This window comes from Modestobacter marinus, from assembly GCF_011758655.1.
Lineage (GTDB): Bacteria > Actinomycetota > Actinomycetes > Mycobacteriales > Geodermatophilaceae > Modestobacter > Modestobacter marinus.
Map to the genome: position 1 here is coordinate 1 of NZ_JAAMPA010000003.1, position 55,066 is coordinate 55,066.

The 55,066-nt window shown below is 74.7% G+C and carries 59 protein-coding genes (1 of these 59 cut by a window edge); 32 read left to right on the forward strand and 27 right to left on the reverse strand.

Annotated features, from left to right (window positions below; genetic code table 11):
- The first annotated feature begins 168 nt into the window (after positions 1-168).
- Genes FB380_RS20915 through FB380_RS20945 form a run of 7 tightly spaced genes read left to right on the forward strand, consistent with a single transcriptional unit; the run spans position 169 to position 6,774 of the window.
- A complete protein-coding gene (locus FB380_RS20915; protein ID WP_166757313.1) occupies positions 169-591 on the forward strand; it encodes a TadE/TadG family type IV pilus assembly protein in 423 nt (140 codons plus the stop codon).
- Positions 579-1,541: a pilus assembly protein TadG-related protein gene (locus FB380_RS20920; RefSeq protein WP_166757314.1), complete on the forward strand. Its 963-nt coding sequence runs from the start codon at positions 579-581 to the stop codon at positions 1,539-1,541. Before FB380_RS20915 ends, FB380_RS20920 begins: the two co-directional genes overlap by 13 nt.
- Positions 1,538-2,296: a Flp pilus assembly protein CpaB gene (cpaB, locus tag FB380_RS20925; RefSeq protein WP_166757315.1), complete on the forward strand. Its 759-nt coding sequence runs from the start codon at positions 1,538-1,540 to the stop codon at positions 2,294-2,296. The genes FB380_RS20920 and cpaB overlap by 4 nt, the downstream gene beginning before the upstream one ends.
- Entirely contained in the window at positions 2,293-3,474 is a 1,182-nt protein-coding gene (locus tag FB380_RS25655) for a CpaE/TadZ family protein (protein ID WP_166757316.1), read from the forward strand. The genes cpaB and FB380_RS25655 overlap by 4 nt, the downstream gene beginning before the upstream one ends.
- Entirely contained in the window at positions 3,471-4,949 is a 1,479-nt protein-coding gene (locus FB380_RS20935) for a TadA family conjugal transfer-associated ATPase (protein ID WP_268237737.1), read from the forward strand. The genes FB380_RS25655 and FB380_RS20935 overlap by 4 nt, the downstream gene beginning before the upstream one ends.
- Positions 4,949-5,887: a type II secretion system F family protein gene (locus FB380_RS20940; RefSeq protein WP_166757317.1), complete on the forward strand. Its 939-nt coding sequence runs from the start codon at positions 4,949-4,951 to the stop codon at positions 5,885-5,887. The genes FB380_RS20935 and FB380_RS20940 overlap by 1 nt, the downstream gene beginning before the upstream one ends.
- A complete protein-coding gene (locus FB380_RS20945) occupies positions 5,887-6,774 on the forward strand; it encodes a type II secretion system F family protein (protein ID WP_229682008.1) in 888 nt (295 codons plus the stop codon). Before FB380_RS20940 ends, FB380_RS20945 begins: the two co-directional genes overlap by 1 nt.
- A 21-nt stretch (positions 6,775-6,795) precedes the next feature.
- On the opposite strand, the gene FB380_RS20950 is transcribed toward FB380_RS20945, so the two are convergent.
- The 3 genes from FB380_RS20950 to FB380_RS20960 all read right to left on the reverse strand — a co-directional run bounded on the left by FB380_RS20950 (position 6,796) and on the right by FB380_RS20960 (position 11,458).
- Positions 6,796-8,061, reverse strand: a complete 1,266-nt coding sequence (locus FB380_RS20950) for a Cache 3/Cache 2 fusion domain-containing protein (RefSeq protein ID WP_229682007.1) — start codon at positions 8,059-8,061, stop codon at positions 6,796-6,798.
- A 233-nt stretch (positions 8,062-8,294) separates the two neighbouring features.
- Positions 8,295-9,257, reverse strand: coding sequence for a sensor histidine kinase (locus FB380_RS20955; RefSeq protein ID WP_229682006.1), 963 nt, complete (start codon positions 9,255-9,257; stop codon positions 8,295-8,297).
- 107 nt (positions 9,258-9,364) lie between these two features.
- Positions 9,365-11,458 carry a SpoIIE family protein phosphatase gene (locus FB380_RS20960; protein ID WP_166757318.1) on the reverse strand — a complete coding sequence of 698 codons (2,094 nt, stop codon included), beginning with the start codon at positions 11,456-11,458 and terminating at the stop codon, positions 9,365-9,367.
- A 209-nt stretch (positions 11,459-11,667) separates the two neighbouring features.
- On the opposite strand from FB380_RS20960, the gene FB380_RS20965 reads away from it, so the two are divergent.
- On the forward strand, positions 11,668-13,269 hold the full coding sequence (locus FB380_RS20965) for an APC family permease (protein WP_166757319.1): 1,602 nt from the start codon (positions 11,668-11,670) through the stop codon (positions 13,267-13,269).
- 86 nt (positions 13,270-13,355) lie between these two features.
- The gene (locus FB380_RS20970) at positions 13,356-13,538 is read left to right on the forward strand and encodes a hypothetical protein (protein ID WP_166757320.1); all 183 of its coding nucleotides are present in this window, start codon (positions 13,356-13,358) and stop codon (positions 13,536-13,538) included.
- Positions 13,539-13,555: 17 nt separating this feature from the next.
- Here the strand turns inward: FB380_RS20970 and FB380_RS20975 are convergent, their stop codons facing one another.
- On the reverse strand, positions 13,556-14,764 hold the full coding sequence (locus tag FB380_RS20975) for a DUF2786 domain-containing protein (RefSeq protein ID WP_166757321.1): 1,209 nt from the start codon (positions 14,762-14,764) through the stop codon (positions 13,556-13,558).
- A 115-nt stretch (positions 14,765-14,879) separates the two neighbouring features.
- Positions 14,880-16,070: a formate-dependent phosphoribosylglycinamide formyltransferase gene (purT, locus tag FB380_RS20980; RefSeq protein ID WP_166757322.1), complete on the reverse strand. Its 1,191-nt coding sequence runs from the start codon at positions 16,068-16,070 to the stop codon at positions 14,880-14,882.
- 76 nt (positions 16,071-16,146) lie between these two features.
- Here purT and FB380_RS20985 point away from each other — a divergent pair, with 76 nt between their 5' ends.
- The 3 genes from FB380_RS20985 (at position 16,147) to FB380_RS20995 (ending at position 19,136) form a co-directional block, all read left to right on the forward strand.
- Positions 16,147-16,929 carry an isocitrate lyase/PEP mutase family protein gene (locus FB380_RS20985; protein ID WP_166757323.1) on the forward strand — a complete coding sequence of 261 codons (783 nt, stop codon included), beginning with the start codon at positions 16,147-16,149 and terminating at the stop codon, positions 16,927-16,929.
- A 198-nt stretch (positions 16,930-17,127) separates the two neighbouring features.
- The gene (locus FB380_RS20990; protein ID WP_166757324.1) at positions 17,128-18,306 is read left to right on the forward strand and encodes an acyl-CoA dehydrogenase family protein; all 1,179 of its coding nucleotides are present in this window, start codon (positions 17,128-17,130) and stop codon (positions 18,304-18,306) included.
- A 125-nt stretch (positions 18,307-18,431) separates the two neighbouring features.
- Positions 18,432-19,136, forward strand: a complete 705-nt coding sequence (locus tag FB380_RS20995; protein ID WP_166757325.1) for a response regulator transcription factor — start codon at positions 18,432-18,434, stop codon at positions 19,134-19,136.
- A gap of 89 nt (positions 19,137-19,225) precedes the next feature.
- Here the strand turns inward: FB380_RS20995 and FB380_RS21000 are convergent, their stop codons facing one another.
- The 8 genes from FB380_RS21000 to FB380_RS21035 all read right to left on the reverse strand — a co-directional run bounded on the left by FB380_RS21000 (position 19,226) and on the right by FB380_RS21035 (position 25,502).
- Positions 19,226-19,933: a response regulator gene (locus FB380_RS21000; protein ID WP_166757326.1), complete on the reverse strand. Its 708-nt coding sequence runs from the start codon at positions 19,931-19,933 to the stop codon at positions 19,226-19,228.
- On the reverse strand, positions 19,930-20,604 hold the full coding sequence (locus FB380_RS21005) for a signal peptidase I (protein ID WP_188959561.1): 675 nt from the start codon (positions 20,602-20,604) through the stop codon (positions 19,930-19,932). The genes FB380_RS21000 and FB380_RS21005 overlap by 4 nt, the downstream gene beginning before the upstream one ends.
- 46 nt (positions 20,605-20,650) lie before the next feature.
- Entirely contained in the window at positions 20,651-21,271 is a 621-nt protein-coding gene (locus FB380_RS21010; protein ID WP_166757327.1) for a TasA family protein, read from the reverse strand.
- A gap of 124 nt (positions 21,272-21,395) precedes the next feature.
- A complete protein-coding gene (locus FB380_RS21015) occupies positions 21,396-22,823 on the reverse strand; it encodes a sensor histidine kinase (protein WP_166757328.1) in 1,428 nt (475 codons plus the stop codon).
- Positions 22,820-23,206: a response regulator gene (locus FB380_RS21020; RefSeq protein ID WP_373286326.1), complete on the reverse strand. Its 387-nt coding sequence runs from the start codon at positions 23,204-23,206 to the stop codon at positions 22,820-22,822. The genes FB380_RS21015 and FB380_RS21020 overlap by 4 nt, the downstream gene beginning before the upstream one ends.
- A gap of 201 nt (positions 23,207-23,407) precedes the next feature.
- On the reverse strand, positions 23,408-24,058 hold the full coding sequence (locus tag FB380_RS21025; protein WP_166757330.1) for a DUF3618 domain-containing protein: 651 nt from the start codon (positions 24,056-24,058) through the stop codon (positions 23,408-23,410).
- 35 nt (positions 24,059-24,093) lie between these two features.
- A complete protein-coding gene (locus FB380_RS21030; protein WP_166757331.1) occupies positions 24,094-24,735 on the reverse strand; it encodes a phage holin family protein in 642 nt (213 codons plus the stop codon).
- Positions 24,732-25,502: a hypothetical protein gene (locus FB380_RS21035; RefSeq protein WP_166757332.1), complete on the reverse strand. Its 771-nt coding sequence runs from the start codon at positions 25,500-25,502 to the stop codon at positions 24,732-24,734. The genes FB380_RS21030 and FB380_RS21035 overlap by 4 nt, the downstream gene beginning before the upstream one ends.
- 359 nt (positions 25,503-25,861) lie before the next feature.
- Here FB380_RS21035 and FB380_RS21040 point away from each other — a divergent pair, with 359 nt between their 5' ends.
- Positions 25,862-26,725: a siderophore-interacting protein gene (locus FB380_RS21040; protein WP_166757333.1), complete on the forward strand. Its 864-nt coding sequence runs from the start codon at positions 25,862-25,864 to the stop codon at positions 26,723-26,725.
- 21 nt (positions 26,726-26,746) lie between these two features.
- Here FB380_RS21040 and FB380_RS21045 read toward each other — a convergent pair whose 3' ends face one another.
- The 3 genes from FB380_RS21045 to FB380_RS21055 are packed head-to-tail and all read right to left on the reverse strand — an operon-like array spanning position 26,747 to position 29,023.
- Positions 26,747-27,412, reverse strand: a complete 666-nt coding sequence (locus FB380_RS21045; RefSeq protein ID WP_166757334.1) for an NADPH-dependent F420 reductase — start codon at positions 27,410-27,412, stop codon at positions 26,747-26,749.
- A gap of 37 nt (positions 27,413-27,449) precedes the next feature.
- Positions 27,450-28,385, reverse strand: coding sequence for a KPN_02809 family neutral zinc metallopeptidase (ypfJ, locus tag FB380_RS21050; protein ID WP_166757335.1), 936 nt, complete (start codon positions 28,383-28,385; stop codon positions 27,450-27,452).
- A complete protein-coding gene (locus FB380_RS21055) occupies positions 28,382-29,023 on the reverse strand; it encodes an SIMPL domain-containing protein (protein ID WP_166757336.1) in 642 nt (213 codons plus the stop codon). Before FB380_RS21055 ends, ypfJ begins: the two co-directional genes overlap by 4 nt.
- A gap of 127 nt (positions 29,024-29,150) precedes the next feature.
- Between FB380_RS21055 and FB380_RS21060 the strand changes: the two genes are divergently transcribed.
- Together FB380_RS21060 and FB380_RS21065 are read left to right on the forward strand one after the other, a co-directional pair.
- Entirely contained in the window at positions 29,151-29,597 is a 447-nt protein-coding gene (locus tag FB380_RS21060) for a nitroreductase family deazaflavin-dependent oxidoreductase (protein ID WP_166757337.1), read from the forward strand.
- Complete coding sequence (locus FB380_RS21065; RefSeq protein ID WP_229682065.1) at positions 29,501-30,439, forward strand: SDR family NAD(P)-dependent oxidoreductase; 939 nt, start codon at positions 29,501-29,503, stop codon at positions 30,437-30,439. The genes FB380_RS21060 and FB380_RS21065 overlap by 97 nt, the downstream gene beginning before the upstream one ends.
- Before the next feature lie 41 nt (positions 30,440-30,480).
- Here the strand turns inward: FB380_RS21065 and FB380_RS21070 are convergent, their stop codons facing one another.
- Genes FB380_RS21070 through FB380_RS21080 form a run of 3 tightly spaced genes read right to left on the reverse strand, consistent with a single transcriptional unit; the run spans position 30,481 to position 33,147 of the window.
- Positions 30,481-31,452: an aldo/keto reductase gene (locus tag FB380_RS21070; protein WP_166757338.1), complete on the reverse strand. Its 972-nt coding sequence runs from the start codon at positions 31,450-31,452 to the stop codon at positions 30,481-30,483.
- Between the two features lie 50 nt (positions 31,453-31,502).
- Positions 31,503-32,555: a winged helix DNA-binding domain-containing protein gene (locus FB380_RS21075; RefSeq protein ID WP_166757339.1), complete on the reverse strand. Its 1,053-nt coding sequence runs from the start codon at positions 32,553-32,555 to the stop codon at positions 31,503-31,505.
- Between the two features lie 52 nt (positions 32,556-32,607).
- Complete coding sequence (locus tag FB380_RS21080) at positions 32,608-33,147, reverse strand: GNAT family N-acetyltransferase (protein ID WP_166757340.1); 540 nt, start codon at positions 33,145-33,147, stop codon at positions 32,608-32,610.
- Between the two features lie 249 nt (positions 33,148-33,396).
- Here FB380_RS21080 and FB380_RS21085 point away from each other — a divergent pair, with 249 nt between their 5' ends.
- Complete coding sequence (locus tag FB380_RS21085; RefSeq protein WP_166757341.1) at positions 33,397-33,825, forward strand: DUF1801 domain-containing protein; 429 nt, start codon at positions 33,397-33,399, stop codon at positions 33,823-33,825.
- Here FB380_RS21085 and FB380_RS21090 read toward each other — a convergent pair.
- A complete protein-coding gene (locus tag FB380_RS21090; protein WP_166757342.1) occupies positions 33,813-34,490 on the reverse strand; it encodes a phosphoribosyltransferase in 678 nt (225 codons plus the stop codon). The genes FB380_RS21085 and FB380_RS21090 overlap by 13 nt on opposite strands.
- A 176-nt stretch (positions 34,491-34,666) precedes the next feature.
- On the opposite strand from FB380_RS21090, the gene FB380_RS21095 reads away from it, so the two are divergent.
- Together FB380_RS21095 and FB380_RS21100 are read left to right on the forward strand one after the other, a co-directional pair.
- Positions 34,667-34,888, forward strand: coding sequence for a hypothetical protein (locus FB380_RS21095; protein WP_166757343.1), 222 nt, complete (start codon positions 34,667-34,669; stop codon positions 34,886-34,888).
- Positions 34,889-34,951: 63 nt separating this feature from the next.
- The gene (locus FB380_RS21100; protein WP_166757344.1) at positions 34,952-36,571 is read left to right on the forward strand and encodes an ABC-F family ATP-binding cassette domain-containing protein; all 1,620 of its coding nucleotides are present in this window, start codon (positions 34,952-34,954) and stop codon (positions 36,569-36,571) included.
- 110 nt (positions 36,572-36,681) lie between these two features.
- Here the strand turns inward: FB380_RS21100 and FB380_RS21105 are convergent, their stop codons facing one another.
- From FB380_RS21105 to FB380_RS21115, 3 genes are all read right to left on the reverse strand, one after another.
- Entirely contained in the window at positions 36,682-37,572 is an 891-nt protein-coding gene (locus FB380_RS21105; protein WP_166757345.1) for an oxidoreductase, read from the reverse strand.
- Between the two features lie 38 nt (positions 37,573-37,610).
- Positions 37,611-38,828, reverse strand: a complete 1,218-nt coding sequence (locus FB380_RS21110) for an MFS transporter (RefSeq protein ID WP_166757346.1) — start codon at positions 38,826-38,828, stop codon at positions 37,611-37,613.
- 175 nt (positions 38,829-39,003) lie between these two features.
- On the reverse strand, positions 39,004-40,185 hold the full coding sequence (locus FB380_RS21115) for a zinc-dependent alcohol dehydrogenase (protein WP_166757347.1): 1,182 nt from the start codon (positions 40,183-40,185) through the stop codon (positions 39,004-39,006).
- A 275-nt stretch (positions 40,186-40,460) separates the two neighbouring features.
- On the opposite strand from FB380_RS21115, the gene FB380_RS21120 reads away from it, so the two are divergent.
- From FB380_RS21120 to FB380_RS25660, 4 genes are all read left to right on the forward strand, one after another.
- Positions 40,461-41,390 (forward strand): M23 family metallopeptidase, encoded by a 930-nt coding sequence (locus FB380_RS21120; protein ID WP_166757348.1) that lies wholly within the window; start codon positions 40,461-40,463, stop codon positions 41,388-41,390.
- Between the two features lie 125 nt (positions 41,391-41,515).
- Positions 41,516-42,439 (forward strand): cation diffusion facilitator family transporter, encoded by a 924-nt coding sequence (locus tag FB380_RS21125; RefSeq protein ID WP_166757349.1) that lies wholly within the window; start codon positions 41,516-41,518, stop codon positions 42,437-42,439.
- 226 nt (positions 42,440-42,665) lie between these two features.
- Positions 42,666-43,184 (forward strand): metallophosphoesterase family protein, encoded by a 519-nt coding sequence (locus tag FB380_RS21130; RefSeq protein ID WP_166757350.1) that lies wholly within the window; start codon positions 42,666-42,668, stop codon positions 43,182-43,184.
- Complete coding sequence (locus FB380_RS25660) at positions 43,181-44,029, forward strand: putative RNA methyltransferase (protein ID WP_268237736.1); 849 nt, start codon at positions 43,181-43,183, stop codon at positions 44,027-44,029. The genes FB380_RS21130 and FB380_RS25660 overlap by 4 nt, the downstream gene beginning before the upstream one ends.
- Before the next feature lie 27 nt (positions 44,030-44,056).
- On the opposite strand, the gene FB380_RS21140 is transcribed toward FB380_RS25660, so the two are convergent.
- A complete protein-coding gene (locus tag FB380_RS21140; RefSeq protein ID WP_166757351.1) occupies positions 44,057-44,332 on the reverse strand; it encodes a GlsB/YeaQ/YmgE family stress response membrane protein in 276 nt (91 codons plus the stop codon).
- A gap of 272 nt (positions 44,333-44,604) precedes the next feature.
- Here FB380_RS21140 and ctaD point away from each other — a divergent pair, with 272 nt between their 5' ends.
- Together ctaD and serB are read left to right on the forward strand one after the other, a co-directional pair.
- The gene (gene ctaD, locus FB380_RS21145) at positions 44,605-46,365 is read left to right on the forward strand and encodes an aa3-type cytochrome oxidase subunit I (protein ID WP_166757352.1); all 1,761 of its coding nucleotides are present in this window, start codon (positions 44,605-44,607) and stop codon (positions 46,363-46,365) included.
- Between the two features lie 153 nt (positions 46,366-46,518).
- Positions 46,519-47,769, forward strand: a complete 1,251-nt coding sequence (serB, locus tag FB380_RS21150) for a phosphoserine phosphatase SerB (protein ID WP_166757353.1) — start codon at positions 46,519-46,521, stop codon at positions 47,767-47,769.
- 42 nt (positions 47,770-47,811) lie between these two features.
- Here serB and FB380_RS21155 read toward each other — a convergent pair whose 3' ends face one another.
- Both FB380_RS21155 and FB380_RS21160 read right to left on the reverse strand, forming a co-directional pair.
- On the reverse strand, positions 47,812-48,372 hold the full coding sequence (locus tag FB380_RS21155) for an isochorismatase family protein (protein WP_166757354.1): 561 nt from the start codon (positions 48,370-48,372) through the stop codon (positions 47,812-47,814).
- A 47-nt stretch (positions 48,373-48,419) separates the two neighbouring features.
- The gene (locus FB380_RS21160; protein WP_166757355.1) at positions 48,420-49,715 is read right to left on the reverse strand and encodes a nicotinate phosphoribosyltransferase; all 1,296 of its coding nucleotides are present in this window, start codon (positions 49,713-49,715) and stop codon (positions 48,420-48,422) included.
- A gap of 62 nt (positions 49,716-49,777) precedes the next feature.
- Here FB380_RS21160 and clpS point away from each other — a divergent pair, with 62 nt between their 5' ends.
- Both clpS and FB380_RS21170 read left to right on the forward strand, forming a co-directional pair.
- Entirely contained in the window at positions 49,778-50,074 is a 297-nt protein-coding gene (gene clpS, locus FB380_RS24215; protein WP_166757356.1) for an ATP-dependent Clp protease adapter ClpS, read from the forward strand.
- Between the two features lie 40 nt (positions 50,075-50,114).
- Positions 50,115-50,627: a DUF2017 family protein gene (locus FB380_RS21170; RefSeq protein ID WP_166757357.1), complete on the forward strand. Its 513-nt coding sequence runs from the start codon at positions 50,115-50,117 to the stop codon at positions 50,625-50,627.
- Here FB380_RS21170 and FB380_RS21175 read toward each other — a convergent pair.
- A complete protein-coding gene (locus tag FB380_RS21175) occupies positions 50,566-50,922 on the reverse strand; it encodes a hypothetical protein (protein WP_166757358.1) in 357 nt (118 codons plus the stop codon). The two genes, FB380_RS21170 and FB380_RS21175, sit on opposite strands and share 62 nt — an antisense overlap.
- A 122-nt stretch (positions 50,923-51,044) precedes the next feature.
- Here FB380_RS21175 and FB380_RS21180 point away from each other — a divergent pair, with 122 nt between their 5' ends.
- The 6 genes from FB380_RS21180 to FB380_RS21205 form a co-directional block, all read left to right on the forward strand.
- Positions 51,045-51,518 (forward strand): M67 family metallopeptidase, encoded by a 474-nt coding sequence (locus tag FB380_RS21180; protein ID WP_166757359.1) that lies wholly within the window; start codon positions 51,045-51,047, stop codon positions 51,516-51,518.
- 167 nt (positions 51,519-51,685) lie between these two features.
- Positions 51,686-51,964, forward strand: coding sequence for a MoaD/ThiS family protein (locus FB380_RS21185; RefSeq protein ID WP_036333445.1), 279 nt, complete (start codon positions 51,686-51,688; stop codon positions 51,962-51,964).
- A gap of 43 nt (positions 51,965-52,007) precedes the next feature.
- A complete protein-coding gene (locus tag FB380_RS21190) occupies positions 52,008-52,958 on the forward strand; it encodes a PLP-dependent cysteine synthase family protein (RefSeq protein WP_166757360.1) in 951 nt (316 codons plus the stop codon).
- Entirely contained in the window at positions 52,955-53,692 is a 738-nt protein-coding gene (locus tag FB380_RS21195) for an HAD-IA family hydrolase (protein WP_208383936.1), read from the forward strand. Before FB380_RS21190 ends, FB380_RS21195 begins: the two co-directional genes overlap by 4 nt.
- 78 nt (positions 53,693-53,770) lie before the next feature.
- Complete coding sequence (gene murI / locus FB380_RS21200) at positions 53,771-54,598, forward strand: glutamate racemase (protein ID WP_166757361.1); 828 nt, start codon at positions 53,771-53,773, stop codon at positions 54,596-54,598.
- Positions 54,595-55,066, forward strand: the 5' portion of a protein-coding gene (locus tag FB380_RS21205; protein WP_166757362.1) for an MBL fold metallo-hydrolase. The gene runs 269 nt beyond the window's last position; only the first 472 of its 741 coding nucleotides appear in the window; the start codon lies at positions 54,595-54,597; its stop codon lies beyond the right edge, outside the window. The genes murI and FB380_RS21205 overlap by 4 nt, the downstream gene beginning before the upstream one ends.

Consider the following 55,066-nt stretch of genomic DNA (forward strand, 5'->3'; position numbering starts at 1 on the left):
CGGTCGCCCTCATCGGGGTGATCATCGCCCTCCGTGGCCGCATCGAGGCGATGTTCAACGCGGTCGTCTTCTGACCTCGTCGATCCACTCCTCGCGGGGACCGGCGGCGCGGTCGGCTGACCGCGCCGCTGTCCCGGCCCCACCCCTTCTCCCGACAGGAGCACGACCGTGTCCGGTACGACCGCGTGGCGACGCCACCGCGCCGGCCAGCGCCTGCTGGCCGAACGCGGCGCGGCGATCGTCGAGTTCGCGCTCGTCCTGCCGGTGCTGCTGGTCCTGCTGCTCGGCATCGTCGAGTACAGCCTGGCGTTCAACGCGCAGGCGACCCTGTCGGCGGCGGCCCGGGAGGGTGCCCGCACGATGGCGCTGGCCAACAACGTCGGCCAGGCCCGCACCGCGGCACAGAACGCGGCGGCCGAGCTGGGCGTCCCCGCCTCGGCCATCACCGTCAGCCCGAGCAGCTGCACCGGTGCCTCGGCGACCACGGCCGTGACCGTCACCATCCGGCACCGGCAGGTGTTCGTCTCCGGCTTCCTCGGGGACACCGGGATCGACCTGACCGGACGGGCGGCCATGCGATGCGGCGGCTGACCCGGCGGCGCGGTGCCGCCCGGCTGGCCGACGAGCGCGGGGCCGTCGCCGTCCTGGTGGCGCTGCTCATCGTGCCGGTGCTGGGCCTCGGCGCCATCGCGGTGGACGTCGCCGCGCTCTACTCCGACCGCGCCCAGCTGCGCAACGCCGCCGACGCCGCCGCGATCGCGGTCGCCCTGGACTGCGCCCGTGGGAACTGCGGCAACACCGTCGCCACGGCGACGGCGGCGCTGACCGCGAACGCCGGCTCCGCCGACGCCGCCGACGCCACGCTCGGCACCCCGACGGTGAGCGCACCGTCGATCACCAGCTCCGGCGGCTCGGTCACCGTGACCGTGCGCGCCGACCAGGCCCACTGGTTCGCCCCCGTGCTGGGCCAGGAGTCCACCCGGGTGACCGCCTCGGCCACCGCCGGCTGGGCGACGACCACCCGGGGCCGGGCCAACTTCCCGCTGGCCATCTCCTGGTGCGAGTACCAGGCGCAGATCGACCTGTACCCGCTGACGAACAAGACCGCGCACCGGGTCAACGGCCGGACCCTCGACTCGTCGTGCACCGGCCCGAACGGCGGCACGGTCCGGGGCGGCTACGCGCTGACCACCCCGGACAGCTCGAGCGTCTGCCGGACGACGTCCACCCTCGGCGCCACCATCGCGGCCTACCCGCAGATGTACAGCAGCGGGATGCCCTCCCAGTGCACCAACGCCTACCTGGCCAGCCTGATCGGCAGCGACATCCTCTTCCCGGTCTGGGACTCGATCAGCGCCAGCGGTGCCATCCACGTGCACAGCTACGCGGCGTTCCACATCACCGGATACGACGTCTACAACTACGCCGACCCGGCCCTGTACGGCTGGTTCACCTACGCGGCGCAGCAGTCCGACGCCACCACCGACCCCACCACGACAGCGCCCGACCTGGGCGCCCGCTCCGTCTACCTGCAGGGATGACCACCATGCGTCGCGTGCTCGCCGCCCTCACGGCCCTCGCCCTGGCCGCCTTCGGCGCCTTCGTCCTCGTCAGCTACGTCCGCAACGCCGACGCCCGCGCCGCGGCCGGTGCCCAGCTGGTGCCGGTGCTCGTCGTGGACGCCGACGTGCCGGCCGGCACCCCGGTGGCCGACCTCACCGACCAGGTCTCCACCGCCCAGGTGCCGGCGCGGCTGAAGGCCACCGGGTCGCTGGACGACCTGGCCGCGGTCGCGGGCCTGACCACCACGGTCGACCTGCTCGCCGGGGAGCAGGTCATGGCCGCCCGGTTCGCCGACCCGGCGGTGATCGCCGCCGCCCAGGGGATCGTCGACCTCGACGAGGGCACCCAGGAGGTCAGCCTCACGCTGGAGCTCCAGCGGGCCGTGGGCGCCGTCCTGGCGCCCGGGGACCGGGTGGGCGTCTTCGTCAGCCGGCCCGGCGTCGACCCGGCGACCAGCACCCCGACCGCCGTGACCGACCTGGCCGTGGGCGACGTGCTGGTGACCCGGGTCGGCGGTGGGCCGACGGGGCCCGACGCCGGCGCCGTCACCGGCGCGCTGCAGACGGTCACCGTCACCCTCGGCCTCACCGAGGCCGATGCGCGGGCGGTCATCGCCGGCATGGAGCAGGAGAGCGTGTGGCTGTCGCTCCAGTCCGCGGCCGGTTCTGCCGAAGGAGTGGTCACGAGCACCACCACCACGAACACCATCACGGACGCGGGAGCAGACGAGTGAGCAGGGTCCTGACCATCGGCGTCGACGACGACCTGGCTGCGGCGTTCCGCGCCAACGGCGGCGCCGTCCTCGCCCTCGGCCCCGCGGCGGCCACCGACGGCACGGCGCTCGGCCTCCTCGGCGACGCCGACGCCCCCGCCCTGCTGGCGCTCGGCGCGGAGGTCCCGCTGCCGGCCGCCCTGGCGCTGGCCGGGCAGGCCGAGGTCGTCTCCTCCGGCACGAGCGTGGTGCTGGTCGCCTTCGCCGACCCCGACCTGTGGAAGGAGGCGATGCGGGCAGGGGTGCGGGACGTGCTCTCCCCGCACGCCGACGCCACCGAGATCCAGGCCGTGCTGGCCCGGGCCACCGGCCTGGCCGAGGCCCGCCGGTCCGCGCCGGCCCCGGTCGGCACCCCGCCGGCGCCGAGCCGCCGGGTGGTCGTCGTCGCCTCGCCGAAGGGCGGGGTCGGCAAGACGACCGTGGCCACCAACCTCGCCGTCGGGCTGGCCGCGGCCGAGCCCGGCTCCACCGTCCTCGTCGACCTCGACGTGCAGTTCGGCGACGTCGCCGGTGCGCTGGCGCTGGTGCCGCAGTACACGCTGCCGGACGCCGTGCTGGGGGCGGCGAGCAACGACCCGCTCGTGCTCAAGACCTACCTCGGCCGGCACCGCTCCGGTTCCTACGTGGTGGCCGGCAGCGACTCGCCGGTCGCCGGGGACGGGGTCAGCCCCGCCGACGTCGGCCGGCTGCTGGACATGCTCGGCCGGGAGTTCCGGTACGTCGTCGTCGACACCGCGCCCGGCCTGACCGACCACACGCTGACCGCCCTCGAGCGGGCCACCGACCTGGTGCTGATCGGCAGCATGGACGTGCCCGGCGTGCGCGGCCTGCGAAAGGAGCTCGACGTGCTCGGCCAGCTCGGGCTGGTGCCCGCCCGCCGGCACCTCGTGCTCAACGGCACCGACTCCTCCGGTGGCCTGGAGATGGAGGACGTCGAGCGGACCGTCGGCGGGCCGCTGGACCTGGTGCTGCCGCGGCACAAGGCCGTCCCGCTGTCGACGAACACCGGCGTCCCGCTGCTCGAGGCGGGCGGCAAGGACCCGGTCACCCGGGGCCTGCGGACCCTCGTCGACCGCATCGCACCGCCGGCCGCCCCGGTGCGCGGCCGGCGGGCACGCCGCCGGGCCGGTGCCCGGTGAGCCTCACCGAGCGGATGGCGCTGGTCCGCGGCGAGCAGCCCGGCCCGGCCACCGACGGCGACGTCCGGGTGCTGCCCGCACAGGACCGGCCGGCGCCCCCGCCGGCCGGCCTGGCCGCGCGGGTGTCCCGGGCGGCCGCCGCCGGCCCGGCCGCGGCCGGGCCGGCGCGCCCCGGGGGCGTCGACACCCTCACCCAGCTCAAGGACCGGGCCAGCCGCGCCCTGTTCGAGCGGCTGGGCAGCAAGCTCGCCGACGCCGACATCGCCGACGAGCAGCTGCACGCCATGGTGCGGGCGGACCTCCGCCGGGTCATCGCCTTCGAGCAGACCCCCTTGTCGGACGAGGACCGGCAGCGGCTGATCCGCGAGCTGACCGACGAGGTGCTCGGGTACGGGCCGCTGCAGCCGCTGCTCGACGACCCGTCGGTCACCGAGGTCATGGTCAACGGCCCCGAGACGGTCTACGTCGAGCAGGGCGGGCGGATCCTGCGCACGACGGCCCGGTTCGCCTCCGAGGAGCACCTGCGCCGGGTCATCGAGCGGATCGTGTCGCGCGTCGGCCGACGGATCGACGAGTCCTCACCGCTGGTGGACGCCCGGCTGCCCGACGGCTCCCGCGTCAACGCGATCATCCCGCCGCTGGCCTTCAGCGGCTCCTCGCTGACCATCCGCAAGTTCGCCCGTCAGCCGCTGCAGATCGCCGACCTCATCGGGTACGGCACGCTGACCGCCGAGCTGGCCGAGCTGCTGCGCGGCTGCGTCCAGGCCCGGCTCAACGTCATCGTCTCCGGCGGCACGGGCACCGGGAAGACGACGCTGCTCAACGTGCTCTCCTCCTTCATCCCGGAGACCGAGCGGATCATCACCATCGAGGACGCCGTGGAGCTGCAGCTGCAGCAGGAGCACGTGGTCCGCCTGGAGTCCCGCCCGGTGAACATCGAGGGCAAGGGCGCGATCAGCATCCGCGACCTGGTGCGCAACTCGCTGCGGATGCGGCCGGACCGGATCGTCGTCGGTGAGGTCCGCGGCGGGGAGAGCCTGGACATGCTGCAGGCGATGAACACCGGCCACGACGGCTCGCTGTCCACGGTGCACGCCAACTCCCCGCGCGACGCCGTCGCCCGGCTGGAGACGCTGGTGCTGATGGCCGGCATGGACCTGCCGCTGCGCGCCGTGCGCGAGCAGGTGGCCTCCGCCGTCGACCTCATCGTCCAGGTGTCCCGGCTGCGCGACGGCTCCCGCCGGGTCACCCGGGTCACCGAGGTGCTGGGCATGGAGGGGGACACGGTCACCCTGCAGGACGTCTTCGTCTTCGACCAGGCCGCCGGCCTCGGCGCCGACGGCCGGGTTAGCGGTCAGGCCGTGCCGACGGGCGTGCGCCCGCACTTCCTGGACCGGCTGGCCGACCAGGGCATCTCCCTCCCGCCCGGCGTGCTCGGGCCGGACCGGTCCGGCCGGACGGGCGGGCGGCACTGATGGACGCACTCACCTGGGCCGGCGTGGCCGCCGGGGTGCTCGCGGTCGGCGTGGTGCTCGGCCTGCTGCTCGTGCCCAGCCGACCGCGGGTGGAGAGCACCCGGCTGGACCCCACCGCACCTCCGGTGCCGCGGGGCGGGGCAGCGGTCGTCGCGGGCGGTGTCCGGGTCGGTGACCGGTTGCTGGTCCGGCTGGGACGGCGGGACGCCCTCGCGGCCGCCCTGGAGCGGGCCGGTGTGCAGCGCCCCCCGGGGCAGGTGCTCCTGCTCCTGCTGGGCGGGGTCGTGGCCGGGGACGTGCTGGGTGGCCTGGTGTGGGGCCTCGTCGGCGGGCTCCTGCTGACGCCGCTGGTGCCTCTCGGGGTGGTCGCGGTGCTGCGGGTGCGTGCCCGGCGCCGCCAGGTGCGCTTCGCCGACCAGCTCGACGACACGCTGCGGCTGATGAGCAGCAGCCTGCGCGCCGGGCACAGCGTCCTCCGCTCCCTGGAGGTCCTGTCCCACGAGACCGCGCACCCCACGGCGGAGGAGTTCGCCCGCGTGCTCAACGAGGTGCGGGTGGGTCGTGACCTGGTCTCGGCGCTGGCCGAGGTGGCCGAGCGCACCGGCAGTGCCGACTTCGGCTGGGTCGCCCAGGCGGTGGCCATCCACCGCGAGGTGGGCGGCAACCTGGCCGAGGTGCTCGACCGGGTCGGCACGACGATCCGCGACCGCACCCAGCTGCGCCGCCAGGCCCGCGCGCTCTCCGCGGAGGGCCGGGCCTCGGCCACCGTCCTGCTGGCGCTGCCGGTCGTCCTCGGCGGCGGCATGGCCCTGGTCTCACCGGCCTACATGGGCCGGCTGACCGCGAGCCCCACCGGCCTGCTGCTGCTGGGCGTGGCCGGGTCGCTGCTGGTCGTCGGCGCCGTGTGGGTGCGCCGGGTCGTCACGGTGCGGTTCTGATGCCGCTCCTCGTGTGGGCCGCCGTTGCCGCCCTCGTCCTCCCGCTCGCCGTCGGCACCCAGCTGGCCCTCACCCGGACCGGGCGCGCGGCCGCCGTCGTCCGGCAGAACCTGACCCAGGGCCTCGTGGCACCCGACCCGGCAGCGGGCACGCTGGAGGCCCGCCGGACCGGGGCGGGCTCGGCGCTGCGCACCCTGACCGCGGAGTCCTCGGCCCGCCGGGTCCGGCAGCTGCTCGACGTGGCCGGCCGGCCGGCCGGCTACACCATGACCCGGGTGCTCTGGGCGAAGCTGTGGCTCCCTGCCGCCGTGGTGCTGGCCGGCGGGCCCTGGCTGGCCGAGGCGCCGAGCACCCTCGGGGTGCTCGCGCTGCTGGCCGCCGTGGTCGTCGTCCACCACCTGCCCGAGGTGGCCCTGTGGGGCCGCGGTCAGGAACGGCAGCAGGTGATCGGGCGCGAGCTGCCCGACGTCCTGGACCAGATGATGATCGCCGTGGAGGCCGGGCTCGGCTTCGACGCGGCCTTCGCCCGTGCGGCGGCCACCGGCCGCGGCGTGCTCGCCGAGGAGCTGGTGCGCACCCAGCACGACCTCACCGCCGGGCGGCCGCGGCGCGCGGCGTACGACGCGCTGGCCGCGCGCACCCGGGTGCCGGACCTCAGGCGCTTCGTCGGAGCCGTCAACCAGGCGGAGACCTACGGCGTCCCGGTGGCCGACGTGCTCCGCGTCCAGGCCGACGAGATGCGCGTCAAGCGCCGGCTGCGGGCCGAGGAGCAGGCGATGAAGGTGCCGGTGAAGGTCACCTTCCCGCTGCTGGTCTGCATCCTGCCCGCGCTGCTCATCGTCCTGCTGGGCCCCGCGGCCCTCGGCCTCCTCGACTCCCTCGGCTGAGCGGCGCGGACGCCGGGGGGATCAGGGCGCGTCGATCGGCAGGCCCACGTAGAGCATGCCGATCAGCGCACCGGCGGAGGAACGCACGCCGGCGTACGCGGTGAAGTAGGGCCTGCCCGCGACGGTGGCCGGGCCGGTGTAGACCCGGCCGTCGAGCACCGCGGCCAGCACCGGGTTCGGACTGCCGTCGGCGCCGGTGGGGGAGAGGGCGGTGCCGATGTTCCGCCGGCCCTGCGGGTTCACCACCGTGGTCGCCACCCGGACCATGGCGCCGGCGTCGTCCAGCCGCTGGAACAGCGTGCAGGTGCCACCGACCTGGGCCACCACGTCGTCGACCAGCGGTGACGGGTGCCGCGGGTCGTCGTCCCACGCCAGCACCTGGCCGCCGAGCAGCAGCTCGGGCAGCCCGACGGTGCGGGTCGCCGAGGTCGCCTGGTCGGTCACCGTCACCGAACGGCGCCCGCTGCCCAGGTCGATCCCGCCGGCCTCGTCGAGCAGGTCCTCGGCCAGGGTCAGCGCGCGGCGCACGTAGACCAGCCGCTGGCTGTCGGCCAGCTCGGCGACCGCCTGGGTGATCCGGACCGACCCGCTGGCCGCCCGGTCGACGTTGTCCACCACCCGGTCGGTGGCGGCGCGCTGCTGCGCGACAGCGGCGGCGATCGCGTCCTGCGCGTCGGCGATGGAGCTCAGCGTGCCGGTGATCCGGCCGATCGCGGTGACCGCCTGCCGGGTCTCGGACTGCACCGCCTCGATCTGCGCGCCGATGTCCTCGGCGGCCTGGGCGGTGCGGCTGGCCAGTTCCTTGACCTCGTCGGCCACCACGGCGAACCCCCGGCCCACGTCGCCGGCGCGTGCCGCCTCGACGTAGGCGTTCAAAGCCAGGAACCGGCTCTGCTGGCTGATCGCCGAGATCAACCGCACCATCTGGGTGATCGACTCGCTGGCCTCCTGCAGCGCGGCGATCCGCTCGTCGACCGCGCGGGCGTCCCGCACGGCCTCCTCCGCGACCGCCGAGGCCTGCGTCGCGCTCGAGGAGATGTCCGCGATCGCCGACCGCAGCTCGGTCAGCGACCCGGCGGCCTGCTGGGAGGTGTCGGACACCTCGCGGCTGGCCGAGGACAGGACGCCGGCCTGCTGGGCGGCGGCGGCCATGCTGTCGTCCTGCTCGGGCGCGCGCCGGGTGCGGGCGGGCACCGCCGGACGCAGGGCGACGACTGCCGGCCCGCCGGCCGGGGGCGCGACGTCGCCGGGCACCGGTGCCGAGCCCCGCGGGGACGGGAAGCGCACGAGCCGACTCCTCTCGGACGCGAGCCGGTGCCCGCCTCGCCGACGCGTCCGTGGACTGCGGGGCGCGAGCGCGGCGGGGCCGGACGTGGTCGCCGGCGGGCTCGCGCGGCCAGCCTAGGGGGCGGCGCGGTCAGGAACGTGCTGGTGAGAGCGGCGCGTCGGGACCGCACCGGACGGGAACGATTGCACGGCCGGGGCGGCCGCCGCACCCGCGCCGGGTCGGTGCAGCCGGGTCAGTGCAGTCGCGTCGTCAGCCGCACGGTCAGCCCGTCGCGCCCGTCGACGACGTCCACGTGGTCGCACAGCTGCCGGGCGAGCCAGAGCCCCATGCCGCCGTGGGAGAGGTCCTCGCCGTGGGCGGGGCCGTAGCCGGCGAACGGGTCGTCCATGCCGACCCCGCCGTCGCTGATCGTGCAGACCACCCGGTCTGCCGACGCCCACAACCGCAGTCGGACCGGCGGCCCGCCGTGACGCACCGCGTTCGCGGCCATCTCGTCGATGGCCAGGTGCAGGTCCTCCATCGCGTCCCGGGGGCCGTCGAGCTGGGCGAGCTGCGCCCCGACCGCGTGCCGCAGCCCGGCGAAGTCCCGTGCGTCGTCGACCCGCAGCAGCGCCTCGGTCGCCTCGAGCGGTTCCTCCGGGACGGGCAGGGCGCGCAGGTAGTCGGCCGGCTCGGTGAAGCCCGGGTTGGGCCGGCGGCCCTCGGCGGTGACCAGGTGGGTGTGCGTGCGCAGCCCGCAGTCGATCAGCTCCTCGGGGAGCCGGCCGACGTCGTAGGCGCACAGCCCCCAGGTCGGGGAGGAGCGCATCGCCTCGTTGAGCACCGCCTCGTAACGCTGCCACTCCAGCCACTCGCGCGGCGTCGGGCCGAAGTCGGTCTCGCCGACCACCCGCAGTCGCCCGGGGCCGCCGCCGGTCTCCCGCTCGACGAGCCGGCGGTAGGCGGTGATCGCCGCCGGGGTGCGGGCCGCGTACACCTCGTGCCGGGGCAGCACGTGGACCCGGTCGTCGTCGCCCAGGGCGTCCCGCAGGACCGCGGCCGAGGAGTCACGGGTCGTGATGACGGCCGCGTCGCCGGCCTCCAGGCCGGCCCGCAGGAAGGGGACGGCGACGGCGGCGAGTTCTTCGGGGGAGCTGTGCAGGACCACGTCGTGCCGGAACGGGGCCGGACCCCGCGGGGCAGGTGGTGCGTGCACGTGGTGGGTCCTTCCGTTCGTCAGGGGCGGCCGGAGCCGGGGGCGCTGGGGCCCACGGTAGGCCGATGTGGGTCCGCGGACCGCCTCGGCGTCCCCGGGGCCCGCGCTCAGGGGGTGGCGGGGTCGTCCGGGACGACGTCGGGCACCCGGTTCGGGCCGGCCTCCACCGGCCGTGGGCGGTCCTGCCGGTGCAGTCGCACGGCGACCAGGGCGACGTCGTCGTCCGGTGCGCCGTCGACCAGCCGGGCGATCAGCTCGTCCAGCAGCTCGGCCAGCGGGAGGTCGGCCAGCTCGGCCAGGTGGGCCCGCAGCCGGAGCAGGCCGGTGTCCAGGTCGGCGTCCCGGCGCTCGACCAGCCCGTCGGTGTAGAGCAGCACGGTCGAGCCGCGGTCGAGGGTGACCACCGACTCGGTGCGCTCCACCGTGCTGTCGACGCCGAGCAGCAGGTCGGCCTTCCAGTCGGCGAGCACGGCGACGCTGCCGTCGGGGTGCAGCGCCAGCGGCGGCAGGTGCCCGGCGTTGGCCCACACCATCCGGGTCACCCCGCGCTCCCGCTCGTCGTCGGTCTGCTCGAACCGGGCGACCGCCGCGGTGGCCAGGGTGTCCAGCTGCAGCACCGCCATCGCCGAGTCCAGGCCGCGGAGCACCTCGACCGGGCCGGCGTCGCTGTACGCGGCGATGCCGCGCAGCAGGCTGCGGACCTGCCCCATGGCCGCGGCGGCGGCGGTGTCGTGCCCGACGACGTCCCCGATCACCAGCATCGTGGAGCCGCTCGGCTGCAGGAAGGCGTCGTACCAGTCGCCACCCACCCGGGCCGCCTCGGCCGCGGGCAGGTACCGCACCGCGATCTCCGCGTGGTCGGGCTCCGGTGGGTCGGTCAGCAGGCTGCGCTGCAGCACCTCGGCCATCTGCTGTTGCTGGCCGAAGAGCCGGGCGTTGTCCAGCGCCAGCCCGGCCCGGTCCGCGACGTCCTGGGCCACCGCGACGTCGGCGTCGGTGGCGGCGTGGTCGTCGGCGTAGGCCAGCGTCAGCAGGCCCAGGGTCCGGCCGCGCGCCCGGAGCGGGAGGGCCACCTCGGCGCGGGGGGCCAGCACGGCCAGCAGGTCCCGGGCCTGCCCGGGTGGCAGCAGGTCGAGCACCTCGTCGCCGGCGAACCCCACCGCCTCGTCGGAGTGCAGCGCCCGGCCCACCGGCGCGGCGATCGGCATGGCGTCCAGCCGGACCTCGGTGTAGCGCTCCAGCACCGACCGGCTCGCGGGGTCGACGTGCCAGCTCCCGACGTCGCGCGGCTGGCCGTCGTCGTCGATGACCGTGACGATGCACCAGTCGGCCAGGGCCGGGACGACCAGCCGGGGCAGCCGCGCGGTCGCCGACTGCACGTCCAGGGTGCCGGCGAGCTCGGCGCTGACCTGGGCGAGCAGCGCCAGCCGGCGGGCGGAGCGGTCGGCCAGCTCCTGCGCCTGCCGGCGGGCGGTGACCTCGATGGCGTAGACCGACAGCCCGTCCGGCGTCGGCCAGGCGCGCACCTCGTACCAGCCGTCGAGCGGGGCGGGGTAGTACGCCTCGAAGGCGACCGGCCGGCCCGTCGCGACGGCCTCGCGGTACTGCTCCTCGAAGACGCTCCCGGGCGCCGCCGGGAACGCGTCCCAGAGGACGTGGCCCAGCAGGTCCTCCCGGCTCCGGCCGAGCAGCCGCTCGGCCTCGGCGTTGAGGTGCACGAAGCGCCAGTCGGCGTCGAGGGAGTAGAAGCCGGCCGGCATCGCGTCGAGCAGCCGGACCACCCGGGTCTCGGCGGCGAGCTCGGCGGTCACGTCGTAGGCGACGCCGATCACCCGGGCGGCGGCCCCGTCGGCACCGGCGACCGCCCGGCCGCGGGCCGACACCCACCGGGTCTCCCCACCGGGCAGGACGACCCGGTACTCGGCCTCGTACTCCCCGCAGCTGTCGACGGCGGCCTGCAGCGCCTCGGTCACCCAGGGCAGGTCGTCGGGGTGCAGCCGTGCGTTGAACGCCCCGATGCTCTGCTCGAAGGTCGACCGGTCGTAGCCGAACATCTCGATCAGCCGGGCGTCCCAGACCAGTCGGCCGCTGCGGAGGTCCCAGTCGAAGGTCCCGATCCGCGCCGCGTCGATGGCCAGCTGTGCTCGGAGCCGGTCACCCTCGAGGTCGTCCTCGAGCGTGCCGACGTGCGTCGGCTCCACTGCCACCCACTCCACTGCAGGCCCGGCGCACCTGCCGGGGAGCTCGTCCGCTCGCTGTTGAGCTCCCGGAGTTATGTCACGCACGACCGAGTCGTGGCAAGGATCACGACGCAGATCACCTCGTCCCGAGCCGCGGCCCGGGCGCCGGTGCCCGGGCCGGTACCCGGTTGTGCGATAACAGCAGCCATGGACACCCGCACGGCTCCGGCATGACCCGTCCGTCCCCGCCGTCGCTCGCGGCACCCCGCGTCGACGGCGCGGCCGTCGACAAGGGCCTCAAGACCGGCGCCCTGGGGCTGGTCTCCTCGATCGTCCTGGCCGTCTCCTCCACCGCGCCGGCCTACGCGCTGGCCGCGACGCTGGGCTTCGTCGTCATCGCCGTCGGGGTCCAGGCGCCGGCGATCATGCTGCTGGCCTTCGTGCCGATGTGGCTGATCGCGGTCGCCTACGCGGAGCTGAACAGGCGCGAGCCCGACTGCGGCACCACGTTCACCTGGGCCGCCCGCGCCTTCGGACCACGCACCGGGTGGATGGGCGGCTGGGGGATCATCGCCGCCGACGTCATCGTGATGGCGAACCTCGCCCAGATCGCCGGCTCCTACGGCTACCGGCTGGTCGGGCTGGACGGGCTCGCGGAGAGCGCGCTCTGGACGACGGTCGCCGGCGTCGCGTGGATCGCCGTCATGACCTGGGTCTGCTACCGCGGCATCGAGCCGACCGCGCGGCTGCAGCGGGTGCTGCTGTCCGTCGAGGGCGTGGTGCTGGTGGCCTTCGCGGTCTACGCCCTGGTCAAGGTGTACGCGGGGACGGCGCCCGCGGGTTCGCTGACGCCGTCGGTGTCCTGGCTGTGGCCCTCGGGCATCGGCTGGCCGGCGCTCACCGAGGCGGTGCTGCTGGCGATCTTCATCTACTGGGGCTGGGACTCCGCCGTCGCGGTCAACGAGGAGACCGCCGACCCGACCCGGTCGCCCGGGCGGGCGGCGATCGTCTCCACGGTGCTGCTGGTCGGCATCTACACGGTGGTCTCGGTGGCGACCGTCGCCTTCGCCGGGGTGGGGACCGAGGGCATCGGGCTGGGCAACGAGGCCAACGCCGAGGACGTGTTCGCCGCCCTGGGGGCGACGGTGTTCGGCGACGACCTCCTCGGGCGGGTCTTCGAGGCACTGCTGATCGTCTCCGTGCTCACCTCGGCCGCCGCCTGCACGCAGACCACGATCCTGCCCACCGCCCGCGGCACCCTGGCGATGGCCGCGTACGGCGCCCTGCCCCGGTCCTTCGCCCGGATCCACCCGCGCCACCTCACGCCCACCGTCTCCACGGTCTGGATGGGGGTCGTCTCGATCGCCTTCTACGTGGGCCTGACGATCGTGAGCGAGAACGTGCTGATCGACTCGATCACGGCCACCGGCATGCTCATCGCCTTCTACTACGGGCTCACCGGGTTCGCCTGCGCCTGGCAGTTCCGCCGTGCGGTGCACGGTCCGCGCGACGTCCTGATGCGGTTCCTGCTGCCGCTGCTGGGCGGGCTGTTCATGCTCGCCGTCTTCGTGCTGGCCTGCGTCGAGTACGCCGACCCCGGTTACGGCGAGACCGTGGTCGGCGGCGTCGGCGGGGTGTTCGTGGTGGGCGTCGGCGCCCTGCTGCTCGGGGTGCTGTTGATGGTGGTCTACAGCCGGGTCGCGCCGGCGTTCTTCCGCGGCGAGACGATGCTCGACGGCGCCGGGGACCTGGTGCTCGCCGACGGCGTCGCGACTGTTGCGCCGGCGGACCCCGACGACCGGCGTCGGGCAGCTGCCCGGGACCACCCCTGAGGGTGAGGTGGTGCGCCGACCCACGGGACGACGCTCCAGCGACCCGCCGTCACTGCCGACACCAGCAGGGACGAAAGGGGCCGGACATGATGACTCTGGCGTGCAGTGCGGTGGCTCAGGCGGGGATGGCAGCGGCGACGGCGTCGCTGGACGACACCCCAGCGGACTCGCTGGTGTTCGTGGCCGGCTGGCTCACCACGGCCACCGACCTGACCGCGCAGGCGATGCTGATCCGCGACCTCGGCGCGAGCTTCGACGTCCTGATCTAGGAGCCGGGCCCCGGCCGTCAGCTGGGCAGGGCGCGGCGGCCGGAGCCGAGGTCGGCGTCGTCGGCGGCCCGCCGGCCGGCGTGCCAGCCGGCCGGGTCGACCGTGCTCCCGCCGCGGCGGCGCAGCGACGGGAACAGCTCCTCGACCGCCCGGTCGACCGCGGCCGACCGCGCGGCCAGCACCGGTGCCAGCTCCGCGCCGTAGTCGGCGCGGGCCTCGGCGGTCGCCTGCTCGCGGGCCTGGGTGAGCCGCTCCTCCAGCCGCTGGGCGAAGGAGTAGAGGAAGCCACGGCGGAACGGCGTCGAACGCGCCCGGGCCCCGCTGCTGGAGGCCGCGTCGGCCAGTGCCCGGGCCGCCTGCAGCAGCAGTGAGGTGACCAGCAGCTCGACCAGGTCCACGTCGTCCCGGAAGCCGACCAGCGTGGCGATGCCGAAGGTCGGCAGCAGCACCACCCGCACCCCGTTCGCGGTGCCGACGGCCTGCACCACCGCCGCCTTCGCCTCGGTGTGCGGGTCGTCCAGGTGCAGCCGCCGGGCGACCACGCCGGCCGGTGAGCGGTTGCCCCGCTGGGCCAGCACCGCCGTGTCGATGGCGTGCCGGGCCATCAGCGACTGCGCCTTCGCGGTGAGCGCCTCGGCCTCCTCGGCGAACTCCGTGGACTCCGCCTTGGCCAGCAGCGATCGGATCCGGTGCAGCACCTTGCCGTCGGCCTCGCTGCCCGGCGCCTCGACCGGCCACGCCGCAGCCGACCAGCCGCTGGGCGGGGGGAGCAGCTGCTCCAGCCTCGGCAGCGTCCGGAACAGCCCGATCAGCCGCAGCACGTCGCGCCAGGCCGGTGCCGCCTGGATCCGCTCGGCCCGCCACCAGTCGGCGACCGAGCGAGGGGCCGTGGCCAGCCCGGCGAGCTGCGCGGCCCAGGCCTCCGGCACCTGACCGGCGCCGGCCGACCCGGACTCGGCGGTGATGACCGCGGCCGCCAGCCGGGCGGCCCGCTGGCTCACCCGGCGGCGGGCCACGTGCACGACGTCCACCGGCTGCCAGCCGCCCTCCCACAGCTGCGGCAGCGCGGCGGTGAGCGTCTGCTGGGCCTGGCCGCCGGTGTCGACGCCCGGGTCGCGCCGGGTCAGCCGGGCGACCACCGGGTCGAGCTCGGCGGCCTGCACGCCCGGCTCGGCGGCCAGCCGGGCGCCGGCCAGCAGCAGCATCAGCACCTCGTCGGTGCTCATCGGCGGTCCTCTCCTCGTACGTGCACCGGACCAGGGTGGCGGCGGGTGGGTCGCGCCAGGGGACGACCCGGGCGGTTGTGGACCGGGCGTCCCGGTGTGGACGACGGCGGGCGGCTCAGCCGCGGGGGTGTACCCGGGACGCCGCCTCGCGGGCGGTGGCCCGGGCGGCGTCGACGTCCTCGCCGCGGGCCAGCGCCACGCCCATCCGCCGCCGGGTGAAGCTCTCCGGCTTGCCGAACAGCCGCAGCTCCACGCCGGGCAGCGCCAGCGCGTCGTCGACCCCGTCGAAGGTGACCCCGGCCGCCTCGACCCCGCCGTAGACCACCGCGGAGGCGCCCGGGTTGCGCAGGGCGGTGTCCACCGGCAGCCCCAGCAGCGCGCGGGCGTGCAGCTCGAACTCGTTCTGCCACTGCGTCGTCATCGTCACCATGCCGGTGTCGTGCGGCCGGGGGCTGACCTCGGAGAACCACACGTCGTCCCCGCGGACGAACAGCTCGACGCCGAAGACGCCCAGCCCGCCCAGCTCGGCGGTCACCGCCGCGGAGATCGCCTGCGCGCGGTCCAGCGCCACCGCCGACATCGGCTGCGGCTGCCAGCTCTCCACGTAGTCACCGGCCTCCTGGCGGTGGCCGATCGGCGCGCAGAACCCGGTGACGGTCTGCCCGTCGCGCAGCGAGCGCACGGTCAGCAGGGTGATCTCGTAGTCGAAGTCGACGAACCCCTCGACGATGACCCGGGTGCCGGCGACCCGGCCGCCGGCCATCGCGTACTGCCAGGCGGGCTCGACGTCGTCCGGCCCGTCGAGCTTGCTCTGCCCCTTGCCCGACGAGGACATCACCGGCTTCACCACGCACGGGAAGCCGACCTCCGCGGTGGCGGCGCGCAGCTCCTCCAGGGAGTCGCAGAACCGGTACGCGCTGGTCGGCAGGGCGAGGTCCTCGGCGGCCAGCCGGCGGATGCCCTCCCGGTCCATCGTCAGCCGGGCGGCCCGGGCGGTCGGGACGACGCGCACCCCCTCGGCCTCCAGCTCCACCAGCGTCCCGGTGGCGATCGCCTCGATCTCCGGGACGACGACGTCGGGCCGCTCCGCCTCGATCAGCGCCCGCAGCTGCGCCGGGTCGCTCATCGTGATCGTGCGGGCGTGGTGGGCGACCTGGTGGCCGGGGGCGTGGTCGTACCGGTCGACGGCGATGGTCTCCACGCCGAGCCGCTGCAGCGCGATCAGCACCTCCTTGGCCAGCTCACCGCTGCCCAGCAGGAGCACGCGGGTGGCCGAGGGGGACAGCGGAGTGCCGAGGGAGACCATGCCGACAGGCTAGAGAGCGCCGTGGGCGCGACCGGGCAGACGTGTCGACCCGCACCTACCGGGCTATCCGTTGTGCATGACCGATCTCGCGACCCGCGCCCGCACGCTCCTCGACCTGCACACCGCCCCCGACGTCCTGGTGCTCCCCAACGTCTGGGACGTCGTCTCCGCCCAGGTGGTCGCCGGCACCGACGGCGTGCGCGCGCTGGCCACCGCCAGCCACGGCATCGCCTCGACCTTCGGGTACGAGGACGGCGAGAACATCCCGCTGGACCTGCACCTGGACATGGTCCGGCGGATCGTCGCGGCGGTGGACCTGCCGGTGAGCATGGACCTGGAGGCCGGCTACGGCGACGCCGGGGAGACCGCCCGCCGGGCCATCGAGGTCGGCGTCGTCGGCGGCAACCTGGAGGACCAGATGAAGCCGCTGGACGACGCGGTCGCCGCGGTGGAGGCGGTGCTCCGCGCCGGGCGGGACGCCGGCATCGACTTCGTGCTCAACGCCCGCACCGACGCCTTCGTGCGGGCCGGCGCGGACGCCGACCGCGACCAGCTGGTCGCCGAGGCGGTGCGCCGCGGGACGGCCTTCCTCGAGGCCGGCGCGCCCGTGGTCTTCGTCCCCGGGCTGGTCGCCCGCGAGGAGATCGAGGCGGTGGTCGAGGGGCTGGGCCGGGGCAAGCTGACGCTGATCAGCGTCCCGGGCGCCTCGCTGCCGGCCCGCGAGCTGCAGGAGCTGGGCGTCTCCCGGGTCTCCACCGGCCCGTTCACCCAGCGGGTCGCGCTGACCGCGCTGCAGGACGCCGCCCTCGAGATCGTCGCCGGCGGCACGCTGCCCGCCGGCACCCGCGCCCTGAACTGAGCGGCCCTGCCGGCTCGCCCACCCAGCCGTCCGTCGAGTGACAGCTCAGCGGGCTCCCCGCGCCGGGAAGGCCCGCTCAGCTGTCACTCGGCGGGCAGGTGCAGGTGAGCTGGGACACCCTCGGTGGCTGGTGCAGGCGATCGGGCGCAGCATCGGGGGCAGGACGTCGACGACGACGAGAGAGAAGGCACTGCCGCCATGACCGATCTGCTCCTGCCCGCCGACTTCTTCGGTTTCCAGACGCTGCTGTCCGACGACGAGCAGAAGGAGCTCCTCGCCCTCCGCGAGTTCCTCGAGTCCGAGATCAAGCCGCACGTCAACGCCTCCTGGGCCGCGGCGGAGTTCCCGCACGACCTGATCCCCAAGTTCGCCGAGGCCGACATCGTGGGCCGCTCCTACGACTGGGAGGGCCGGCCCCGCGCCTCCCGGCTGTACACCGGCTTCCAGGCGATGGAGCTGTCCCGGGTCGACCCGTCGATGGCCACCTTCCTGGGTGTGCACAACGGCCTGGCGATGGGCTCGATCATGATCCTCGGCTCGGAAGAGCAGCGGCAGCGCTGGATCCCCTCGATGATGCGGATGGAGACGATCGGCGCGTTCGGGCTCACCGAGCCCGAGGGCGGCTCCGACGTCGCCCGGGGCATGCGCACCACCGCCCGGCGGGACGGCGACTCCTGGGTGCTCAACGGTGCCAAGCGCTGGATCGGCAACGGCACCTTCGCCGACGTGGTCGTCGTCTTCGCCCGGGACGAGGCCGACGACCAGGTGAAGACCTTCGTCGTGGAGAAGGGCACCCCTGGCTTCCAGGCCAGCAAGATCGAGGACAAGTTCGCGCTGCGCACGGTGCAGAACGCCGACCTCACCTTCACCGACTGCCGCATCCCCGCCGGGAACAAGCTCGAGGACGGCAACACCTTCAAGGACGTCAACAAGGTGCTCAAGGTGACCCGCGGCGGCGTCGCCTGGAGCGGCGTCGGGTGCCAGCTGGGCGCCTACGAGGTGGCGGTCGCCTACGCCAAGGAGCGCCACCAGTTCGGCAAGCCGATCGGCTCCTTCCAGCTGATCCAGGACCTGCTGGCCCGGATGCTGGGCAACGTCACCGCCAGCCTCGGGATGACCGTCCGGCTGTCCCAGCTGCAGGAGACCGACGACCTGCGCGACGACCAGGCCGCCCTGGCCAAGAGCTACGTGACCGCCCGCGGCCGGGAGACCGTCGGCTGGGCCCGCGAGCTGTTCGGCGGGAACGGGATCGTGCTGGAGAACGACGTCATCCGGTACTTCGCCGACGCCGAGGCGCTGTACTCCTACGAGGGCACCCGGGAGATGAACACCCTCATCGTCGGCCGCTCGATCACCGGGTTCAGCGCCTTCGTGTGAGCCCGGGGCTCACCCCTTCGGGGCGGTGGTCCCGGGCAGGGCTGCAGAGCCGACCGCCCCCGGACGATCACCAGCACGGACGCCGCGGTGGCGTCCCGCTGGTGATCGGACGTGGGGGAGGGGTCGTGCCGGGGCAGTCCGTGCTCGTGGTCGAGGACACCGACGAGATCCGTGAGCTCGTCGTCACGGTGCTCCGCCGGGCCGGGATGGACGTGCGCGAGGCCACCACCGGTGCCGCGTGCCTGGCCGAGGTGCGCCGCGAGGCGCCCGACGTCGTCGTCCTGGACCTCGGCCTGCCCGACGCCGACGGCACCGAGGTGTGCCGGCAGCTGCGCGCCGAGACCGACTGCTACGTGCTGATGCTGACCGCGCGGGCGGAGGAGGTCGACCTGCTGATCGGCCTCGCCGTCGGGGCGGACGGCTACATGGCCAAGCCGTTCTCGCCGCGGGAGCTGGTCGCCCGGGTGCAGACGATGCTGCGCCGGCCGCGCACCCCGGCGGTCCCGGAGCCGCTCGCCTCCGTGGCGGACCCCGTCCAGCGGCTGGCCGACCTCGAGGTCGACCCGGACAGCCGCGAGGTCCGGGTGGACGGCGCTGCGGTCGACCTGACCCGCACCGAGTTCGACCTGCTCGCCGCGATGGTCTCCCGGCCCGGCCGGGTCCTGCAGCGGGAGACGCTGCTGCGCGAGGTCTGGCAGACCGACTGGGAGGGCAACCTCCGGCTGGTCGAGGCCCACATGTCCAACCTGCGGCGCAAGCTCACGGCCGCAGGGTTGAGCCACCCGGAGATCAAGACCGTCCGGGGGGTCGGCTACCGCCTGGTGGCCTGAGGAAGGGCCAGGGCCGGACCCGGTCCTGGGCAGGACAGCTGCATCCGACGACGAGGCCCGGCCCCCTGGGGGACCGGGCCTCGTTGTCGTCACCCGGCGGCCTGGCCGGCCAGGCCGGTCAGCTGGGCGAGCCGCTGGTGGGCGAGGACCCCGCGCCGGGCGTCGTCGGCGATCGCCCGGCACACGTCGGCGACCTCGGGGTGACCGAGCTGACCGGAGGCGCCGGCGAGGGCGTGCGCGGCGGCCGCGACGGCGCGGGGCTCCCCGGCGCGGACGCTGCGGGAGAGGGCGGACAGCCGCGCGGGCAGGGCGTCGGCGTACATGCCCTGCAGCCGGTCCTGCAGCTCGGCGTCCAGCTCGGCATCGAGGTCGGCATCGTGCAGGTCCGCCACGTCGACCAGGTCGGCGGTGCGGTCGGCGGTGCGGCTGCGCACCAGGTCCACCAGCAGCCGGGCGCCGACGGGCGCGGCCAGGCAGGCGAGGGCGCCGGCGGCGGCCGCTGCGGCGCGGACCTCGTCGGTGGGGTCGGGGGTGACCACCAGGAAGTGGGCGGTGCTGCCGGTTCGGCGCAGCTCCGTCAGCAGCCCGGGGCCGTCGGCGGCGCCGGGCACGGTGGCCGAGGTGACCACCAGGTCCGGGGCGACCGCGCTGCTCAGCCGGCGGGCGTCCTCGGCGTCGGCGGCCTCGTGGACGCACCAGCCGGCCAGCTCGAGGAGGCCGGTCACCTGCTGCCGCGCGGCGGGCGAGGCGTCGATCACGAGCGCGGTCGGCCGGGCCCCGCGGCGGAGGGCGGTCACGGCTGCACCGCGGTGTCGTCGTCCTGGCGGACCGCGGTGTCGTCGTCCTGGCGGACCGCGGTGGCCGGGCGCCAGATCGACAGCAGCAGCCAGCCGGCCAGCAGGGCGGGGGCGCCGTACACGAGGGCCTGGCTGACCCCCGGGGTGCGCAGGGCCTGGATCGCATGACCGAGCTCGGGGACGACCGCGCGCACCTGGTAGGCGGTGTCGCCCTGCAGGGTGGCCTGCCACGGGTCGACCGCCACGTTGGCGTCCCCCTTGGTCTCGACGGTCACCGTCCCGTCGGTGCCGTGCGCCACGGAGACGACGCGGTGGCTGACGAGGTGGTGGTCGTCGACCGGGATGTGGTAGGCGATGATCATGCCCTCGGTGACCTCGCTGACCGGCAGCGGCGTCACGATCGTGACGTCACCCGGGTCGATCGCCGGGGACATGCTGGCGGTCAGCATCGTCATCGTCCGGTAGTCCAGGACGTGTGGCCCGACGGCCAGCAGGCCGAAGGCCAGGGCGGCGACGGTGACCAGCAGCCGGAGGGACCAGCGGGCCGTCAGGCCGGCCACGCGCTCCACGAGGCCGGCGGTGCGGCGCGCCCGGGCGGACTGCTGCGCCGGACGCCGGACGATCGCGGTGTCCGTGCGGAGTGCGGGGCTGGCGAGCAGGGCGGTGGTCATCGCGGGTCCTCCGGGGGGGGTCAGCAGGTGGGCGGGACCGACCGCGTCAGCGGTCGGTCCCGGTCTGCTGCGTGCCGGTGAAGCTGAGCGCCAGCGCGGAGGTCTTGCCCTGGAAGGCGTTGTCGGCGGTGGTCGGCAGGCTCAGGGTGACGACGAGGTGGTCGGTGCCGTGCGGTGCGAGGCTGGCGGCGTCGGCGAAGGCGACGTCGGTCACCGCCGGGCCGGAGGCCACCGGGGTCGCGACACCGCTGCAGGTGTAGGTGGCGACGCCGTCGACGACCGACTCGGTCCAGGTCACCGAGCAGGACGTGACGCTCAGCTGCAGGCCGTTGGTCGTGTCGGTGTCCAGCAGGCTGGAGGTGGTGGCGGCCGAGCTGAGCTGGATGCCGGCGAAGCCGAGGTCCCCGTTGTTGACCAGGTCGACCGAGCGGCTGATCGAGTCCCCGGGGACGAAGCCGGCGGCGTCCATCGGCAGCGTGGCGGTGCTGTCCACCGAGTCGAGGTCCAGCGCCAGGGTGCCGGAGGCGACCGAGGCGTCCAGCGGGGCGGTGCTGTCGGTGAACGTGCCGAAGGTCCCCATGCCGGCGACGGCGGCCGCGGCGCCGACGACGCCGAGCGAGCCGACGACCTTGCGGGCGGTCCCGGTGCGGGTGGTCGTGGCGGTCATGTCTGCGTCTCCCTGCGCTGGCCGTGCCGGCCGGGTGCTCCCGGCGACGGACACGACTCTGGCGGGCCACCCGCAGGGCTCCCACGAGCGATCCGCAAGAGAACCGCAAGAAGCGGCGGGGCCGTCAGCCGGGCAGGGGGAGGGCCAGGGTGAACGTCGTCCCGCGTCCCTCGGCGCTCGCCACGTCCAGGGTGCCGCCGTGCGCGGTGGTGATCGCCTTGGTGATGGTCAGGCCGAGCCCGACCCCCGGGACGGCGTTGCGCCGAGCGGTCGAGGCGCGGAAGAAGCTGGTGAACAACCGCCCCTGCTCGCCGTTCGGGATGCCGACGCCGGTGTCGCTGACCGACAGCACCGCCACCCGGGTCCCGCCCGCGGCGGGCACGTCGGTGAGCTCGCCGTCCGTACCCCGCCAGGCGGTCCGCAGCCGCAGCGCGACCCGGCCGCCGGCGGGGGTGAACTTGACCGCGTTGGACACCAGGTTGTCGCAGGCCTGCCCCAGCCGCAGCGCGTCACCGGAGACGGTGAGCCCGCCGTCCGGGGCGTCGACGGTCACCGCCACCCCGCGCGCCGCAGCGGTGACCCGGGCGGTCTCCTCGGCCGACCGCACGATGCCGGCCAGGTCGACGTCCTCGGGCTGCAGGGTCAGCCGGCCGGCGTCGACCTGCGCGGTGAACAGCAGGTCGCCCACCAGCCGCAGCAGCCGCTGCGCGTTGCGCTCGACGGTGCCCAGGTACTGCCGCTGCTCGTCGGTCAGCGGCTGGTCGGGGTCGTCCAGGACCAGTTCCAGGTAGCCGAGGATCGAGCTCAGCGGGGTGCGCAGCTCGTGGGAGATCAGGCTGACGAACTGGTCCTTGAGCCGTTCGGTGGCGCGCACCTCGGTCATGTCGGTGCCGACGAAGTTCCAGCCGGTCTGCTCGCCGTCGTCGTCGGTGCGCGGGGTGATCGCCACCGACACGGTCAGCCGCCGTCCGTCGACGGTCAGGTACGTCCAGTCCCGGACGTCGCTGCCCTGCTCCCGGGCGGCCCGGACCAGGGTGGCGAACGGGGTCCCGGCCTCCCCGGGAGCCGGGTCCTCGGGTGCCAGCTCCTCGGGGGCGTGGAAGTCGGTGACCGACCGGGTGCGGACGACGTCGGCACGGGGGAGCCCGAGCATCCGCTCGGCCCCGGGGTTCCACACCCGGACGAGGCCGTCCCGGTCGGTGCCGATGATCGACTGCTCGGTGACCGCGTCGATGACGCTGGTCATCGTCTCGGCGCGGGCGCGCAGCATCCGGGTGGCCACCTGGAGCTCGTCCGCGGTCGACTGACGCTGCGAGAAGAGGTCGCTGCGCTGGGCCTCCAGCACCCGGGCGGTGGTCTGCTGCCGGTGCAGCCGGCGGGTCAGCTCGACGACGGCGAGCAGCACGACCGCTGCGGCCAGCAGGGCCAGCGGCAGGGCGGGGCGGACGACGAGCACCACGACGCCGGTCGCGGCCGCCGCCCCCAGCCCGGCCACGCCGGTGCGGTCGACGAGCCGGGCGGAGCGGGTGACGGGACCGGCGACCGCGGTCACGCGGCGCGCTCCGCGGTCAGCAGCCGGACCTGGTGCACCAGGCCGGCCACGGTGAACGGCTTGGGCAGGTAGGCGTCCGCGCCCGCCGCCAGACCCCGGGCGACGTCGTCGGGGGAGGCGCCGGCGGAGAGCAGCAGCACCCGGCAGCCGGCGGTGGCGGGATCGGCGCGCAGGGCGAGGCAGACCTCCAGCCCGGTCGCCTCGGGCATGGAGACGTCGAGCACCAGGAGGTCGGGGCGCTCGTCGCGCGCCACGCTCAGGGCCCGGGCGCCGTCGGCGACCGCGGCCACGACGGTGCAGCCGGCCCTGCGGACCGCGAGGACGACCAGCTGCCGGATGTCCTCCTCGTCGTCGGCCACCAGCACGCGTGCGGGTGCGTCCACCGCCATCGCTCCGTCCCGTGGTCCGGCTCGCCCCCGGGCCGGGGACGTGGTCCGTCCCGTCGGGGAACGGCGCACGCCGGGCCGGGCTGGAGCGGCCACCGGGGGACCGTCACCCGATCAGGGGAACGCCCCCACCCGGCCGGAGACGCACGACGGGCCCCGGTGCAGGTGCACCGGGGCCCGTCGGGGAGTTGCCGTGGGTCAGGAGGGCTGACCCTGGACCTTCTGCTTGGAGTCCTGGGCCTGGCCCTTGACGTCCTGGGCAGCGTGCTGCCCCTCGGACTTGACCGTCTCGACGCCGTCCTGGGCGGTGGCCTTGACCGACTCCACCGCGTCCTGGGCGGCCGGCTTCAGGTTGTCGCCGATCTCCTGCGCGACGTTCTTGGCCTGGTCGACCAGCGGCTGCTTGTGCTCCTTGACCGCAGCCTCGGCCTGCGAGGCGAGCTGCTTCTCCTTCTCGCTGGTCGGGAGCAGCGAGGAGACCAGCCAGCCGACACCGAAGGCGATGAGGCCCGCGGCGAGCGGGTTGCCCTGCGCCTGGCGCTGCAGCGTCTCGGGAGCGTTCTGGACGGTCTCCATGGCGTTGTGCGCGGCGCCCTGGACGTTGCCCGCGGCGTCGTGCGCCTGGCCCTGGGCGTGCGAGGCCCGGTTGCTCATCTGGTCACGGGTGTCGTGTGCCGCCCCGAAGACCTTCTCCTTCAGCCCGGACACGCTGCTCTTGGCCTTGCCGACCCGACGGTCGACCACCCGGGTGGGGTTGACCTTCTCGTTCAGCGCGTCCACGTCGTAGCTGAGGTTCGCGCGGGTGTCCTCGATCTGGCGCCGGATCACGTCCGGGTCACTGCTGGTCATGTCGTTCTCCTTCGCGGAGTAGCTGTGGGGGAGGGTCAGTGGGGCTTGAGCGCGCCGGGGACCTGCTGGAGCGTGTCGACCGTCTGTTCCGGCTTCGGGTTGATCGACTTGAACCGGCTGAGGTCCACCTGGGTGACCCGCTTGGGATCGACCTGCTTGAGCTTCTTCCGGCCCATCGCGGCCAGGACGGCGGCCACGATGCCCCAGACGACGGCGACCACGAGGGTGGCCCAGGCGAGGTTGTCGAACCAGTAGGCGAGGGCCCACATGGCGGCCAGGCTGAGGAAGAGGACCAGCATGACGCCGGCGAAGGCAGCGCCACCGAGCATCCCGGCGCCCTTGCCCGCCTTGGCGGCCTCTTCCTTGGCGATCCCGCTGGCCTTGTTCGCCTCTTCCTTGGCGATCGCGGTGGCCTGGTTCGCCTCCTGCCGCAGCTCGGCCTTGGCGAGCTCGAGCTCCTGGCGCATCAGCGTCGAGAGGTCTTTGCTCACCTCACCGAGCAGGGTCCCGACCGAGGTGTTCTCCACCTCGGGGTGCCCCTCGTCGGTCATCGGCTGAGCCGTGTTGTCGTAGTGCTCGGACGCCGGCGGCGCCGCGTAACCGGTGGCACCGCTCTGCGCGTACCCGGTCCCGAGCTGTCCGTACGGCTGCGCGCCCGGGGCGCTCGGCTGGGTCATCGCCGACCCTCACCCGTGGTGCGGGCCGGGTCGTCCCAGCCGGCGGCGGTGGTCGGGGGCACGGCGGTGGTCTCCGGGGGGACGGTGCCGTACGGCGGCGGCGGGACCGTGCCGGTGGTGCCGGTGGTCGCGTAGCCCGCGGCCGGCGTGGTGCCGGCGACGTAGTTCGTGCCGGCGGTCCCGGTGCCGTAAGAGGTGCCGGTGCGCTGCTGCCCACCGTTGCCCGAGGAGTCCTCCTTGTGGGAGGCGACGACGCCGGTGGTCAGTCGACCCGCGACGATGCCGGCCACGGCCGCGCCGAGCATGAAGGCGCCGGGCCGACGGCGGGCGAACCGGCGCACCTCGTCGACGAGGTCACCGGGCTCGCGGTCCTGCAGCCAGCCGGCGAGCTCCTCGACCTTGTCCCCGGCCTGGCGGACCAGGTCGGCGGCCGGGCCGGACGGCGTCTGCTCGCTGCCGTCGACCATGATGCGCAGCTGCTGGGCGATCTCGCCCAGCCCCTGGCCGGCCTTCTGCTGGCCGCCGCGGACCTGCTCCTGCAGCTGGGAGCGCCCCTGCTGCACGAGGTCCTGCGCCTGGCGCTTGGTCTCCTGGGTGACCTGCTTGGCCTGGTCCGCCGCGGTGCCGGCGACCTGGCTGCCGGCCTGCTGGGCGGTGTTGCCCACGTCGCGGGCCTGGTCCTTGGCGACGTCGGACTTCTTGGGTGCGCCGGACGTGTCTGATGCGCCGCTGGTGGACTGCTTGGGTGTGTCGATGGAGTGGGTCATCGTTCCTCCTCGTCCTGCATGGGCTGTACGTGGTCTGTGTCGGCTGCCTGGGCGTCCGTGCCCGTCGACCACACCCGCCTCCGCGCACGTCCCATCGCCGGCCCTTCGGGTCGGGTGGTCGTACGAGGCGGGCCGGCGAGGGCACTCGCATGCCCTGGTCGCTAACGCTCGGGGGTCCCACCGTGGCCTCGGTGGGGCGCCTTTCCGCTGGAGGCCTGATACCCCCGTTGCGCGCCTCCACAAACGGACGATCACAGATTTCGGCGGTCACCCGAGGAGGGCCGGATCGGCGACCGGGCCGCCGCGTAGGCTGCCGGCGCGGAGGCAAGGCAAGCCTTCCCTGACCAGAGGAGGCCGGCATGACCAGTCCGACCACGCGCGAACGGGTGCGACGTCCCCGGGCGGCCCGGGTGGGCGAGGTGCTGCGCACCACCCGGGTGACCCCGCACATGATCCGGGTCGTCCTGGGCGGTGCGGGCCTGGCCGGCTTCCCGGCCGGCGAGTACACGGACCACTACGTGAAGCTGCTCTTCCCCCCGGCCGGGGCGCCCTACGGCGTCCCCTTCGACCCCGAGCAGGTGCGTGCGGAGCTGCCCGCCGAGCTCTGGCCGGTCACCCGCACGTACACCGTGCGCGCCTGGGACGCGGCCGCCGGCGAGCTGACGATCGACTTCGTGCACCACGGCGACACCGGCCTGGCCGGGCCGTGGGCGGCGAACGCGCAGCCCGGTGACCTGATCCAGCTGCTCGGTCCCGGGGGTGCCTACGCCCCCAGCCCGGACGCCGAGTGGCACCTGCTGGTCGGGGACGAGAGCGCGCTCCCGGCGATCGCCGCCGCCCTGCCCCGGCTGCCGGCCCGCGTGCCCGCGTTCGTCTTCCTGGAGGTCGCGGGGCCGGCGGAGCAGCAGTCGGACCTGGTGCTCGGCGACGGGGTCACCGTCGTGTGGGTGCACCGCGGGGACGGCGCGCCGGGGGAGGCCCTGGTGACGGCGGTGAAGGCGGTCCAGCTGCCGGCGGGCACGGGCCACGTGTTCGTGCACGGCGAGGCCGGCCTGGTGAAGGAGCTGCGGCTGCACCTGCGCAGCGAGCGCGGCCTGGACCCGGCCTTCACCTCCGTCTCCGGCTACTGGCGGCAGGGCCGCACCGAGGACCGCTGGCAGGCCGAGAAGCCGGAGTGGAACGCGGCGGTCGAGGCGGCCGAACAGGCGCTCGCGGCCGGCTGAGCGGCCGCGGGCGCCGGTGGCTCACATGTCGCGGTAGCGCTTCGCGGCGGCCGTGGCCGCCCGCAGACCGTCGGCGTCGAGGCGGGGGCCGTAGCCGGGGGTGTCGCGCTGGATGCGCCAGCCCTCGGCCAGCGGGCCGAGGTCGACGGTGTCGAAGCCGATCGCGTCGATGAAGGCGACCACCTGCTGCTTCGCGGCCGCATCGTCGCCGGCCACCGCCAGCGCGCGGCGGTGCGGGGTGCCGGCGGGCGCGCCCTGGGCGGTGATGTCGGCGGCGCCGATGTGGTTGAAGGCCTTGACCACCCGCGAGGTGGGCAGGTGCGCCTGGAGCAGCTCGGCGGTCGTCGTCGACTCCGCGTCGAGCTCGGCGATCTGGCCGTCGCGCTGCGGGTAGTAGTTGTTCGTGTCGATGACGACCTTGCCGGCCAGCGGCTCCACCGGGACGTCGGGCACCGCGGTGAGCGGGATGGTGACCACCGCGAGGTCGGCGGCGGCCGCCGCGCCGGCCGCGGTGTCGGCGCGCACCTGACCGCGACGTCCGGGCCTGGCCTGCAACGCGGAGACCAGGTCGGTGAGCGTCTCCGGGCCGCGGGAGTTGCTGATCACGACGTCGTGGCCGGCGTCGAGTGCTGCCTGCGCGAGCGCCGTGCCGATGTGGCCGGCGCCGATGATGCCGAGTGTCGTCATGACCACCGCCAACCGGTCCGGGGCCCGGTGGCTTCCCTCAGCCCAGGTCGTCGGTGGCGAAGGTGTCGCACTGGCTGGGGTCGCCGGTGGCGTAACCGGTGCTGAACCAGCGCTGCCGCTGCTCCGAGGAGCCGTGGGTGAAGGACTCCTCGTCGACGGCGCCCCCGCCCAGCTCCTCCTGGATGAAGTCGTCGCCGATCCGGCCGGCGGTGTCCAGGGCGCGGGCGATGTCGTCGTCGGTGATGTCGACGATGAGCGGCTGGCCCGTCTCGTCGGGCACCGTCTCGGCGTGGTCGGCCCAGGTGCCGGCGAAGCAGTCGGCCTGCAGCTCCAGCCGCACGCTGCCGCTGGTCGGGCCGGCGTCACCGGGCTGCACCTGCCGGTTGATCCCCAGCAGGTTCTGCACGTGGTGGCCGTACTCGTGGGCGAGCACGTAGGCGTTGACGAACGCGCCGCCCTCGGCTCCGAACCGGGTCTGCAGGTCGTCGAAGAAGGTGAGGTCGATGTACACCTGCGCGTCGGCCGGGCAGTAGAACGGGCCGGTGCCGCTGGTGGCCGCACCGCACCCGCTCTGCACCTGGTCGGAGAAGAACACGGTGTCGGCCGGCTGGTAGTCCGCGCCCAGCGTGGCGCCCCAGTAGTCCTGGATGGAGTCGATGCTGGCGACGACGGCGCACTCCGCGGAGGTGTTGGCGTCGGCCACCTCGTCACAGGAGGCCGCGAGTTGGCTGTTGTCGAACGCCCGCCCGCCGCCCTGGCCGGCGTCGAACCCGCTGAAGCCGCCGACCGGGGAGGAGCCCCCGCCACTGCCGCCGAGCACCTGGAAGAGCACCAGCACGAGCAGCCCGACGACGCCGACACCGCCACCACCGACCGCCAGCCCCCGACCACCACCGCGCCGGCCCCCGCCGCCACCGCCCCGCCGGTCCTGGATCCCGGAGGTGTCCAGCCGGCCGCTCTCGCGGAACCTCATCGTGCGAAGACCTCCTGGTCGGGGTGGGACATGGTGAAGGTGACCTCCACCTGACCGGGCACCTCCTGCGGTGCCGGTCGCAGCTCCAGCGCCGGGACGCTGCGGGCCGACGAGAAGGCCGCCGTCACCGTCCCGCCGCCCCAGCCCCCGGCGTCGCGCACCTCCACCAGGCCGGTCAGTCGGCCGCCGAACGCGGCGGCGAAGGCGCGGGCCCGGGCGAGCGCGTCCTGCACGGCGGCGGCACGCACCTCCTGGTGCGCCGGGTGCTCGGGGCTCACCCGCCAGTGCGGTCCGTGCACCGACACGTCGGTCAGCCCGGCCACCGCCACGGCGACCTCGCCGGCGGCGCCCACGTCCGCGACCCGGACCCGGGTGGTCGTGGTCGCCACCGACCCACTGACCCGGCCGGCCTCGCCCGCCTCGGGGAAGGCCGCGACCGCGTCGGTGGAGACGGCGCCCAGCGACTCCCGGTGCGCCGCCAGCAGGGCGTTCAGCTCCTGCTGCCGCTCGGCCAGCAGCTCCAGTGCCCGCTCCCGGCGGCGGTCGCGCACCTGCACGGTGACCACCAGGTCCGCGGCGTCGGGCAGCACCTCGGTCACCGCCTCACCGCGGACGACGACACGGGGGATGTCCGGCATGGGCACTGCTCCTCACGTGTCGGGCGGGGTGGTCGGGTGCCGGGAGCACTCTGCCGGTGTCCGGGCGCGCCCGCACCCCGGCGCCGTCGGCTCGGCGACGCGCCGGTCGCCGTCCTAGGGTCGGGGCATGCCCCTGGAAGGTGAGTACGCGCCGAGTCCGGAGAAGTGGGTCCGTGACCAGGTGGAGGTGTACGAGCGCACCGGCGGCCGGGAGGGCAACAGCCTGCCCGGCCGCACCGAGCCGGTCGTCGTGTTCACCACCCGCGGCGCCAAGAGCGGCAAGGTCCGCAAGAACCCGTTGATGAAGGTCGAGCACGACGGCGTCTACGCGATGGTCGCCTCGCAGGGCGGCGCGCCGAAGCACCCGACCTGGTACTTCAACCTCAAGGCCCACCCCGACGAGGTCACCGTCCAGGACGGCGAGCGGGTCTGGGACGGCGTGGCACGCGAGATCGACGGCGACGAGTACGCGCAGTGGTGGGAGCGTGCGGTCGCCGCCTTCCCCGACTACGCGGACTACCAGCGCAGGACCGATCGGAAGATCCCGCTCGTCCTGGTCGAGCCGAAGAGCTGAGCGGTCGAGCCGAACCGCTGGGCGGCGATGGCCCGGTCGTCGTCGTCACCGGTGCCAGCGACGGCATCGGCGCGGCGGCGGCCCGGCGGCTGCACCGCGGTGGCGCGCGGGTCGTGGTGGTCGGCCGGTCGCCGGAGAAGACCGCCGCGGTCGCCGCCGACCTGGACGGCGCCCGGTCGGCCACCGTCGACCTCGCCCGGCTGGACGACGTCCGGCGGCTGGCCGCCGAGCTGGCCGAGCTGCCGCGGATCGACGTCCTCGTGCACAACGCCGGGGCCTCCTTCGCCCGGCGGGAGCTGACCGTCGACGGCCATGAGCGCACCGCCCAGGTCGACCACCTCGGGCCCTACCTGCTCACCCGGCTGCTGGAGGAGCGGTTGCGCGCCTCGGGCGCGCGGGTGGTCACGACCTCGTCGTTCATGCACTGGGCCGGCGGGTCCCGCCGCGGTCACCTGCTCGACAGCGCCGGCCCGTACCTCGCCACGCGTGCCTACGCCCGGGCCAAGTGGTGCAACGTGCTCTTCACCCGGGAGCTGGCCCGCCGCTGGGCGCCGGAGGTCACCGCCACCTGCTTCGACCCGGGGGCGGTGGCGACGTCCTTCGGCGCGGCCTCGGGCGGGGTCACCGGCCTGGCGTTCCGGACGCCGCTGACCGCCTTCATGCGCACCCCGGCCCAGGGCGCGGACACCCTGGTCTGGCTGGCCACCGCCGACGACGGCTGGCGCAACGGCGGGCACCACGCGGACCGGTCGCCGACCTGGACCGCGCCCTCGGCCCGCGACGACGTCCGGGCCCGGGAGCTCTGGGAGCTGTCGGCCCGGCTGGTCGGCCTGCCGGCCTGAACGCCGGTCACGGGGCCTGCCCCTCGGCAGGCCCCCGTGGCTCAGGAGAAGCCGACCACCGCGTGCGGGGTGTAGGGCTCCTCGAGCCGGGCGATCTCCTCCGCCGACAGCTGCAGCTCCACCGCGGCCACCGCGTCGTCCAGGTGCCGGTCCTTGGTGACACCGACGATCGGCGCGGTCACCACCGGCTTGCTGAGCAGCCAGGCCAGCGCCACCTGGGCGCGCGGGACCCCACGGGCCCCGGCCACCTCGGCGACCCGCTCGACGATCACCCGGTCCTCGTCGTTGTAGAGCCGGCTGCCGAACTCGTCGGTCTCCGACCGGTTGGTCTGGGCGTCCCAGTCGCGGGTGAGCCGGCCGCGGGCCAGCGGGCTCCACGGGATCACCCCGATGCCCTGGTCGGCGCACAGCGGCAGCATCTCCCGCTCCTCCTCCCGGTGGAGCAGGTTGTAGTGGTCCTGCATCGACACGAAGCGGTGCCAGCCGCGCTCGCCGGCCACGTGCAGGGCCTTGCTGAACTGCCAGGCCCACATGCTCGAGGCGCCCAGGTAGCGCACCTTGCCCGAGCGCACCGCGGAGTCCAGGGCCTCCAGCGTCTCCTCGATCGGCGTGGCCGGGTCCCAGCGGTGGATCTGGTAGAGGTCGACGTAGTCGGTGCCGAGCCGGGTCAGGCTGGCCTCGAGCTCGGTGAGGATCGCCTTCCGGGAGAGCCCGGCGCCGTTCGGCCCCGGCCGCATCCGGCCGTGCACCTTGGTGGCCAGGACGACGTCCTCCCGGTCGGCGAAGTCGCGGATCGCACGGCCGGTGATCTCCTCGCTGGAGCCGGCCGAGTAGACGTTCGCGGTGTCGAAGAAGGTGATCCCGGCGGCCAGCGCCTTCTGGATGACGGCCCGGCTCTCCTCCTCGGGCAGGCTCCACGGATGACCGCCGCGGGCGGGGTCGCCGAAGCTCATCATCCCGAGGCAGAGGCGGGACACCTGCAGACCGGTGCTGCCCAGACGCGTGTACTCCATGGCCCGTCCCTTCCCCCGGCGGTGCCCTGCCCAACCCCGGGCCGGCCGGCTCACGGCAGGGCGGCGTACCGCTCCTGCGCGGCGGCCAGCACGCCCGCGGGCAGCTCGGTGAACGGCTCCAGCTCCATCGGCCGGCCCGCGCCCCGCCCGGCCCGCCAGACGCCGACGACGACACCCCGGTGCAGCGCGGTGGGCCGGAAGACGCCGTTGCTGCCGGGCACGATCCGGTCGGCGAAACCGGCCGGCACGGTGCAGCTGCGGTCGGCGTAGCCGAGCACCAGCTCGTCGAAGCCGGGCAGCAGGTGCACGCCGTCGGCCTCGTCGCGGGCGGCGGCCAGCCGGTCGGGGGTCGCCGGGTCCAGCCAGTGCTCGGTGCCGTCGACGACGAGCCGCTCCAGCCGGGGTGCGGCGATCGCCAGCCCGGCCTTCACGTCGCGGACCAGCACGCCGGCCCAGCGCACCAGGTCCTTGACGGTCGCGGGGCCGTGCGAGGCGAAGAAGCGCAGCGCCAGCTCGCCGAGGGCCTCCTCCCGCCCGAGCCGGCGGGGCGAGGTGATCCACTCGTCGAGCAGGACGAACTGCTGGTCGCCCCCGGCCGTGGGCCCCAGCACCAGCGTCCCGGTCTGGGCGAGGTACCAGAGCACGTGGTAGCCGCGCTGCCCCTCGGTGGACACCCCGCCGGCGGCGATCGCCGCCAGCAGGTCGGTCCGGCTCAGCCGGCCCCCGCCGGCCAGTGCGGCGACCGCCAGCTCCCGCGCCCGCTCCAGCTCGGCCTCGGTGATCGCGACGACGGCGCGCCGCTTCTCCACCCCGGCGAGCGCACGTGGGCCGAGCAGCGCCAGCATCCACGGCAGGTCCTCGGCGGCGGTCAGGTGCAGCGTGCCGCGCATCGGCCAGGACCGGACCACCTCCCCGGCGTCCAGGGCGGCGGTGACCGCCGCCCGGGTGCCGCCGGCGGTGCGCAGCGCGACCGACGTCAGGGCACCGGGCAGGTCCTGCCCCTGGACGGCGGTCGACCAGCGCACCGCCTCGGCGGGTGTCGCGCACCGGGGCCCGATCAGCCGCTGTGCCGCCAACCGCAACCGGGCCAGGTCCGCCGTCATGCCGACACCCTGGCACCCGGAACCGACGGTCTGGGGCAGCCGACCGCCGGGATCAGCGCACCAGGTGCAGGTAGACCATGTCCTCGGCGTCGGGCTCGGTGGTCAGCGGGCCGAACCCGGCCGCGGTCGCCGTCCGCAGGCTGGCGGTGTGCCCAGGCTCGATGCCGAGGACGAACTGCTCGACGTCGGCGAGCGCCTCCGTCGTGACGAGGGCCCGCAGCGTCGCCGCCCCGTACCCGTGGCGCCAGCGTGCCGGGTCGACCACGTAGGCGGCACCCATGGTGCGGCGGTCGTCGACGGCGACCACCTGCCCGGTGGCCGGGTCCCACTGCGTCCACCGGTCGTAGACGTCACCGCCGATCAGCGCGGCCGGGGCGCCGTCGGCGTCCAGCGCGACGAACGAGCGGGCCCGCAGCACGGTCCGGCCGCGGAACTCCTCGCCGCGGGCGGCGGTGCGCAGCGCCAGCTCGCGTTCGGGCCAGCTGCGGCCGCCCAGGTGGCGCTGCACGACCGGGTGGTCGAACCAGGGGAGCACCGGCAGCAGGAGCTCGGGCTCGAACGGCACCAGCCGGACCCTCTCGGAGACGGGCACCACCTCACCCTGCAACACGGCCGCCGCGACGTCATCCGGAGGCAGCGACGGCGTCATCCGGAGGCAGTGACGGCGTCATCCGGAGGCAGTGACGGCCCAGCCCCGCCGGGAGACGTCGTACCGTGCCCCCATGATGGGGATGGGCAACCTGGGCCCGGAGGGGCGTCGCCGGCAGCGGCTGGTCGCCGGGATCATCGTGGCGGCGATGCTGCTGGCCGCCGGCGCGGTGCTGTTCAGCGGCGTCCTCTGATGGACGGCGGACCGGACATCGATGCCTGGTTCGCCGCGGCCGGGGACCGTGAGGCCGCACTGCGGGCGACCGATGCGCTGGTCCAGGCCGCCGCGCCCGGCATCGACCGGCAGCTCGTGCCGGTGGGCCGGGGCCAGATGCTGGGGTACGGCCTGATGCCCTACCGGCCCCGGTCGGCGAAGGAGACCACGATGTGGCCGCTGATCGCGCTGGCGGCCCAGCAGCGGCACCTGTCCCTCTACGTCTGCGCGGTCGTCGACGGGCAGTACCTGGCGGAGTCGCGCGCCGCGCAGCTGGGGAAGGTGTCCTGCGGCAAGAGCTGCATCCGCTTCACCTCGCTGGACCGGGTGGACACGGTCGCCCTGGACCAGCTGCTGCGCGACGCCGTGGCCAGCACCGCCCGCGGGGAGAACGACTACTCCGGCTGAGCTGCCCGGCGCAGCAGGTCGAGCACCTCGTCGTCCTCCGTCGCCCGGAAGTCCGCGTAGGCCCCGCCGACGGAACGGAAGTCCGGCGGGCTGGTGAGTGCGACGAGCTCGTCGGCCGCCGCGGTCAGCGCCGGGACCGAGTCCGGGGCGCAGACCGGGACGGCCAGCACCACCCGCGCGGCGCCCTGGGCCCGGGCGACGGCGCAGGCGGCGCGGGCGGTCGAGCCGGTGGCGATGCCGTCGTCCACCAGGACGACGGTGCGGCCGGCCAGCGGCACCCGCGGACGCACCTCGCGGAAGAGCCGGACCCGCCGGTCGACCTCCGCCTGCTGGTGCTCCCGGACGCGGTCGAGGTCGGCCTCGGCCACCCCCGCCGCCCGGAGCACCCGCTCCGCGAGCACCACGACCCCGCCCTCGCCGACCGCGCCCATCGCCAGCTCGGGCTGGCCGGGCACCCCGAGCTTGCGCACGACGAGCACGTCCAGCGGCGCGGCCAGCGCGGCGGCGACCGGGGCGGCCACCGGCACCCCGCCCCGGGGCAGCCCGAGCACCACGGGTGCGGCCGCACGCAGCCGGTCCAGCCGGTGGGCCAGCTGCTCGCCGGCGTCGGTGCGGTCACGGAAGACGGCGCGGTCCCGTGAGACGGCGCGGTCACGGAAGGGCATGGGCGACCTCCGGTTCTGCAGTCCCGGCGTCGATGCTGCCGCGTCCCGGCGGAGCCCGGACCGGGTCCAAGGTCCCTGGTGGCTGCGTGGGGGCGCGGGGGAGGGTGGTGCGGGAGCAGGACCCCGGGGGACGTGCCGGTCGGCGGCACGCGGGGCACGAGCACCGGAGGGCCGCGATGCCGTTGGCCGTGCTGCACACCGTCGCACCCGACCGGGCGGTCGACCGCTCCGTCGACCTGGCCGTCCACCGGCTGGCCGAGGAGCTCGGGCGGCAGCCGCAGGCGGTCCGGCCCGTGGTGCAGGAGTGCCGGCGGCAGCTCAGCGGCGCCCCCGCCGGGGCCCTGCCCGAGCTGGTCGAGCGGCTGGCCCGGCATCGCCTCCGGGCACCGGTGGACTGACCTCCGGGCACCGGTGGGGCTGACCGGCCGGAACCGGGTGGCGCCGTCGGCGATGATGGCGGCATGGGCTACGTCGACGTCACCGGGATCCGGTTCACCCTGCCGGACGGTCGGGTGCTCCTCGACGACGTCGCCTTCCGGGTCGGGGAGGGCGCCCGCGCGGCGCTGGTCGGGGAGAACGGCGCCGGCAAGACCACGATGCTGCGGATCATCAGCGGTGACCTGACGCCGGACGCCGGCTCGGTCGCCCTCATCGGTGGGCTCGGCGTCATGCGCCAGTTCATCGGCTCGGTGCGCGACGACACCACCGTCCAGCGCTTCCTCGTCGACCTCGCGCCGCCCGCCGTCCGGGAGGCCTGGGACGCCGTCGAGACCGCGGAGCTGCGGATGATGGAGGACGACGACGAGCCCGCCCAGATGGCCTACGCCACCGCGCTGGCCCACTGGGGTGACGTCGGCGGCTACGACGTCGAGGTCACCTGGGACACCGTCACCGTCGCCGCGCTCGGCGTGCCCTACGACGGCTGCAAGTACCGGGAGCTGACCACCCTCTCCGGTGGCGAGCAGAAGCGGCTGGCCCTGGAGTGCCTGCTCCGCGGGCCCGATCAGGTGCTGCTGCTGGACGAGCCGGACAACTACCTCGACGTCCCCGGCAAGCGCTGGCTGGAGGAGCGGCTCCTGGAGACCCGCAAGACGGTGCTGTTCGTCAGCCACGACCGGGAGCTGCTGGCCCGGGTCGCCGACCGGGTGGTCACCGTCGAGGGCGGGACGGCGTGGGTGCACGGCGGCGACTGGGCCGGCTACCCGGCGGCGCGGACCGCCCGGCACGAGCGGATGGCCGAGCTGCGCAAGCGCTGGGACGAGGAGCACGAGCGGCTCGTCGAGCTGGTGCGCACGCTGCAGCAGCAGGCGAAGAACTCCCCGGCGATGACGTCGACCTACCACGCGATGCAGACCCGGCTGGCCAAGTTCGAGGCGGCCGGCGCACCGCCGGAACCGCCGAGAGAGCAGCACGTGGCGATGCGGCTGCGGGGTGGCCGTACCGGGGTGCGGGTGGTGATGGCCGAGCAGCTCGAGCTCTCCGGCCTGATGCGCCCCTTCGACGTGGAGGTCGAGTACGGCGACCGGGTCGCCGTCCTGGGCTCCAACGGGGCCGGCAAGTCGCACTTCCTGCGGCTGCTGGCCGGCCAGGACGTCGCGCACACCGGCTCGTGGCGGCTCGGGGCGCGCGTCGTCCCCGGGTTCTTCGCCCAGACCCACGCCCATCCCGAGTGGCTGGACCGCACGCTGGTCGACCTGCTGTGGCACGGCGAGGCCGGGCGGCCGGGGGTCGACCGCGGGCGGGCGATGGCGGCGCTGCGCCGGTACGGGCTGGCGCCGTCGGGCGACCAGCTGTTCCGGTCGCTGTCCGGCGGTCAGCAGGCCCGGTTCCAGGTGCTCCTGCTCGAGCTCTCCGGCGCCACCCTGCTGCTGCTCGACGAGCCGACCGACAACCTCGACGTGCTGTCGGCGGAGTCGCTGGAGGAGGCGCTGGACGCCTTCGACGGCACCGTGGTCGCGGTCACCCACGACCGCTGGTTCGCCCGCACCTTCGACCGGTTCCTGCTGTTCGGCGCCGACGGGCACGTGCGCGAGGTGCCCGAGCCGGTGTTCGACGAGGGCCGGGTCCAGCGCGCCCGCTGACGATGAGCGGTGCGGTCGACCGGGCCGAGTGAGCAGTTGCGGTCGCCGACATGGCGTGACTCGCCGGGCCGAGCGACCACGACTGCTCACTCGGCGGCAGTCGCGCGGGCTCAGCGGTCGGGGTCGAGGGTGCCGTCGCCGCCGATCCGGTCCAGCTCCGCCAGCTCCTCGGGCCCGAGCACCCGGGCCGCCGCCTCCAGGTTCTCCTCCAGGTGGGCGACCGAGGACGTGCCCGGGATGAGCAGCAGGTTGGGGGAGCGGGCCAGCAGCCAGGTCAGCGCCACCTGCATCGGGGTGGTCTCCAGCCGGCGGGCCACCGTGTCCAGCGCCGCGGACTGCACCGGGGAGAAGCCGCCCAGCGGGAAGAACGGCACGTAGGCGACGCCGTCCCGGGCCAGCGCGTCGACCAGCGGGTCGTCGGCCCGGTGCACGAGGTTGTAGTGGTTCTGCACGCAGACCACCGGGGCGATGCCGCGGGCCTCGGCGAGCATCTGCGGCGTCACGTTGCTGACCCCGATGTGCCGGACCAGCCCCTCCTGCTGCAGCTGGGCGAGGGCCTCCATCGGCTCGGCCAGCGAGCGCTGCACCGGCTCGGCGAACCCGGGCATCCGCAGGTTGACCACCTCGAGGACGTCGAGCCCCAGGTGGTCGAGGTTGTCCCGCACCGCCTGCCGCAGCTCGTCGGCGCCCAGCGCCTCGGGCCACTCGCCCTCCGGCGTCCGCCGGGCACCGACCTTGGTGACGATCGTGAGCTGCTCCGGATAGGGGTGCAGCGCCTCGCGGATGACCTCGTTGGTGACGTGCGGGCCGTAGTAGTCGCTGGTGTCGATGTGGTCGACGCCCAGCTCCACCGCGCGCCGGAGCACCGCCACCGCGGCGTCCCGGTCGGCCGGCGGGCCCATGACGTGCGGCCCGGCGAGCTGCATCGCGCCGTAGCCGATGCGGTGCACGGTGCGGTCGCCGAGGAGGAACTGGCCGGACTTCTCCGCCGTCGTCGTCATGGGCGGTGTCTACCCGCGGGCAGCGGGCGTGCACACCGTCAGGCGGCGCGGACCGGGGCGGGGACCTCGACCGGGGTCTCGGCGGTCGTCCCGGCGGCCGCGTCGCGGGCCGTCTCGGCCCGCTGGCTGCGCAGCGCGACCACCGACAGACCCGCGCCGAGGAGCGCGAGCACCGCACCGACCCACATCGGCGCGCGGTAGCCCCAGCCGGCGGTGAGGGTGGCCGCCCCCAGGGCCGCACCCAGGGCGTTGGCCGCGTTGAACGCGCCCTGGTTGGCCGCCGACACCAGGCTGCCGCCCTGCACCCGGGCCGCCTCGATCGCCCGGTTCTGCACGACCGGCCCGCCGGAGAAGGTGATCGCGCCGAAGAGCACCAGCAGGACGACGGCGGCGACCTGGTTCACCACCACGACGGTGAACACGACCAGGAGCGCGGCGGTGACCAGCAGCCCGACGGTGACGAAGACGAAGCCGTACCGGTCGCCCAGCCGGCCGCCGAGCAGCGTGCCCACCGTGGTGCCCAGCCCGAACAGCGCGAGCACGACGGTGACCCGGCTCTCGGGCATCCCGGCGAGGTCGGTGAGGATCGGGCTCACGTAGCTGTAGACCGAGAACAGCGCGGCGAAGCCGATCGTGGTGACCCCGAGGGTCAGCCAGACCTGACGCCGGCGGAAGGCGCCCAGCTCCTGCCGGAGGTCGGTGGGCGCGGCGGCCACCCGTGGCATCCAGGCGACCAGCCCGGCGATGGTGAGCAGCCCGATCGCCGCAGCGCCACCGAAGACCAGCCGCCAGCTCAGCTGCTGGGCGACGAACGTGCCGATGGGGACGCCGATGACGTTGGCCAGGGTCAGCCCGACGAACATCAGCGAGATCGCCTGGGTGCCCTTCTCCTTGGCCACCAGCCCCCGGGCGGCGACGGCCCCCACCCCGAAGAACGAGCCGTGCGCCAGCGCGGTGACCACGCGGGCGGCCATCAGCGTCTCGTACGTCGGGGCGACCGCGGAGAGGGTGTTGCCGACGGTGAAGACCAGCATCAGCCCGATGAGCGTCTGTCGCGGGGTGAACCGCACGCCCAGCGCGGTGAGCGTCGGTGCCCCGATGACGACCCCGAGGGCGTAGGCGCTGATCAGGATCCCGACCGCGGCGACCGAGACGGAGAGGTCGTCGGCCACCTGGGGGAGCATGCCCATGATCACGAACTCGGAGGTGCCGATGCCGAAGGCACCGATGGACAGGGCGAGCAGCGCGCGGGGCACAGCGGGGCTCCTCAGGGGGCGGTGCGGGGACGGCGGGGACGGCGCGCCCCGCTCCAGCCAAGAGCAGTGCGAGCGGTTCCGCTGCCCCTGACGCCCATGAGGCTGGTCACGTCGCCACGCGCGCCACGGGCCGCGCCGGGACCCGAGTCCCGTGCGCGGCCCGTGGACGTGCAGGTCAGGGCTGCAGCAGCACCTTCACGGCGCCGTCCTGCTTCTGCCGGAAGGTCTCGTAGGCCTGGGGGGCCTGCTCCAGCGGCACGTGGTGGGTGGCGAAGTCGTCGACGCCCAGCGGGTCGGCGTCGGTGAGCAACGGGAGGATGTCGGGCACCCAGCGCCACACGTTGGCCTGGCCCATCCGCAGCTCGACCTGCTTGTCGAACATCCGCATCAGCGGCAGCGGGTCGGTCGCCCCGCCGTACACGCCGGACAGCGAGATGGTGCCCCCGCGGCGGACCGCCTCGATCGCGGTGTTGAGGGCGGCGAGCCGGTCGGTGCCGGCGACCGTCATGACCTTCTCCATGATGGCGTCGGGCACCAGGGCGCTGGCCTTCTGCGCGAACCTCGCCCCGGGGGAGCCGTGCGCCTCCATGCCGACGGCGTCGATGACGGCGTCCGGGCCGCGGCCGTCGGTCTTGTCCCGCACCCAGGCGACGACGTCGGCCTGGTCGGTGGAGTCCAGGACGTCGATGCCGTTGGCCCGGGCCCGGTCCAGCCGCTCGGGCACGACGTCGGCCGCCAGCACCTGGGCGGCGCCGAGGTGCTTGGCGATCCGGGTGGCCATGTCGCCGATCGGGCCGAGGCCGAGCACCAGGACCGACCCGCCGGGGACGACGCCGGCGTACTGCACGGCCTGCCAGGCGGTGGGCAGCACGTCGGAGAGGTAGACGAAGCGGTCGTCGGCAGGGCCCTCGGGCACCTTGATCGGCAGCGTGTTGCCGAACGGCACCCGCAGGTACTCGGCCTGCCCGCCGGGCACCTGGCCGTAGAGCTTGGTGTAGCCGAACAGCGAGGCGCCGAAGCCCTGCTCCCGGTTCTGGGTCGTCTCGCACTGGCTCTGCAGCCCCTGGCCGCACATCCAGCAGGTGCCGCAGGAGATGTTGAACGGGACGACGACCCGGTCGCCGGCCTTGAGCTCGGTGACCGCGGGGCCGACCTCGCGGACGACGCCCATCGGCTCGTGGCCGAGCACGTCGCCGACGGTCATGAACGGCGCCATGACCTCGATGAGGTGGAGGTCCGAGCCGCAGATCCCGCTCGACGTCACCTGCACGATCACGTCCGTGGGGTCCTTGATCTCCGGGTCCGGGACGGTGTCCACCCGGACGTCGTCCCGGCCGTGCCAGGTCACTGCGCGCATGGGGGTGCTCCTCGGGTCTGGGTGCTCCGGGACGGCCGCGACGGGTCAGCAGGCCGCTCGCCGGGGCGTGACGTTCCTCGCCCCTACCCATCACGGCGCGTTCGATTCCTGACCCGCGTGCAGTGATGACGTGACAGAGGGTGTCCGTTTGGCACTAAGTGTTGTGACGTCGGCCACTTGACCGGGTGTGCGTACCCCGTCGTCCACATCACGAACCGATCACGGCGTGTTTACATGGGCCCCGCCCGAATCGCCCCCGACGGAAAGACAGGTGCATGGACCCGCAACACCCCGCCCGGCCCGACGACGAGGGGACGGTGCTCCCGACCGGCACCGCCGGCGGTCCCACCGCCGCCACCCCGCCGTCCGACCGCACCGAGGTGCCGGCGTCCGTGCTGCCGCTCCGGCGGGCCGCCCGCCTGTCCCGCCGCCTCCTCGGTGCGACCCGCACGCAGGCCCCGCCGGTCGGCCGTCCCGCCCCGGTCGGCCGCCCGGCGCTGTTCGTGGCCGCAGCGGTCCTCGGGGTGGTCGGCCTGGGGCTCACCGCCGCCGGGGGGCCGTCCCCGGTCGCCCGGGCGGCCGACGAGCCGGTCAGCGTCGCCGAGGAGCTGGGCATGGTCCAGGCCGACCGGCCCACCCTCACCGGCGAGGAGGCCGCCGCCCGACTGCAGGAGCTGGCCGCCACCCGCGCCCAGCGCGAGAACGCCGAGGCCGCTGCGGCCCAGGCCCAGGCCGACGCGGACCGGGTCGCGGCCGAGGCCGCCGCCGCGGCCGCCGAGGCCGCCGCCGCAGCCGCTGCCGAGGCGGCCCGGCCCAAGGCCGTACTCCCCGTGCAGGGCCGGCTGACCAGTCAGTTCGGCTCCCGCTGGGGCACGCTGCACGCGGGCGTCGACTTCGCCGCGCCGCTGGGCACCCCCGAGTACGCGGTGATGGACGGCGTCGTCCTCCGCGCCGGTGCGGCCAGTGGCTTCGGCCTGGCGGTCTACATCCAGCACGCGGACGGCGACGTCTCGGTCTACGGCCACATGCAGGAGATCCTGGTCCAGGAGGGGCAGGCCGTGCGGGCGGGCGACACCATCGCGCTGCTCGGGAACGAGGGCCAGTCCACCGGCCCGCACCTGCACTTCGAGGTGCACGACGGCGGCCTCGACGGCACCCGGATCGACCCCCTCCCGTGGCTCCGGGAGCGCGGCGTCGCGATCTGAGGCAGGTCCGCTCCTCGGAGGCTCACGGCGGGCCCCGGCGAGGGGGTGGAGCGAGGCGCCTGGCGTTCCCGGCTGACATGCGGCATCGTGCATGTCAGGTAAGGGGATCGACAGAGGGGACGGCGATGGGTCACGACCACGGTGCGGGGCACGGCTCCGGCACCACGGCCGCCGGACACCGCGGCCGGCTGGCCGTCGTCCTGGCCCTGACCGCCTCCGTCTTCGTCCTGGAGCTGGTCGGTGCGCTGATCTCGGGCTCGCTGGCCCTGCTCGCCGACGCCGCCCACATGGCCACCGACGCCCTGGGCATCGGCATGGCGCTGGGCGCGGTCACCCTCGCCCAGCGGCCCGCCCGCGGCCGGCGCACCTTCGGCTGGCAGCGCATGGAGGTCCTCGCCGCCGTCGGCAACGGCCTGCTCCTGCTGGCGGTCGGCGGCTACGTCGTGGTCGAGGCGGTCCGCCGGATCGGCGACCCACCCGACATCGACTCCGGCTGGATGCTCGGCGTCGCCCTCGTCGGTCTGGCGGTCAACGTCTTCTCCCTCGCCCTGCTCCGCTCCGGCCAGCGCGAGTCGCTGAACACCCGGGGCGCCTACCTCGAGGTGGTCGGCGACGCGCTGGGCTCCGTCGCCGTGATCGTCGCCGCCGTCGTCATCGCCACCACCGGCTGGACCGGGGCCGACGTCGTCGCCTCCTTCGCGGTCGGCGCCCTGGTGCTGCCCCGCGCCTGGTCGCTGCTGCGCGAGGCGCTGGACGTGCTGCTGGAGGCGGCGCCCAAGGGGGTCGACCTGGCGCAGGTGCGCGACCACGTGCTCGGCGTCCCCGGCGTCCTGGACGTGCACGACCTGCACGCCTGGACGATCACCTCGGGCCTGCCGGTGCTCTCCGCCCACGTCGTCGTCAGCGACGAGGAGCTCGCCGACGGGCACGGCGGCCGGGTGCTCGACGCGCTGTGCCACTGCCTGGGTGACCACTTCGACCTGGAGCACTGCACCTTCCAGCTCGAGTCGCCCTCGCACCGGGGCCACGAGTCGCCCGTCCACGACTGAGGGGCGCCGCCGGCGGACCGGCGGTGCCCCTCGGGTCAGGGCCGTCCCGGGTCCCGGGCTGGGCCTGCGGGACGTGGGGGAGCTTCGGGTGGGGCTCGGACCCGGGGGTGACCCCTGCGGCCTCGTGCAGGGGGGCGGCGCTGCTCACGGTGCTTCCTCACTCGTCGTGCGACTCGGCCGAGTCGTCGGCCACGGGGGGGAGGTGGTCGGCTGCGACCATGGCGTCGTGCCTGTCTCCGTGGTGTTCGTCTCCGACACCCACGTGCCCAAGCGCGCGCGTGACCTGCCCGGTCCGCTGTGGGACCGGATCGAGGCCGCCGACGTCGTGGTGCACGCCGGCGACTGGGTGGACGTGGCGCTGCTCGACGACCTGACGCAGCGGTCGCAGCGGCTGGTGGGGGTGTACGGCAACAACGACCACGGGGTGCTGCGGGAGCGGCTGCCGGAGGTCGCCCGGGTGGAGCTCGACGGCGTCCGGTTCGCGGTCGTGCACGAGACCGGGGACGCCAAGGGCCGGGAGCAGCGGTGCGCGGCTGCCTTCCCCGACGTCGACGTCCTGGTGTTCGGGCACAGCCACATCCCCTGGGACACGACCGCGGCCACCGGGCTCCGGCTGCTGAACCCCGGGTCGCCCACCGACCGGCGGCGGCAGCCGTTCCCCACCTACCTCACGGCCACCGCCGAGGCCGGGCAGTTGCGCGACGTGGTGCTGCACCGGCTGCCCGTGCGCCCGCCGCGCCGGTGAGCCCGCCCCCGCTCCCGCCCGGCGCGGTCGCGCTGCTCGCGTGCCCGGTCTGCGGTGCGCAGCTCACCGCCGACCAGGCCGGCCTCCGGTGCGCCGCCGGGCACGCCTTCGACCGGGCGCGGCAGGGTCACGTCACCCTGCTCCCGCCGGGCGGCAGCCCGCACGAGGGCGACTCCGCGACGATGGTGGCCGACCGGGCGGACTTCCTGGCGGCCGGTCACTACGCCGGCATCACCGCGGCCCTGGCCGACGCCGCCCTCGCCGGGCCGACGCCGCGGACCCTGCTCGACTCCGGCGGCGGCACCGGGGCGCACCTCGCCGGGGTGCTGGACCGCGCGCCCGGCGCCGTCGGGGTGGTGCTGGACGCCTCCCGCTACGCCGCCCGCCGGGCCGCCCGCACCCATCCCCGCGCGATGGCCGTGGTCGCCGACTCCTGGGCGCGCTGGCCGGTGCGGGACGGGTCGGTCGACCGGGTGCTCGTCGTCTTCGCCCCGCGCAACGGCGCGGAGACCGCGCGGGTGCTGGCCCCGGACGGCCGGCTGGTGGTCGTCACCCCGGCCGCGGACCACCTGGCCGAGCTGGTCGGCCCGCTGGGGCTGCTGCAGGTCGACCCGGCCAAGGCCGACCGGCTGGCCGCCACGCTCGATCCGCACCTGCACCCGGCCGGGACGGCGGGTCACCGGTCGGTGCTGGAGCTGGACCACCTCGCGGTCCGCACCCTGGTCGGGATGGGTCCGCACGCCCGGCACCTCGCGGCGGGGGAGCTGGGCGCCCGGGTGGCGACGCTGCCGGAGCCGGTCGCGGTCACGGTGGCGGTCGACGTCGGCAGCTGGACGAGGGCCTGAACGCGGGGCCGCCGTGCGGCGTCGAGGTCAGCGGGTGACGCGGCGCTGCTTGCCGGTGGCGGCGACGTAGACCGCCAGCACGAGGATCGCGCCCAGGATCGACGCCCACCAGCCGCCGAGGTCGAACTCCAGCCCCTCGCCCTGGACGAGGCTGAACACGAGGTTGCCGACCACCGAGCCGATGAGGCCGAGCACGAGGGTGGCGATGAGGCCGAGGTCCTGCTTGCCGGGGACGACGGCACGGGCGACGAGACCGGCGACGAAGCCGATCAGGACGGCGAGGAGCACTCCACCGATGTCCACGGGCGACCTCCGGTGCGTCGACGGCCGAGCCGTCGCGCGCTGGTCGATCCAGCGCGTGGTCCAGGATGCCCGCGCCGCGACGTGACCAAACCGAGACGCCACACCACCCCCCGGTCGTGGGCCGGGGGAGTGCTCTCGGCAGACCTCGCAGCGCTCCCACCTGCACTTCTGGCCGGCGACGCGCGGGGGCCCCGGAGGAGCCCGCCGGGGCGCGCCGCACCGGCTCCTCCTCCCGCCGCGTCCGCCGCGACGTCACCGTCTAAGCTCCGACCGTGACGATCGCACCTGCCCCGATCGTGAGCCGGCCGAGCCCGGCCCACGAGGCCGAGAAGGGATCGCGGCTCCTCGGTCTGCTGCGCACCACCGACCACAAGACCATCGGCCTGATGTACACCACGGTGGCCTTCATCTGGTTCTTCGTCGGTGGCTTCATGGCACTGCTGATGCGCGGTGAGCTGGCCCGCCCGGAGCTGCAGTTCCTCTCGCCCGAGCAGTACAACCAGCTGGTCACCATGCACGGCACGATCATGCTGCTGTTCTTCGCGACGCCGATGTTCTTCGCGTTCGCGAACCTGATCATGCCGCTGCAGCTGGGTGCCCCCGACGTCGCCTTCCCGCGGCTGAACGCCTTCTCCTTCTGGCTGTTCTTCTTCGGGGCCTCGATCGCCGTCTCCGGCTTCCTCACCCCGGGTGGCGCCGCCGACTTCGGCTGGTACGCCTACACCCCGCTGTCGACCGGGGTGCACAGCCCCGGCGCCGGTGGTGACCTGTGGATCGCCGGCCTGGCGGTCAGCGGTCTGGGCACGATCCTCGGTGGCGTCAACTTCATCGCCACGATCGTCTGCCTGCGGGCGCCGGGCCTGACGATGTTCCGGATGTCCATCTTCACCTGGGCGTCCCTGGTCACCAGCATCCTCATCCTGCTGGCCTTCCCGATCCTGACCGCCGCGCTGATGGCGCTGCTGGCCGACCGGCACCTCGACGCCCAGGTCTACAACCCGGAGAACGGTGGGCCGCTGCTGTGGCAGCACCTGTTCTGGTTCTTCGGTCACCCCGAGGTCTACATCATCGCGTTGCCGTTCTTCGGCATCATCAGCGAGGTCATCCCGGTCTTCAGCCGCAAGCCGCTGTTCGGCTACAAGGGCATGGTCTTCGCGCTGATCGCGATCACCGCCCTGTCGCTGGCGGTGTGGGCGCACCACATGTTCGCCACCGGTGCGGTGCTGCTGCCGTTCTTCGCCTTCCTGACGTACCTGATCGCGGTGCCCACCGGGATCAAGTTCTTCAACTGGATCGGCACCATGTGGCGGGGCCAGATCACCTTCGAGACGCCGATGCTCTTCTCGATCGGCTTCCTCATCACCTTCCTGCTGGGTGGCCTGACCGGTGTGCTGCTGGCCAGCCCGCCGCTGGACTGGCACGTCAACGACAGCTACTTCGTCGTGGCCCACTTCCACTACGTCGTCTTCGGCACCGTGGTGTTCGCCGCCTACGCCGGCCTGTACTTCTGGTTCCCCAAGATGTGCGGCCGGATGATGGACGAGAAGATCGGCAAGCTGCACTTCTGGCTGACCTTCATCGGCTTCCACGCCACGTTCCTCATCCAGCACTGGCTGGGCAACGAGGGCATGCCGCGCCGGTACGCCGACTACCTCGCGACCGACGGCGACGGCTCCTTCACCACGATGCACACGATCTCGACCATCGGGTCGTTCATCCTGGGCGCCTCGGTGATCCCCTTCGTCTACAACGTCGTGAAGTCGTGGAAGCACGGCCGGCTGGCGCTGCGCGACGACCCCTGGGGTCACGGCAACTCGCTGGAGTGGGCGACGTCGTCCCCGCCGCCGCGGCACAACTTCGTCGAGATCCCCCGGATCCGGTCGGAGCGCCCCGCGTTCGAGCTGCACTACCCGCACCTGCGGGACCGCCTGGAGATGGAGGCGCACGCCGGCAAGGGGCACCAGCCCTACGCCAGCGAGGCCGGTCTCACCGGCGGCGCCCGTCAGGGAGCCGACGACAAGGACCCGACCTGACCTGAGCCCCGCCGCCCACGCCAGGGCGGCGCCCTCAGGAGGCCCACCCGGACGCCCCGTCAGCCGCTGGCTGGCGGGGCGTCCGTGCGTCCGGGGCCGGGGGCAGGTCGGGGTGCGGTCAGGGGGCGCTCACCGGTCCGGCACGATGGCCGCGTGACCGACCGCGCCACCGCCCCAGCGCCGACCGACCCGACTGCTGTGCCCCCGCCGTCCGACGGGGCCCTGCTCACCGTGACCGGCAGCGACCGGCCCGGGGTGACCGCGGCACTGTTCGCCGCGCTGGACGAGCTCGGCCCGCACCCGGTCGAGGTCCTCGACGTGGAGCAGGTCGTGGTGCACGGCCAGCTGGTGCTGGGCGTCGTCGTCGGCAGCCCGGCCGGTTCCCCCGACGGGCTGCTCGCCGACCGGCTGCGCGCCACCGTCGCCGAGGTGGCGGCGCGGACCGGCGTGCAGGTGAGCGTGCAGCCCACCGCGGCCGGCAGCGCCCGCCAGGAGCGCACCGCCCGCCACCACGTCATCGTGCTCGGCCGCCCGGTCCCACCGGCTGCCGTCGCCGGTGCCGCGCGCGCCATCGCCGGGGTGGGCGGCAACATCGAGGCGATCCGCCGGCTGTCGGACTACCCGGTGACCAGCTTCGAGCTGACCGTCTCCGGCGCCGCCTCCACCGAGCTGCGCACGGCGCTGGCCACGGTCGCGGCGGAGACCGGGACCGACATCGCCGTGGAACAGGTCGGCCTGGCCCGGCGCGGCAAGCGGCTGATCGTGCTGGACGTCGACTCGACCCTGGTGCGCGGGGAGGTGATCGACGAGCTGGCCGCCCGGGCCGGCCGGGCCGCCGAGGTCGCCCGGATCACCGCGGCGGCGATGAACGGCGAGCTGGACTTCGAGGAGTCCCTGCGGGCGCGGGTCGCCGTGCTCGCCGGGCTGCCGGTGGGCGTGCTGGAGGAGGTCCGTGCGCACCTGGTCCTCACCCCGGGCGCCCGCACGCTGATCCGCACGCTGCAGCGGCTGGGGTTCCGCTGCGGCATCGTCAGCGGCGGGTTCAGCCAGATCACCGACCCGCTGGCCGCCGAGCTCGGCCTGGACTTCGCCGCCGCCAACACCCTCGAGGTGGCCGACGGCCGGCTCACCGGCGGGCTCGTCGGTGAGGTCGTCGACCGGGCGGGCAAGGCGCGCGCGCTGGCCCGTTTCGCCGCCGAGCACGGCGTCCCGCTGGACCAGACGGTCGCGGTGGGCGACGGCGCCAACGACCTGGACATGCTCAACGCCGCCGGGCTGGGCATCGCCTTCAACGCCAAGCCCTTCGTGCGCGACCAGGCGCACGCCGCGCTGAACCAGCCCTACCTGGACGCCGTCCTGCAGGTGCTCGGCTTCACCAGGGACGAGGTGCTGGACGCGGTGTGACCCGCCACCCCGCCGGCCGGGTCATGGCCGCGGTGCCGTCGGTCAGGACGACGACGTGTGCAGCTCCACGCCGGCGGTGCGGAGCTGCTCCAGCGCCGCCTCGGTCGTGGCCGGGGAGACACCCGCGGTGAGGTCCAGCAGCACCCGGGTGACGAACCCGGCGGCTACCCCGTCCAGCGCGGTGGCCCGCACGCAGTGGTCGGTGGCGATGCCCGCGATGTCGATCGCGTCGACGTCGTGGGCGCGCAGCCAGTCGGCCAGCGACTGCCCGTCGAAGGAGCCCTCGAAGCCGGAGTAGGCGGCCGCGTACTCGCCCTTGTCGAAGACCGCCTCGATCGGCCGCCGGTCCAGGTCCGAGTGCAGCTCGCCCCCGGACGTGCCGACGACGCAGTGCGGCGGCCAGGTCTCCAGGTAGTCCGGCTGCTCGGAGAAGTGGCCACCCGGGTCGACGTGGTGGTCGCGGGTGGCGACGACGTGCGCGTACTCGGTGGCGCCGACGTGCGCGCTGATCGCCCGCGCGACGGCGGTGCCGCCGTCGACGGCGAGGCTCCCGCCCTCGCAGAAGTCGTTCTGCACGTCCACGATCACCAGGGCCCGGGTCATCCCCCCATCCTGCCCCGGTGGTGACCTCCGGGAGGCAGGACCCCCGACTACCCGGCCACGGTGTCGATCGCCGGCTCGCCCCGGGACAGCGACCACGCCTCGCCCGGCAGGGCGCTGCGCGCCTGCCGGTGCAGCTCCTGCGCCGCGGCCAGGGCCTCGGCCGGGGTCCGCGGCTCGACGAGCTCCCCACCGCGGACCAGCGGGCGGATCAGGTCGCGGTCGTGCTCCCCGGTGGCGATGGGCGCCGCGCTCACCACCTCGACCGTCGCCGTCCCGTGGGCGTCGTGCCGCCGGACGGCGTGCTTGCGGCCGCCCACCGAGCGCTTGCCCACGGAGTTCTTGGCCACCGGCACGCCGTCGCGGGACACGAGCTTGTAGACCATCCCGACGGTGGGGGAGCCGGAGCCGGTCACCAGCGAGGTGCCCACCCCGTAGCCGTCGACCGGGGCGGCGGCGAGCGCGGCGATCGCGTACTCGTCCAGGTCGCTGGTGACGATGACCTTGGTGGCCGTCGCGCCGAGGGAGTCCAGCAGCTCCCGGGCGCGGGTGGCCTCGATGGCGAGGTCACCGGAGTCCAGCCGGACGGCGCCGAGCTCCGGGCCGGCCACCTCGACCGCCGTCCGGATGCCCTGCTCGGTGTCGTAGGTGTCGACCAGCAGCGTCGTCCCGACCCCGAGGGTGTCCAGCTGGGCGCGGAACGCCGCCGCCTCGTCGTCGTGCAGCAGGGTGAACGCGTGGGCGCTGGTGCCGGTGGTGGGGATGCCGTACCGGGCGCCGGCGGCCAGGTTCGACGTCGCCGAGAAGCCGACCAGGGCCGCGGCCCGGGCAGCCGCGACGGCGGCCTCCTCGTGCGTGCGCCGGGAGCCCATCTCGATGCACGGGCGGCCACAGGCGGCGCCGATCATCCGGGCGCCGGCCGCGGCGATGGCGCTGTCGTGGTTCAGCATCGACAGGACCAGGGTCTCCAGCAGGACCGCCTGGCCGAACGGGGCCCGCACGGTGAGCACCGGCGAGCCGGGGAAGTAGAGGTCGCCCTCGGCGTAGCCGTCGACGTCCCCGGTGAACCGGAAGCCGGCCAGGTGCTCCAGCAGTCGCGGGTCGTCCAGGCCCTGCCGCCGCAGCGCGTCGATCTCGGCGTCCCCGAAGCGGAAGTCGGCCAGCGCGTCCAGAAACCGGCCGGTGCCGGCGAGCACCCCGTACCGGCGGCCGTGCGGGAGGCGGCGGGCGAAGACCTCGAAGACGCTGTCCCGCTCGGCGGTCCCGTCGGCCAGGGCGGCGGCCAGCATCGTCAGCTCGTAGCGATCGGTGAGCATGGCGGGGCTGAGCGGCGGGCGCTGCGACATGGAGCAGCACGATAGGTGCCCACCGGCTGCCCCGCGGGAGGCGGTCGTCCTAGAGTGCTCCCGTGGCCGGACCGCTCGCGCCCGAACGGGTGCCCGAGACGACGACGGGGGAGGAGTCCGCCCTCGACCGACCCTGGGTCACCGTCGTCTGGGACGACCCGGTCAACCTGATGACCTACGTGACCTTCGTCCTCCAGGAGCTCTTCGGGTACGACGAGGCGACCGCGACGGAGCTCATGCTGCAGGTGCACAACGAGGGCAAGGCGATCGTCAGCTCCGGCCCGCGGGAGCGGATGGAGCACGACACCAACCGGCTGCACGCCTACGGCTTGTGGGCGACCTACCAGCGGGACACGTGAGCGCCGCCGGTAGGCCGACGCACGCCGGCGAGGAGGTCCGATGAAGCCGTTCCGCCGCAAGGGCGAGGAGCTGGTGGGCCGGCTGGCCGACGCCGAGGCCGACATCGTGGGCCTGCTGCTGGACCAGCTGGAGCAGCTGCTGGCCGCCGACCCGGCTGACTCGGGGGGCGACCCGGTCCTGGCGCGGCTGCTGCCCAGCGGTCACGCCACCGACCCGGAGCTGGCCGCCGAGTTCCGCGACCTGACCGAGGCCGGGCTGCGCAGCGGCAAGGCCGACGACCTGGCGACGGTCCGGGCCACCGTGCCGCCGGACGGCGGTGAGGTGCGGCTGGACGCCGAGCAGGCGCGTGCCTGGCTGCGCACCACCAACGACCTCCGGCTGGCGATGGGCACCCGGCTGGGCATCACCGCCGAGACCGAGCCCCCGGAGATCGACGCCACGGGGGACGGGGCGGACGACGAGAGCTCGCAGCTGGCCGTCTACTACTGGCTCACCGCCGTGCAGGGGTCGTTGATCGACGCCTTGGCCGCCGGTCGAGGCGGCCGACGGTGAGCAGCACCAGGATGGCGACGAGCAGGTCGGCGACGAAGAACACGTAGACCAGGCTGTGCACGGTCACGTCCTGCACCAGGGCGCCGATGCAGGACAGCAGGGTGATGCCGGACAGGGCGGCCAGCAGCACCAGCCCGAGGAGCCGGCCGAGCACCACGAGCACCAGCTCGACCCGGTCGGTCCGCTGGTCGGTGCTCGCGCGGCCACTGCGGTGGAACAGCCGGGCCGATCCGATGACCAGCGCCGGCAGCGCGACCAGGACGACGCCGACCACCATGAGCACCTCGATCACCACGGTCGGCGACGTTATCGGTCGGACACCTCCCGGACGCAACCCGTTCCTCCGCCGGTCGCCCTCTCCGGCGTCCGTCCGGGGCGGGGAGGACACCGGCCGACGGCGCCGCCTACAGTGGTGGTGTGCTGCGCATCGACCGCGCGACCTACGACGCCATCGTGGCCCACGCCCGGGAAGACCACCCGGACGAGGCCTGTGGTGTCGTCGCCGGTCCCGAGGGCAGCGACCGGCCGGAGCGCTTCATCCCGATGCTGAACGCGGCGCGCTCGCCGACGTTCTACGAGTTCGACAGCGCCGACCTGCTGAAGCTGTACCGCGAGATGGACGACCGGGACGAGGTCCCCGTGGTCATCTACCACTCGCACACCGCCACCGAGGCCCACCCCTCGCGCACCGACATCAGCTACGCCTCCGAGCCCGAGGCGCACTACGTGCTGGTCTCCACCCGCGAGCACGGCGCCCGCACCGGCCTGGCCGGCGACGAGGTCGAGTTCCGCAGCTTCCGGATCGTCGACGGCCAGGTCCGCGAGGAGGACGTCGACGTCGTCGAGTCCTACCTGTTCGGCCACTCGCCGACCACCGTCGTCTACGACTGAGAAAGGACCCTCCTGCCCCCCACCGCTCGCAGGCTCGCGGCGGGCCCCTGCAGGAGGGCCGGGCGGCTGACGGAATCGTTGGCTGTCCGGCGACGTTCCCCCCAGCAGTCGTCACTGCGCGCTCTGCGCGCGACCCCTGTCACCCCGCGAGAAGGAGTTCCCACGTCATGGCCATCGAGGTCCGCATCCCGACCATCCTGCGCACCCACACGGGCGGCAACAAGACCGTCCAGGGCAACGGCGACACGCTCGGCGCGCTGGTCGACGACATCGACAGCCAGCACCCCGGCATCAAGGGCCGCCTGGTGACCGACGAGGGCAAGCTGCACCGCTTCGTGAACGTCTACGTCAACGACGAGGACGTGCGCTTCACCGGTGCGCTGGACACCTCGGTCAAGGACGGCGACTCGGTCACGATCCTGCCCGCCGTCGCCGGCGGCTGCTGACCCGGAGCCTCCCCGCCCGGCACCGCAACTCCAGGAGACCCGCATGGCCCGCTTCGCCTCCCTCGTCGACTCGCTCGGCAACACCCCGCTGGTGGGGCTGCCGGCGCTGTCGCCCACCCCCGACGTCCGGTTGTGGGCCAAGCTCGAGGACCACAACCCCACCGGTTCGATCAAGGACCGGGCCGCCATCGCGATGGTGGAGGCGGCGGAGAAGGAGGGGCGGCTGCAGCCGGGCAGCACGATCCTGGAGCCGACCAGCGGCAACACCGGCATCTCGCTGGCCATGGTCGCCCGGCAGCGCGGCTACCAGCTCATCTGCGTGATGCCGGAGAACACCTCCATCGAGCGGCGCCAGCTGCTGGAGATGTACGGCGCGCGGATCATCAGCTCCCCGGCCGCCGGCGGCAGCAACCAGGCCGTCGCCGTCGCCAAGGGGCTGGCCGCCGAGCACGACGACTGGGTGATGCTCTACCAGTACGGCAACCCGGCCAACGCCGAGGCGCACTACAGCGGCACCGGCCCGGAGATCCTGGCCGACATGCCCTCGATCACCCACTTCGTGGCCGGGCTGGGCACCACCGGCACGCTGATGGGCGTCTCCCGGTACCTGCGGGAGAAGAAGCCCGACGTCCAGGTCATCGCCGCCGAGCCGCGCTACGGCGAGCTCGTCTACGGCCTGCGCAACATCGACGAGGGGTTCATCCCCGAGCTCTACGACGCCGACCTGCTGGACTCGCGGTTCTCCGTCGGGCCGGACGACGCGATCCACCGCACCCGGCAGCTCGTCGAGCGCGAGGGCATCTTCGCCGGCATCTCGACCGGGGCGATCCTGCACGCGGCCCTCGGCGTCGCCGACAAGGAGGTCGCGGCCGGCCGCAAGGCCGACATCGTCTTCATCGTCTGCGACGGCGGGTGGAAGTACCTGTCGACCGGGGCCTACGCCGGCACGCTCGAGGAGGCCAGCGCCGCGCTCGAAGGCCAGCTGTGGGCGTGAGCAAGGACCACCTCGCCCCCCACCGCTCGCAGGCTCGCGGCGGGCCCCTGCGAGGCGGCCGCTCCCACACGACACCGGGCGGTGGCCTCCTGCTGGAGGCGCGGGGACTGCTGTTCGACAACGACGGGGTGCTCGTCGACTCCGAGCCCAGCGTGGTGCGGTCCTGGTCGCGCTGGGCGGTCGACTCCGGGCTGGACCCGGCCGAGGTGCTGGCCGCGGTGCCCGGACGCCGGGCCGCCGACACGGTCGCGGTGTTCGTCAAGCCCGAGGACGTGGCCCGGTCGACCGAGCTGATCACCCGCTACGAGCTGGAGGACGTCGCCGGCACGGTCGCCGTCCCCGGCGTCCGGGACCTCGTCGCCCAGCTCGGCGACGTCCCCTGGGCCGTGGTCACCTCCGGCGTCCGTGAGCTCGCCACCGCGAGGCTGCGCGCCGCCGGTGTCCCGGTGCCCGAGGTCGTGGTGACCGCCGAGGACGTCGTCGAGGGCAAGCCCCACCCCGAGCCGTACCTGACCGGCGCGGGCCGGCTCGGTGTCCCCCCGGGTGACCTGATCGTGCTCGAGGACAGCCCGAGCGGGGTCAGCGCGGGGCTGGCGGCCGGCGCCACCGTGCTGGGCATCGGCCGGACGGCGCTGGACAGCGACGCGCCCGCCGTCGTCCGGGACCTGACCGGCGCCCGCTGGACCCCCGGCGGGCTGCTGCTGCCGGACGCCGCGCTGCTGCGTCGCCCCTGACCTGCCCGCGGGCTGAGACCGCCGTCTCAGCCCGTCCGCCGGGAGATGTCCGACCGGGCCGTTAGCCTGGCTGCCGACATGAGCACTGCGACGACGGGGGCCGACGCGCCCATCGGGATCTTCGACTCCGGGGTCGGTGGGCTCACCGTGGCCCGCGCGGTCCTCGACCAGCTCCCGCACGAGGCCGTCCGCTACCTCGGCGACACCGCGCACAGCCCCTACGGCCCCCGGCCGATCGCGGACGTGCGCCGGCACTCGCTCGCCGCCATGGACCAGCTGGTCGCCGACGGGGTGAAGATGCTGGTCATCGCCTGCAACTCCGCCAGCGCGGCCTGCCTGGGCGACGCCCGGGAGCGCTACGACGTCCCGGTGGTCGAGGTGGTGCTCCCCGCCGTCCGCCGGGCGACCGCCGCGACGCGCAACGGCCGGGTGGGCGTCATCGCCACCCAGGCCACCGTCACCAGCGGCGCCTACGAGGACGCCTTCGCCGCCGCACCGCAGCTGACCGTCACCAGCGCCGCCTGTCCCAGCTTCGTCGACTTCGTCGAGCGCGGGACCACCAGCGGCCGGCAGCTCGTCGGGCTGGCGCAGTCCTACCTGGACCCGCTGCTGGCGGCCGGCGTCGACACCGTCGTGCTCGGCTGCACCCACTATCCGTTGCTCACCGGCGTGCTGTCGCTGGTGCTGGGCGAGGAGGTCACGCTGGTGTCCAGCGCGGAGGAGACGGCCAAGGACGTGTACCGGGTGCTGACCCGGACCGACCTGCTGCGCGACCCGGAGGGCCCGCCGCCGGTGCACCGGTTCCTCGCCACCGGCGACCCCGAGCCCTTCGCCCGGCTCGGCCGGCGGTTCCTGGGTCCCGAGGTCGACGCCGTCCTGCGTGCGGGTGCGGAGGCCGGCGCGTGAGGCTGACCGTCGTCGGCTGCTCCGGCAGCGCTCCCGGCCCGTCCTCGCCGGCGTCCTGCTACCTGGTGGAGCACGAGGAGTTCGCGCTGCTGCTGGACCTCGGCAACGGGTCCTTCGGCGCCCTGCAGGGGATCACCGACCCCGGCCGGGTCGACGCCGTCTACCTCAGCCACCTGCACGCCGACCACTGCCTGGATGCGGCGCCGTTCATCGTCTGGCACCGCTACTCCGGTCGCTCCGACGGCCGCGCCGTGCCGCTGTACGCGCCGGTCGGCGCCGACCGCCGGCTGGCGGCCGCCTACGACGCCGACGGCGGGCCGATCGACGACGTCTTCGACGTCACCCCGGTCGGCCCGGGCAGCTGGTCGATCGGGCCGTTCGAGGTGCGGACGGTGCGGACGGCGCACCCGGTCGAGTGCTACGCCGTGCGGCTGACCGCCGGCGGCCGCTCGCTGGTCTACACCGGTG

Coding starts and splice junctions, on each gene's coding strand:
- FB380_RS21100 (WP_166757344.1), top strand. CDS start 34,952: ATGGGCTACGTCGACGTCACCGGGATCCGGTTCACCCTGCCGGACGGT.
- FB380_RS20990 (WP_166757324.1), top strand. CDS start 17,128: ATGACCGATCTGCTCCTGCCCGCCGACTTCTTCGGTTTCCAGACGCTG.
- ypfJ (WP_166757335.1), bottom strand. CDS start 28,385: ATGAGGTTCCGCGAGAGCGGCCGGCTGGACACCTCCGGGATCCAGGAC.
- FB380_RS20940 (WP_166757317.1), top strand. CDS start 4,949: ATGGACGCACTCACCTGGGCCGGCGTGGCCGCCGGGGTGCTCGCGGTC.
- FB380_RS21105 (WP_166757345.1), bottom strand. CDS start 37,572: ATGACGACGACGGCGGAGAAGTCCGGCCAGTTCCTCCTCGGCGACCGC.
- FB380_RS20985 (WP_166757323.1), top strand. CDS start 16,147: ATGACCGATCTCGCGACCCGCGCCCGCACGCTCCTCGACCTGCACACC.
- FB380_RS21045 (WP_166757334.1), bottom strand. CDS start 27,412: ATGACGACACTCGGCATCATCGGCGCCGGCCACATCGGCACGGCGCTC.
- FB380_RS21055 (WP_166757336.1), bottom strand. CDS start 29,023: ATGCCGGACATCCCCCGTGTCGTCGTCCGCGGTGAGGCGGTGACCGAG.
- cpaB (WP_166757315.1), top strand. CDS start 1,538: ATGACCACCATGCGTCGCGTGCTCGCCGCCCTCACGGCCCTCGCCCTG.
- FB380_RS20920 (WP_166757314.1), top strand. CDS start 579: ATGCGGCGGCTGACCCGGCGGCGCGGTGCCGCCCGGCTGGCCGACGAG.
- FB380_RS21025 (WP_166757330.1), bottom strand. CDS start 24,058: ATGACCAGCAGTGACCCGGACGTGATCCGGCGCCAGATCGAGGACACC.
- FB380_RS21035 (WP_166757332.1), bottom strand. CDS start 25,502: ATGACCCACTCCATCGACACACCCAAGCAGTCCACCAGCGGCGCATCA.
- FB380_RS21070 (WP_166757338.1), bottom strand. CDS start 31,452: ATGGAGTACACGCGTCTGGGCAGCACCGGTCTGCAGGTGTCCCGCCTC.
- FB380_RS21190 (WP_166757360.1), top strand. CDS start 52,008: ATGGCCCGCTTCGCCTCCCTCGTCGACTCGCTCGGCAACACCCCGCTG.
- FB380_RS21095 (WP_166757343.1), top strand. CDS start 34,667: ATGCCGTTGGCCGTGCTGCACACCGTCGCACCCGACCGGGCGGTCGAC.
- FB380_RS21155 (WP_166757354.1), bottom strand. CDS start 48,372: ATGACCCGGGCCCTGGTGATCGTGGACGTGCAGAACGACTTCTGCGAG.
- FB380_RS20945 (WP_229682008.1), top strand. CDS start 5,887: ATGCCGCTCCTCGTGTGGGCCGCCGTTGCCGCCCTCGTCCTCCCGCTC.
- FB380_RS21120 (WP_166757348.1), top strand. CDS start 40,461: ATGGACCCGCAACACCCCGCCCGGCCCGACGACGAGGGGACGGTGCTC.
- FB380_RS21075 (WP_166757339.1), bottom strand. CDS start 32,555: ATGACGGCGGACCTGGCCCGGTTGCGGTTGGCGGCACAGCGGCTGATC.
- FB380_RS21010 (WP_166757327.1), bottom strand. CDS start 21,271: ATGACCGCCACGACCACCCGCACCGGGACCGCCCGCAAGGTCGTCGGC.
- FB380_RS21115 (WP_166757347.1), bottom strand. CDS start 40,185: ATGCGCGCAGTGACCTGGCACGGCCGGGACGACGTCCGGGTGGACACC.
- FB380_RS21040 (WP_166757333.1), top strand. CDS start 25,862: ATGACCAGTCCGACCACGCGCGAACGGGTGCGACGTCCCCGGGCGGCC.
- FB380_RS21085 (WP_166757341.1), top strand. CDS start 33,397: ATGGACGGCGGACCGGACATCGATGCCTGGTTCGCCGCGGCCGGGGAC.
- murI (WP_166757361.1), top strand. CDS start 53,771: ATGAGCACTGCGACGACGGGGGCCGACGCGCCCATCGGGATCTTCGAC.
- FB380_RS21030 (WP_166757331.1), bottom strand. CDS start 24,735: ATGACCCAGCCGAGCGCCCCGGGCGCGCAGCCGTACGGACAGCTCGGG.
- FB380_RS21185 (WP_036333445.1), top strand. CDS start 51,686: ATGGCCATCGAGGTCCGCATCCCGACCATCCTGCGCACCCACACGGGC.
- FB380_RS20965 (WP_166757319.1), top strand. CDS start 11,668: ATGACCCGTCCGTCCCCGCCGTCGCTCGCGGCACCCCGCGTCGACGGC.
- purT (WP_166757322.1), bottom strand. CDS start 16,070: ATGGTCTCCCTCGGCACTCCGCTGTCCCCCTCGGCCACCCGCGTGCTC.
- FB380_RS21125 (WP_166757349.1), top strand. CDS start 41,516: ATGGGTCACGACCACGGTGCGGGGCACGGCTCCGGCACCACGGCCGCC.
- FB380_RS21160 (WP_166757355.1), bottom strand. CDS start 49,715: ATGTCGCAGCGCCCGCCGCTCAGCCCCGCCATGCTCACCGATCGCTAC.
- FB380_RS21090 (WP_166757342.1), bottom strand. CDS start 34,490: ATGCCCTTCCGTGACCGCGCCGTCTCACGGGACCGCGCCGTCTTCCGT.
- FB380_RS21005 (WP_188959561.1), bottom strand. CDS start 20,604: ATGACCACCGCCCTGCTCGCCAGCCCCGCACTCCGCACGGACACCGCG.
- FB380_RS21170 (WP_166757357.1), top strand. CDS start 50,115: ATGAAGCCGTTCCGCCGCAAGGGCGAGGAGCTGGTGGGCCGGCTGGCC.
- FB380_RS21060 (WP_166757337.1), top strand. CDS start 29,151: ATGCCCCTGGAAGGTGAGTACGCGCCGAGTCCGGAGAAGTGGGTCCGT.
- FB380_RS20970 (WP_166757320.1), top strand. CDS start 13,356: ATGATGACTCTGGCGTGCAGTGCGGTGGCTCAGGCGGGGATGGCAGCG.
- FB380_RS20975 (WP_166757321.1), bottom strand. CDS start 14,764: ATGAGCACCGACGAGGTGCTGATGCTGCTGCTGGCCGGCGCCCGGCTG.